Annotated in this window: 41 protein-coding genes (1 of these 41 only partly in view); 32 read left to right on the top strand and 9 right to left on the bottom strand. The window is 73.5% G+C overall.

The features are described from left to right. Positions 1–127 precede the first annotated feature (127 nt). Positions 128–934, bottom strand: coding sequence for an IclR family transcriptional regulator (locus ACF1BN_RS02140; protein ID WP_392329660.1), 807 nt, complete (start codon positions 932–934; stop codon positions 128–130). A gap of 329 nt (positions 935–1263) precedes the next feature. Here ACF1BN_RS02140 and allB point away from each other — a divergent pair, with 329 nt between their 5' ends. Together allB and alc are read left to right on the top strand one after the other, a co-directional pair. Further along, on the top strand, positions 1264–2598 hold the full coding sequence (allB, locus tag ACF1BN_RS02135; RefSeq protein WP_392329659.1) for an allantoinase AllB: 1335 nt from the start codon (positions 1264–1266) through the stop codon (positions 2596–2598). A gap of 3 nt (positions 2599–2601) precedes the next feature. Continuing rightward, a complete protein-coding gene (alc, locus tag ACF1BN_RS02130; protein ID WP_392329658.1) occupies positions 2602–3720 on the top strand; it encodes an allantoicase in 1119 nt (372 codons plus the stop codon). 380 nt (positions 3721–4100) lie between these two features. Here the strand turns inward: alc and ACF1BN_RS02125 are convergent, their stop codons facing one another. Then, a complete protein-coding gene (locus ACF1BN_RS02125) occupies positions 4101–4841 on the bottom strand; it encodes an SDR family NAD(P)-dependent oxidoreductase (RefSeq protein ID WP_392329657.1) in 741 nt (246 codons plus the stop codon). A gap of 251 nt (positions 4842–5092) precedes the next feature. On the opposite strand from ACF1BN_RS02125, the gene ACF1BN_RS02120 reads away from it, so the two are divergent. After that, positions 5093–6031, top strand: a complete 939-nt coding sequence (locus ACF1BN_RS02120) for a DMT family transporter (protein WP_392329656.1) — start codon at positions 5093–5095, stop codon at positions 6029–6031. A gap of 2 nt (positions 6032–6033) precedes the next feature. On the opposite strand, the gene ACF1BN_RS02115 is transcribed toward ACF1BN_RS02120, so the two are convergent. Then, positions 6034–6258 carry a hypothetical protein gene (locus ACF1BN_RS02115; protein WP_392329655.1) on the bottom strand — a complete coding sequence of 75 codons (225 nt, stop codon included), beginning with the start codon at positions 6256–6258 and terminating at the stop codon, positions 6034–6036. 144 nt (positions 6259–6402) lie between these two features. Here ACF1BN_RS02115 and ACF1BN_RS02110 point away from each other — a divergent pair, with 144 nt between their 5' ends. Together ACF1BN_RS02110 and ACF1BN_RS02105 are read left to right on the top strand one after the other, a co-directional pair. Beyond that, positions 6403–7617, top strand: coding sequence for a sensor histidine kinase (locus tag ACF1BN_RS02110; RefSeq protein ID WP_392329654.1), 1215 nt, complete (start codon positions 6403–6405; stop codon positions 7615–7617). Next, positions 7614–8300: a response regulator gene (locus ACF1BN_RS02105; RefSeq protein WP_392329653.1), complete on the top strand. Its 687-nt coding sequence runs from the start codon at positions 7614–7616 to the stop codon at positions 8298–8300. Before ACF1BN_RS02110 ends, ACF1BN_RS02105 begins: the two co-directional genes overlap by 4 nt. 49 nt (positions 8301–8349) lie before the next feature. Here the strand turns inward: ACF1BN_RS02105 and ACF1BN_RS02100 are convergent, their stop codons facing one another. Continuing rightward, positions 8350–9339, bottom strand: coding sequence for a Gfo/Idh/MocA family oxidoreductase (locus ACF1BN_RS02100; RefSeq protein ID WP_392329652.1), 990 nt, complete (start codon positions 9337–9339; stop codon positions 8350–8352). Positions 9340–9500: 161 nt separating this feature from the next. Here ACF1BN_RS02100 and ACF1BN_RS02095 point away from each other — a divergent pair, with 161 nt between their 5' ends. The 15 genes from ACF1BN_RS02095 to ACF1BN_RS02025 all read left to right on the top strand — a co-directional run bounded on the left by ACF1BN_RS02095 (position 9501) and on the right by ACF1BN_RS02025 (position 23551). After that, positions 9501–10214: a GntR family transcriptional regulator gene (locus tag ACF1BN_RS02095; RefSeq protein WP_392329972.1), complete on the top strand. Its 714-nt coding sequence runs from the start codon at positions 9501–9503 to the stop codon at positions 10212–10214. 98 nt (positions 10215–10312) lie between these two features. Next, a complete protein-coding gene (locus ACF1BN_RS02090) occupies positions 10313–11344 on the top strand; it encodes a sugar ABC transporter substrate-binding protein (RefSeq protein WP_392329651.1) in 1032 nt (343 codons plus the stop codon). After that, a complete protein-coding gene (locus ACF1BN_RS02085) occupies positions 11341–12405 on the top strand; it encodes an ABC transporter permease (RefSeq protein WP_392329650.1) in 1065 nt (354 codons plus the stop codon). Before ACF1BN_RS02090 ends, ACF1BN_RS02085 begins: the two co-directional genes overlap by 4 nt. Further along, positions 12402–13190, top strand: a complete 789-nt coding sequence (locus ACF1BN_RS02080; RefSeq protein WP_392329649.1) for an ATP-binding cassette domain-containing protein — start codon at positions 12402–12404, stop codon at positions 13188–13190. Before ACF1BN_RS02085 ends, ACF1BN_RS02080 begins: the two co-directional genes overlap by 4 nt. Before the next feature lie 66 nt (positions 13191–13256). After that, the gene (locus ACF1BN_RS02075; protein ID WP_392329648.1) at positions 13257–14420 is read left to right on the top strand and encodes an ROK family glucokinase; all 1164 of its coding nucleotides are present in this window, start codon (positions 13257–13259) and stop codon (positions 14418–14420) included. Beyond that, entirely contained in the window at positions 14417–15016 is a 600-nt protein-coding gene (locus ACF1BN_RS02070; protein WP_392329647.1) for a hypothetical protein, read from the top strand. Before ACF1BN_RS02075 ends, ACF1BN_RS02070 begins: the two co-directional genes overlap by 4 nt. A 124-nt stretch (positions 15017–15140) precedes the next feature. Further along, positions 15141–16577, top strand: coding sequence for a DEAD/DEAH box helicase (locus tag ACF1BN_RS02065; RefSeq protein WP_392329646.1), 1437 nt, complete (start codon positions 15141–15143; stop codon positions 16575–16577). A 263-nt stretch (positions 16578–16840) separates the two neighbouring features. Further along, the gene (locus ACF1BN_RS02060) at positions 16841–18112 is read left to right on the top strand and encodes an alpha/beta fold hydrolase (protein ID WP_392329645.1); all 1272 of its coding nucleotides are present in this window, start codon (positions 16841–16843) and stop codon (positions 18110–18112) included. A 55-nt stretch (positions 18113–18167) separates the two neighbouring features. Then, positions 18168–18800, top strand: a complete 633-nt coding sequence (locus tag ACF1BN_RS02055) for an MBL fold metallo-hydrolase (protein WP_392329644.1) — start codon at positions 18168–18170, stop codon at positions 18798–18800. 45 nt (positions 18801–18845) lie between these two features. Continuing rightward, the gene (locus ACF1BN_RS02050) at positions 18846–19625 is read left to right on the top strand and encodes an exodeoxyribonuclease III (protein WP_392329643.1); all 780 of its coding nucleotides are present in this window, start codon (positions 18846–18848) and stop codon (positions 19623–19625) included. Between the two features lie 107 nt (positions 19626–19732). After that, positions 19733–20170, top strand: a complete 438-nt coding sequence (locus ACF1BN_RS02045) for a DUF6278 family protein (RefSeq protein WP_392329642.1) — start codon at positions 19733–19735, stop codon at positions 20168–20170. A 168-nt stretch (positions 20171–20338) separates the two neighbouring features. Further along, entirely contained in the window at positions 20339–21082 is a 744-nt protein-coding gene (locus ACF1BN_RS02040) for an amino acid ABC transporter ATP-binding protein (protein ID WP_392329641.1), read from the top strand. Between the two features lie 14 nt (positions 21083–21096). Continuing rightward, complete coding sequence (locus ACF1BN_RS02035; protein WP_392329640.1) at positions 21097–22026, top strand: glutamate ABC transporter substrate-binding protein; 930 nt, start codon at positions 21097–21099, stop codon at positions 22024–22026. 17 nt (positions 22027–22043) lie between these two features. Continuing rightward, positions 22044–22688 carry an amino acid ABC transporter permease gene (locus ACF1BN_RS02030; RefSeq protein WP_392329639.1) on the top strand — a complete coding sequence of 215 codons (645 nt, stop codon included), beginning with the start codon at positions 22044–22046 and terminating at the stop codon, positions 22686–22688. Then, entirely contained in the window at positions 22685–23551 is an 867-nt protein-coding gene (locus ACF1BN_RS02025) for an amino acid ABC transporter permease (RefSeq protein ID WP_392329638.1), read from the top strand. The genes ACF1BN_RS02030 and ACF1BN_RS02025 overlap by 4 nt, the downstream gene beginning before the upstream one ends. A 52-nt stretch (positions 23552–23603) precedes the next feature. Here ACF1BN_RS02025 and ACF1BN_RS02020 read toward each other — a convergent pair whose 3' ends face one another. Beyond that, positions 23604–25157 (bottom strand): CocE/NonD family hydrolase, encoded by a 1554-nt coding sequence (locus ACF1BN_RS02020; RefSeq protein ID WP_392329637.1) that lies wholly within the window; start codon positions 25155–25157, stop codon positions 23604–23606. A 92-nt stretch (positions 25158–25249) separates the two neighbouring features. Then, positions 25250–26518 (bottom strand): hypothetical protein, encoded by a 1269-nt coding sequence (locus ACF1BN_RS02015; RefSeq protein ID WP_392329636.1) that lies wholly within the window; start codon positions 26516–26518, stop codon positions 25250–25252. Between the two features lie 89 nt (positions 26519–26607). Between ACF1BN_RS02015 and ACF1BN_RS02010 the strand changes: the two genes are divergently transcribed. Continuing rightward, positions 26608–27882 (top strand): cytochrome P450, encoded by a 1275-nt coding sequence (locus ACF1BN_RS02010; protein WP_392329971.1) that lies wholly within the window; start codon positions 26608–26610, stop codon positions 27880–27882. Here the strand turns inward: ACF1BN_RS02010 and ACF1BN_RS02005 are convergent. Then, complete coding sequence (locus ACF1BN_RS02005; RefSeq protein ID WP_392329635.1) at positions 27848–28579, bottom strand: hypothetical protein; 732 nt, start codon at positions 28577–28579, stop codon at positions 27848–27850. The two genes, ACF1BN_RS02010 and ACF1BN_RS02005, sit on opposite strands and share 35 nt — an antisense overlap. 115 nt (positions 28580–28694) lie before the next feature. Here ACF1BN_RS02005 and ggt point away from each other — a divergent pair, with 115 nt between their 5' ends. Then, positions 28695–30587: a gamma-glutamyltransferase gene (gene ggt, locus ACF1BN_RS02000; RefSeq protein ID WP_392329634.1), complete on the top strand. Its 1893-nt coding sequence runs from the start codon at positions 28695–28697 to the stop codon at positions 30585–30587. 133 nt (positions 30588–30720) lie between these two features. Here ggt and map read toward each other — a convergent pair whose 3' ends face one another. After that, entirely contained in the window at positions 30721–31488 is a 768-nt protein-coding gene (gene map, locus ACF1BN_RS01995) for a type I methionyl aminopeptidase (protein WP_392329633.1), read from the bottom strand. Positions 31489–31540: 52 nt separating this feature from the next. Here map and ACF1BN_RS01990 point away from each other — a divergent pair, with 52 nt between their 5' ends. The 10 genes from ACF1BN_RS01990 to ACF1BN_RS01945 all read left to right on the top strand — a co-directional run bounded on the left by ACF1BN_RS01990 (position 31541) and on the right by ACF1BN_RS01945 (position 41313). Next, a complete protein-coding gene (locus ACF1BN_RS01990) occupies positions 31541–31792 on the top strand; it encodes a helix-turn-helix domain-containing protein (protein WP_392329632.1) in 252 nt (83 codons plus the stop codon). 79 nt (positions 31793–31871) lie between these two features. Beyond that, complete coding sequence (locus tag ACF1BN_RS01985) at positions 31872–32297, top strand: PPOX class F420-dependent oxidoreductase (protein ID WP_392329631.1); 426 nt, start codon at positions 31872–31874, stop codon at positions 32295–32297. A 152-nt stretch (positions 32298–32449) separates the two neighbouring features. Then, a complete protein-coding gene (locus ACF1BN_RS01980; protein WP_392329630.1) occupies positions 32450–33733 on the top strand; it encodes a UL36 very large tegument protein in 1284 nt (427 codons plus the stop codon). A gap of 302 nt (positions 33734–34035) precedes the next feature. Next, positions 34036–34875: a nitrilase-related carbon-nitrogen hydrolase gene (locus ACF1BN_RS01975; protein WP_360313669.1), complete on the top strand. Its 840-nt coding sequence runs from the start codon at positions 34036–34038 to the stop codon at positions 34873–34875. Further along, positions 34872–36173 (top strand): aspartate aminotransferase family protein, encoded by a 1302-nt coding sequence (locus ACF1BN_RS01970; RefSeq protein WP_392329629.1) that lies wholly within the window; start codon positions 34872–34874, stop codon positions 36171–36173. The genes ACF1BN_RS01975 and ACF1BN_RS01970 overlap by 4 nt, the downstream gene beginning before the upstream one ends. Then, complete coding sequence (gene hydA, locus ACF1BN_RS01965; RefSeq protein WP_392329628.1) at positions 36170–37564, top strand: dihydropyrimidinase; 1395 nt, start codon at positions 36170–36172, stop codon at positions 37562–37564. Before ACF1BN_RS01970 ends, hydA begins: the two co-directional genes overlap by 4 nt. An 11-nt stretch (positions 37565–37575) precedes the next feature. Then, complete coding sequence (locus tag ACF1BN_RS01960; RefSeq protein WP_392329627.1) at positions 37576–38604, top strand: TIGR03842 family LLM class F420-dependent oxidoreductase; 1029 nt, start codon at positions 37576–37578, stop codon at positions 38602–38604. Positions 38605–38705: 101 nt separating this feature from the next. After that, positions 38706–39437 carry a hypothetical protein gene (locus ACF1BN_RS01955; RefSeq protein ID WP_392329626.1) on the top strand — a complete coding sequence of 244 codons (732 nt, stop codon included), beginning with the start codon at positions 38706–38708 and terminating at the stop codon, positions 39435–39437. Positions 39438–39619: 182 nt separating this feature from the next. After that, complete coding sequence (locus tag ACF1BN_RS01950) at positions 39620–40069, top strand: toxin-antitoxin system, toxin component (protein WP_392329625.1); 450 nt, start codon at positions 39620–39622, stop codon at positions 40067–40069. After that, a complete protein-coding gene (locus ACF1BN_RS01945; RefSeq protein WP_392329624.1) occupies positions 40069–41313 on the top strand; it encodes a DUF6545 domain-containing protein in 1245 nt (414 codons plus the stop codon). Before ACF1BN_RS01950 ends, ACF1BN_RS01945 begins: the two co-directional genes overlap by 1 nt. 66 nt (positions 41314–41379) lie before the next feature. Here ACF1BN_RS01945 and ACF1BN_RS01940 read toward each other — a convergent pair whose 3' ends face one another. Then, positions 41380–41562 carry the 3' end of a trypsin-like serine protease gene (locus ACF1BN_RS01940; protein WP_392329623.1) on the bottom strand. It continues 1899 nt past the right edge of the window, so the window shows 183 of its 2082 coding nt (coding positions 1900–2082); its start codon lies beyond the right edge, outside the window; it ends in the stop codon at positions 41380–41382.

Below are 41562 nucleotides of genomic sequence, written 5' to 3'. Positions count from 1 at the left end.
ACGGGGGGGGGGGGGGGGGGGGGGGGGGGGGGGGGGGGGGGGGGGGGGGGGGGCGCGGCGCGCGGCGGCGCGGGGGGGCGCCCGCGCCCGCGGGGGGGGCGGCCCCCCCCCCCGCGGCGTTTCCGGGTCAGGCCTGGCCGTTGCCGGTGGTGTTGGCGAGGGCCGTGGAGAGCTCGCGGGCGACCTGCTGGAGGATCGGGACGATCCTCTCCGTGGCCGCCTCCGTGACCCGGCCCGCCGGTCCCGAGATGGAGATGGCCGCGGCGGTGGGGGAGTCGGGGACCGAGACCGCCAGGCAGCGGACGCCTATCTCCTGCTCGTTGTCGTCGACGGCGTACCCGGTGTCGCGGACCGCCGCGAGCGCCGCGAGGAAGCCGTCCGCGGTGGTGATGGTCTTCTCGGTGGCGGCCGGCATCCCGGTGCGGGAGAGCAGCGCGCGCACCTCGTCGTCCGGGGTGTGGGCGAGGAGGGCCTTGCCGACGCCGGTGGAGTGCGGCAGCACCCGGCGGCCGACCTCGGTGAACATGCGCATGGAGTGCTTGGACGGCACCTGTGCGACGTACACGATCTCGTCGCCGTCGAGGAGCGCCATGTTCGCCGTCTCGCCGGTCTCCTCGACGAGCCGCGCCAGGTAGGGGCGGGCCCAGGTGCCGAGGAGGCGGGAGGCGGACTCGCCGAGGCGGATCAGGCGGGGGCCGAGCGCGTATCGCCGGTTGGGCTGCTGGCGGACGTATCCGCAGGCCACGAGGGTGCGCATCAGGCGGTGGATGGTGGGCAGCGGCAGCCCGCTGCTGGCGGAGAGCTCGCTGAGCCCGACCTCGCCCCCGGCGTCGGCCATCCGTTCCAGGAGGTCGAAGGCGCGCTCAAGGGACTGGACGCCACCGCTTGCTGCGGGCTTGGCGGCGTCGGTGGTGCTGGCGCTGGACGTCGGCACGTCAACGGTCCTTTCGGGGCAGGCGGGCAAGGCAGCAGCCTACCGGGCCGTCGGGCCGGGCACAGTGTGCGGGGCTCGGCGTCCGGGCCGGTCAGCGGGGTGTTTGTCCGTTGTCGGCGGCTGCGCGGCGGGGGTCGGGTCCGCCCCTCCTGTAGGGAGCTACCTTCTACTGTACGAAATTCCTATTCCACTTTGTGGAAACCTCTAGGTAGAGTCCCTCGCGGGTCGCGACGCCGGGCCCGCCCTTGACGACATCTCGTCCCGGCCGCAGACTCCTTCAACAGTTCGTTGAAATTCTGCTTCGCGGAAGCGGAACGGGAAGGGGCAAGGTGGACGTCAACCTGGTACTGCGCTCGACGCGGGTCATCACCCCGGAGGGCACGCGGCCGGCGGCCATCGCCGTCTCCGACGGCACGATCGCGGCGGTCCTGCCGCACGACGCGGAGGTACCCGCCGGAGCCGTCCTGGAGGACGTCGGCGACGCCGTGATCCTGCCCGGACTCGTCGACTCCCACGTCCACGTGAACGACCCCGGCCGCACCGAGTGGGAAGGCTTCTGGACCGCCACCCGCGCCGCCGCCGCCGGCGGCATCACCACGATCGTCGACATGCCGCTCAACTCCCTGCCGCCCACCACCACCGTGGAGAACCTGCGCACCAAGCAGGACGTGGCCCGGGCCAAGGCCCACGTCGACGTCGGCTTCTGGGGCGGCGCCCTGCCCGACAACGTCAAGGACCTGCGCCCCCTGCACGACGCCGGCGTCTACGGCTTCAAGTGCTTCCTCTCGCCCTCCGGCGTCGACGAGTTCCCCGAGCTGGACCAGGAGCAGCTGGCCCGCTCCCTCGCCGAGATCGCCGGCTTCGACGGACTGATGATCGTCCACGCCGAGGACCCCCACCACCTCGCCGCCGCCCCGCAGAAGTCCTCCGAGCAGTACGCCGACTTCCTCGCCTCCCGGCCCCGCGACGCCGAGAACACCGCCATCGAGAACCTGATCAACCAGGCCCGGCGGCTCGACGCCCGCGTCCACGTCCTCCACCTCTCCTCCTCCGACGCGCTGCCGCTCATCGCCGCCGCCAAGGCCGAGGGCGTCAAGGTCACCGTCGAGTCCTGTCCCCACTTCCTCACCCTCACGGCCGAGGAGATCCCGGACGGCGCCACCGAGTTCAAGTGCTGCCCGCCGATCCGCGAGGCCGTCAACCAGGACGCGCTGTGGCAGGGGCTCGCCGACGGGGTCATCGACTGCATCGTCTCCGACCACTCCCCGTCGACCGCCGACCTCAAGACCCCGGACTTCTCCTCCGCCTGGGGCGGCATCTCCTCCCTCCAGCTCGGCCTGCCGGCCATCTGGACCGAGGCCCGCCGCCGCGGCCACACCCTGGAGGACGTCGTCCGCTGGATGTCCGAAGGCCCCGCCCGCCTCGCCGGACTCGACCGCAAGGGCGCCATCGAGGCCGGCCGCGACGCGGACTTCGCCGTCATCGACCCCGAGGCCACCTTCACCGTCGACCCGGTCGAGCTCCAGCACCGCAACCGCATCACCGCCTACGCGGGCAAGACCCTCCACGGCGTGGTCACCTCCACCTGGCTGCGCGGCGAGCGGATCAACGACCGCGGCACCCTGGCCGAGCCCTCCGGCCGCCTCCTCGAAAGGAACAACTGACCCGTGAGCACCGGCATACCCTCCTTCACCGGCGACGCCAGCCCCTACGGCGGCGGCGACCCGTACGCCGACTACCGCACGGCCGAGTTCCCCTTCACCCAGTACGCCGACCTCGCCGACCGCCGCCTCGGCGCCGGCGTCATCGCCGCCAACGACGAGTTCTTCGCCGAGCGCGAGAACATGCTCAAGCCCGAGGCCGCCGAGTTCGACCCCGAGCACTTCGGCCACAAGGGCAAGATCATGGACGGCTGGGAGACCCGCCGCCGCCGCGGCGTCTCCGCCGCCGAACCGCACCCGACCGCCGAGGACCACGACTGGGCCCTCGTCCGGCTCGGCGCCCCCGGCGTCATCCGCGGCATCGTCGTCGACACCGCCCACTTCCGCGGCAACTACCCGCAGGCCGTCTCCGTCGAGGCCGCCTCCGTCGCCGGCTCGCCCTCGCCCGAGGACCTGCTCGCCGACGACGTGAAGTGGACCACCCTCGTCCCGCGCACCGCCATCGGCGGCCACGCCGCCAACGGCTTCGCCGTCGACGTCGAGCAGCGCTTCACCCACCTCCGCGTCAACCAGCACCCCGACGGCGGCATCGCCCGCCTCCGCGTGTACGGCGAAGTCGCCCCCGACCCGGCCTGGCTCGGCGTCCTCGGCACCTTCGACCTCGCCGCGCTGGAGAACGGCGGCCAGGTCGAGGACGCCTCCGACCGCTTCTACTCCCCGGCCACCAACACCATCCAGCCCGGCCGCTCGCGCAAGATGGACGACGGCTGGGAGACCCGCCGCCGCCGCGACAAGGGCAACGACTGGATCCGCTACTCCCTCGTGGCCGAGTCCGCCGTCCGCGCCGTCGAGATCGACACCGCGTACCTCAAGGGCAACAGCGCCGGCTGGGCCGCGCTGTCCGTCGCCGCCGAGGGCTCCGAGGAATGGACCGAGATCCTTCCCCGGACCCGGCTCCAGCCCGACACCAACCACCGGTTCGTCCTCGACACCCCGGCCGTCGGCTCCCGCGTACGCATCGACATCTACCCGGACGGCGGCATCTCCCGCCTCCGCCTCTTCGGCTCCCTGACCGAAGCGGGCGCGGCCCGGCTCACCGCCCGCCACCAGGAGCTCGGCGGCTGACCGAGCCCGTACGACCCCGGGGCCCGGTCGGCCGACACCGGCCGGCCCCCGGCAACACCCCGGACCACGGTCCGGGCCCCCTACTGGGCGGGCACGACACCCCGCCCGGCCAGAGGGCGCACCGACCCGACAGCACCGGTGCGCCCTCTCCTTTTCTTTCGGGGCTCGGTTCGCCTCCGGGGCGCCTCAGCCGGGCTCACGACCCCGACCGTGCTCGCCCCGCTCGTTCCTCACGGGGCTGCGCGCGCTCGGGGTCGTTCCCCCGGCGCGCCCCTTCGGCTCACTCGCCGGTTCGTGAGGGCGCCGTCCGGACAGGCGCGCCCCGCGTCGTTCCCCCCAGCGCGTCCCTACGGGCACTGTCCGGGAGCGACTCCTCGCTCCTACGCCGCGTGGCCGCCGTCCACCGAGAGTTCGGCGCCCGTCACGAAGCGGCCCCCCGGGCCCGCCAGGTAGGCGACGGCCGCCGCCACCTCGTCCGGGGTGCCGAAGCGGCCCAGGGCCGTCAGCCCGATCTGCCCCTCCGCCATCGGCCCGTCCGCCGGGTTGAGGTCCGTGTCGACCGGGCCCGGGTGGACGATGTTGGCGGTGATCCGCCGACCGCCCAACTCCCGGGCCAGCGCCCGGTTCAGGCCCACCAGCGCTGCCTTGCTCAGCGTGTACAGGGTGCCGCCGGGGCCCGGCACCCGCTGGCTCATGCAGGTGCCGATCGTGATGATCCTGCCGCCGTCGGGCAGCCGCTCCGCTGCCGCCTGGGAGGCGAGGAAGGCCGCCCGGACGTTCACCGCGAGCACCCGGTCCACATCGGCGAGGGTCAGTTCGGCCAGTGGGCCGAGGACCCCGATGCCGACGTTGTTCACCAGCACGTCGAGCCGCCCCAGGTCGTCCGCCGCCCGGTGCACCGCGCCCGCCGCGTCGCCGGCGTCGGCCGCGTCGGCGCGCAGCGGCAGCGCCCGCCGGCCCGCCGCCTCGATGCGGGCCGCGACCTTTTCGGCCGCCGCCTCGTCCCGTACGTAGGTGAAGGCGACGTCGGCGCCCTCCCGGGCGAGCCTGACCGCCGTCGCGGCGCCGATGCCCCGGCTGCCGCCCGTCACCAGTACCGCCGTCCCGTTCATCGCGGACATCGCTCCCTGCCTCCTCGGATCGCACAAGTGGTTGCGGATTCAAGGAAACGCGGGGCGGGGAGCCGGCGCTGGCGGCCTTCGGACGCCGAGTTCCGCGCGCACCGACGAGTCGCGGCGCCGGGCGCCCCGCGTACGGCGGCTACGCCGGAGAAAGGGTGTAGTCACCACCGGGACCGGCCGGTACGGTGATCGTCCCGAGTGAGAGCCGCCGCAGTCTCCACCCCGCCCGCAGAGTTGGAGACCCCACCGACATGGCCGCTCCGTCCGCCTCGCCGTACCCCGGAACCGTCCCGTTCGGCGCCCGGCGCCGCGCCTGGCTCACCGATCTGCCGCTGCTCCTCGTCGCCGTCTTCTGGGGCGGCAGCTACCTCGCGGCCAAGGGCATCACCACCGGCCACACCGTCGTCGCCGTCCTCGTGCTGCGCTTCGCGCTGGTGGTGCCCGTGCTGGTCGCCGCCGGCTGGAAGGGGCTGCGGGCGCTGACCGGACCGCAGTGGCGGGGCGCCGCCGTGCTCGGCGGCATCCTCGCCGGGATCTTCCTCCTGGAGACGTACGGAGTCGTCCACACCTCCGCCACCAACGCGGGCCTGATCATCAGCCTCACCATGATCTTCACCCCGCTCGCCGAGGCCGCCGTCACCCGCACCAGGCCGTCGCGCGGCTTCCTCGGCGCCGCCGCCCTGTCCGTCGCCGGCGTCGTCCTGCTCACCCAGGGTGCGGGCTTCACCACCCCCTCCCTCGGCGACCTGCTGATCCTCCTCGCGGCGGTGGCCAGGACCGTCCACGTCCTCGCCATGGCCCGGATCGAGGCCGTCCGGTCGGCCGACTCGCTCTCGCTGACCACCGTCCAGCTCGGCACCGCCGTCCTGGTCTTCGCCGTCCTCGCCGCCGCCGGCGGCGGCGCGACCCCCTGGGCGACCGCGCTCGACTTCGGCCCCCGCGAGTGGGCCGGGCTGATCTTCCTCTCCGTCTTCTGCACCCTCTTCGCCTTCTTCGTGCAGATGTGGGCCGTCCGCCGCACCTCGCCGTCCCGGGTCAGCCTGCTCCTCGGCACCGAGCCGCTGTGGGCCGCCCTGGCCGGCATCGCCCTGGCCGGCGACCGGCCCGGCGTCCTCGGCCTCGCGGGCGCGGTCCTGGTGCTCGCGGGCACGGCCTGGGGACGGCGGAACGCCGACGCCGACGCCCGATAGGTTCACGCCCTCTTCTCGACCCGCTCCGAGACGATCATCAGGACCATGCCGAGCACGGCGATCACGATGTTCGCGAAGACCTCGCGGCCTTCCAGGAACCACACCCCCTCGGTCAGGAAGCGGGTCACGCCCATGAACGAGAACCAGCCGCCCGTGAGCTCCCGGACCACACCGCAGACTCCGAACACGGCGAGCAGGAAGCCGGTCACCTCAAGAAATCTCCTCATGCGGCGATCATGGACCCGCCGCCCGGCCGGCCGCGTCGGCCGCCGGTCGACCGCCCCGCGACCGAAGTATCGATCCGCGCGACTTCGGTCGCGGCCGGGCGCCGCGGACCGGTGCGGCGGCCCCCGGATGCGTACATTGCCGATATGACGCGAACCGACCGGCAGCGCTGGCTGCTCCCCTCCCACCTGGTCGAACCGGGCGGGGCCGGGGCCGCCCGGCCCCGCCGCACGGTGCGCGACTGGGTCGTCGACACGCTGGTCTTCCTGCTCGCCGCGCTCTTCGGGCTCGTCGCCGCCGACACCAGCCGCCGCTACAACAGCGAAGCCGTCAATCTGATCGACCAGATCGTCGGCGCCCTCGCCTGCTGCGCGCTCTGGCTGCGCCGGAGGTGGCCGGTCGGGCTCGCCGCCGCGCTCGCCGTCGTCGGCGCCCTCGTCCCCGTCGCCGCCGGGGCCATGCTCGCGAGCCTCTTCAGCGTCGCCGTCCGCCGCCCCTTCCGCGAGATCGCCTGGATCCTCGGGATCGCCCTCGCCGGGGCCTTCGCCACCGTCTTCGTCCGCCCCGACCCCGAGACCGGCGTCGTCCTCGGGATCGTCCTCGGCGCCGCCCTCACCCTCCTCGTCACCGCCTGGGGCATGCTCGTGCGGGCCCGCCGCCAGCTCGTCGAGGCACTGCGGGAGCGCGCCGAGCGGGCCGAGGCGGAGGCCGAGCTGCGCGCCGCGCAGGCGCAGCGGCTCGCCCGCGAGGCCATCGCCCGCGAGATGCACGACGTCCTCGCCCACCGGCTCACCCTGCTCAGCGTCCACGCCGGCGCCCTGGAGTTCCGGCCCGACGCCCCGCCCGAGCAGGTCGCCCGCGCCGCCGGGGTCATCCGCGACAGCGCCCACGACGCCCTCCAGGACCTGCGCGAGATCATCGGCGTGCTGCGCGCCCCGGGGGAGGAGAGCGGCGGCGGCCACCGGCCGCAGCCCACCCTCGCCACCCTCGGCGCGCTCGTCGACGAGTCCCGCGAGGCCGGGATGACGGTCCTCCTCGACTCCACGGTCGACGATCCCGCCTCCGTGCCCGCCGCCACCGGCCGCACCGTCTACCGCATCGCCCAGGAGGGCCTCACCAACGCCCGCAAGCACGCCCCCGGCACCCGGGTCACCGTCACCCTGCGCGGCCGGCCGGGCGACGGACTCACCGTCGAGGTCCGCAACCCGGCCCCCGCCGGGCCCGTCCCGCACGTCCCCGGATCCGGTCAGGGCCTCATCGGGCTCTCCGAACGGGCCGCCCTCGCCGGAGGGCGGCTCGACCACGGCGCGGCCCCCGGCGGCGGCTTCGCCCTCACCGCCTGGCTACCGTGGCCCCCATGACCATCCGGCTGCTCCTCGTCGACGACGACCCCCTGGTCCGCGCGGGCCTCACCCTGATGCTCGGCGGCGACGCGTCCGTCGAGATCGTCGGCGAGGGCTCCGACGGCAGCGAGGTCCCCGAGCTCGTCGCCCGGCTCGCCCCCGACGTCGTCCTCATGGACATCCGCATGCCGCAGGTCGACGGGCTCACCGCCACCGAACTGCTGCGCGCCCGGCCCGGCGCCCCCGAGGTGATCGTCCTGACCACCTTCCACGCCGACGAGCAGGTGCTGCGCGCGCTGCGGGCCGGTGCCGCCGGCTTCGTCCTGAAGGACACCCCGCCCGCCGAGATCGTCGCCGCCGTCCGCCGGGTCGCCGCCGGCGACCCCGTCCTCTCCCCGGCCGTCACCCGCCAGCTGATGAGCCACGTCGCCGGCCTGCCCGAGGAGCGCCCCCGCCGGAACACCGCCGCCGAACGCCTCTCCGGGCTCCCCGAACGCGAGCGGGAGGTGGCCGTCGCCGTCGGCCGCGGCGCCTCCAACGCCGAGATCGCCGCCCAGCTGTTCATGAGCGTGCCGACGGTGAAGACCTACGTCTCCCGGCTGCTGGCCAAGCTCGGCCTCAACAACCGGGTCCAGATCGCCCTCCTCGTCCACGACGCCGGCCTCCTCGGCGAAGGGACCGACGGCCGTACCGGCGAATAGGTGGACGCGGACGCGCGCCCCGGCCCGCTCCGACCTCCATGGCCGGGCCCTAGACCAACCGCACCGGCCGGTGCTCGCGGCGGGAGCGCTCGCAGGCGTCCGCGACCCGGAGCGCCGCCAGGGCCTCCCGGCCGTCGCACGCGTTGGGCCCCTCTCCGCGCACCAGGCGCACGAACGCGTCCAGCTCCGCCTCGTACGCCGGGGCGAAACGCTCCAGGAAGCCGGGCCAGGGCTTCGGCGGGGGAGCGGGGGAGTGGGGCTCCAGCGAGGTGAGCGGGGTGCGCTCGTCCAGGCCCACCGCGAGCTGGTCGCGGTCGCCCGCCAGCTCCATCCGCACGTCGTAGCCTGCGCCGTTGCAGCGGGTCGCCGTGGCCGACACCAGCGTGCCGTCGTCCAGGGTGAGCAGCGCGGCCGCCGTGTCCACGTCACCGGCCTCGCGGAACATCGCCGGACCCGCGTCCGAGCCGCGCGCGTACACCTCCACGACCTCCCGGCCGGTCACCCACCGCACGATGTCGACGTCGTGCACCATGCAGTCCCGGAAGAGACCACCGGAGAGCGGCAGATAGGCGGCGGGCGGCGGCTCCGGGTCCGAGGTCGCCGTCCGCACCGTGTGCAGCCTGCCGAGACGCCCGGCGCGGACCGCCTCCCTGGCCGCCCGGTACCCCGCGTCGAAGCGCCGCATGAAGCCCAGCTGGAGCTCGGTGCCCGCCTCCGCCACCGCCGCCAGGGCGGCCAGCGTGCCCGGCACGTCCAGCGCGATCGGCTTCTCGCAGAAGGCCGGCAGCCCCGCCCGCGCCGCCCGGGCGATCAGCTCCGCGTGCGCGGCCGTCGCCGAGGCGATCACCACCGCGTCCAGGTCCCGCCCGAGCAGCGCCGCCACGTCCGGCGCGGCCTCGGCGCCCACCGCCAGGGCCACCGCCCCGGCCCGCGCCGGGTCGGCGTCGGCGACCACCAGCGCGCCGACCCCCGGATGCCGGGCGAGGACCCCCGCGTGAAAACTCCCGATCCGGCCCGTACCGATGAGTCCGATGCGCATGGCCCCACCGTGGGGCGCCCGCAGGACGGTGTCAAGGTTTGTCAGGACAAGCGCGGGCGGCGCGCCGGTGGACCCGGCGTGACGCCTTCCCGGCGTCCCGGGGCGGGGCTACGCTCCCACCCGTGGCCCCGCAGTCCGGATCCCCCCTGCCGCCCTTCTCCGTGGACCGTACGAGCCCGGTCCCGCTCCACCTCCAGCTGGCCCGGCAGCTGGAGGAGGCCGTCGCCGACGGCACGCTGCCGCCCGGCACCCTCCTCGGCAACGAGATCGACCTCGCCGCCCGCCTCGGCCTCTCCCGGCCCACCGTCCGCCAGGCCCTCCGCACCCTCGTCGACCAGGGCCTCCTCGTCCGCCGCCGGGGCGTCGGCACCCAGGTCGTCCACTCCCGCGTCCGCCGCTCCCCGGAGCTCAGCAGCCTCTACGACGACCTGGAGGCGGCCGGCCACCGCCCCGCCACCCGCGTCCTCGTCGACCGGCTCGAACCCGCCGGACCGGCCGTCGCCACCGCCCTCGGCGTCCCCGAGGGCACCGAGGTCCAGTACCTGGAGCGGCTGCGCACCGCGCGCGGCGAACCCCTGGCGTACCTCCGCAACCACCTCCCCGCCGGGCTCGTCGACACCGCCGCCCTGGAGACCACCGGCCTCTACCGGCTGCTGCGCGCCGCCGCGCTCACCCTGCACACCGCCCGCCAGTCCATCGGCGCCCGCGCCGCCGCCCCCGAGGAGGCCGCGCTCCTCGCGGAGGAGCCCGGCGCGCCGCTGCTCACCATGGAGCGCACCACCTTCGACGCCACCGGCCGGCCCGTGGAGTCCGGCTCCCACCTCTACCGCCCCGGCCGCTACGTCTTCGAGTTCCGTCTGATGGTCCGTCCGTAGGGCCGCCGGGACGCGGAGAGGGCCCCGTGGCGAGCGCCGCCACCCGCATGACCGATACTGCAATGCACGCAGAAGGACACAAAGGAGGGCACGGCCTCGTGACCAGGCTTCGGACAGGGCTTCGGACAGGAGGGGTACGCGCCGCTGTCGGCGCCGTGCTCGCCGTCACGCTCACAGCGGCGCTCGCCGGGTGCAGCAGCACGGGCGGCAAGCGGGCGGAGGACGCCCGCAAGGCAGCCGCGGCCCAGGGCCGGGCGGCCGTCGACACCCCTCGCTGGACCTTCGCCATGGTGACCCACTCGGGCGACGGCGACACCTTCTGGGACATCGTCCAGAACGGCGCCGAGCAGGCAGCCGCCAAGGACAACATCAACTTCCTCTACGCCCACAGCGACGAGTCCCAGCAGCAGGCGCAGCTGATCGACTCGTACGTCGCCAAGGGCGTCGACGGGCTCATCGTCACCCTCGCCAAGCCCGACGCGATGAAGGCCGCCGTCCAGAAGGCGGTGAAGGCCGGCATCCCGGTGATCACCGTGAACTCCGGCGCCGAGCAGTCCAAGGCCTTCGGCGCGCTCACCCACATCGGCCAGGACGAGACCGTCGCCGGCCAGGCCGTCGGCGAGGAGCTCACGAAGCGCGGCAGGAAGAAGGCCCTCTGCGTCCTGCACGAGCAGGGCAACGTCGGGCACGAGCAGCGCTGCGCCGGCACGAAGGAGACCTTCGGCGGCGAACTGGTCAACCTCTACGTCGACGGCACCAACATGCCCGACGTGAAGGCGTCCATCGAGGCCAAGCTCCAGTCCGACAAGGACGTCGACGCCGTCGTCACCCTCGGCGCCCCCTTCGCCGACGCCGCCGTCCAGGCCGCGAAGAGCGCCGGCAGCAAGGCGGAGATCGACACCTTCGATCTCAACGCCAAGGTCGCCGCCGCCCTGGAGGCCGGCACCCTCGGCTTCGCCGTCGACCAGCAGCCGTACCTCCAGGGGTACGAGGCCGTCGACCTGCTCTGGCTCTACCGCTACAACGCGGACGTCCTCGGCGGCGGCAAGCCCGTCCTCACCGGACCGCAGATCATCACCAAGGACCAGGCCGGGGCCCTGAAGCGGTACGCGGAGCGGGGGACCCGATGAGCGCCGCCGCACCCCCGTCCGCGCCGGGCGACGGCGTCGACCACGTCGACGAACGGCTGCTGCGCACCACCCGGCTGAAGAAGATCCTCGCCCGGCCCGAGCTGGGCTCGGTCGTCGGCGCGATCGCCGTCTTCGCCTTCTTCGCGGTCGCCGCCGACAGCTTCCTGCGCCCCTCCAGCCTCGGCACCGTCCTCTACGCGGCCTCCACCCTCGGCATCATGGCCGTGCCGGTCGCGCTGCTCATGATCGGCGGCGAGTTCGACCTCTCGGCCGGCGTCCTGGTGACCAGCTCCGCGCTGGTGTCGTCGATGTTCAGCTACCAGATGACCGCGAACGTCTGGGTCGGCGTCGGCGTCTCGCTGCTCGTCACCCTGGCCATCGGCGCCTTCAACGGCTTCATGCTGACGCGGACGAAACTGCCCAGCTTCATCATCACGCTGGGCACCTTCCTCATGCTGACCGGCCTGAACCTGGGCCTCACCAAACTGATCACCGGCACCGTCTCCACCAAGTCGATCGCCGACATGGAGGGCTTCCCCTCCGCCCACGACGTCTTCGCCTCGACCCTCACCGTCGGGAGCGTGGAACTGAAGGTCACCATCCTGTGGTGGCTCGGCCTGGTCGCCGTGGCCACCTGGATCCTGCTCCGCACCCGCTTCGGCAACTGGATCTTCGCCGTCGGCGGCGGCGCCGACGCGGCCCGCGCCGTCGGCGTCCCGGTCCACCGCACCAAGATCGGCCTCTACATGGGCGTCGCCTTCTGCGCCTGGATCGCCGGCCAGCACCTGCTCTTCTCCTTCGACGTCGTCCAGTCCGGCGAGGGCGTCGGCAACGAGCTGATCTACATCATCGCGGCCGTCATCGGCGGCTGCCTGATCACCGGCGGATACGGCTCCGCCATCGGCTCCGCCGTCGGCGCCCTCATCTTCGGCATGACCAGCAAGGGCATCGTCTACGCCGAGTGGAACCCCGACTGGTTCAAGTTCTTCCTGGGCGCGATGCTGCTGCTCGCCACGCTCCTGAACGCCTGGATCCGCAAGCGCGTGGAGGCCACCAAGTGACGACGACCCCGCTGGTGGAGCTGACCGGCGTCTCCAAGTACTACGGCAACATCCGCGCCCTCGAAGGGGTCTCCCTGGAGGTCCGGGCCGGCGGGATCACCTGCGTCCTCGGCGACAACGGCGCCGGCAAGTCCACCCTCATCAAGATCGTCGCCGGGCTGCACCGGCACGACGCCGGCACCTTCCGCATCGAGGGCGAGGAGGTGACCCTCGCCAACCCGCGCGCCGCCCTCGACCGGGGCATCGCCACCGTCTACCAGGACCTCGCCGTCGTCCCGCTGATGCCCGTCTGGCGGAACTTCTTCCTCGGCTCCGAGCCCACGCGGGGCAAGGGCCCCTTCAAGCGGCTCGACGTCGAGCGGATGCGGACCACCACCCGCGAGGCGCTGCTCCGCATGGGCATCGACCTCCGCGACGTCGACCAGCCCATCGGCACCCTCTCCGGCGGCGAACGCCAGTGCGTGGCCATCGCCCGCGCGGTCCACTTCGGCGCCAAGGTCCTCGTCCTCGACGAGCCGACCGCCGCCCTCGGCGTCAAGCAGTCCGGTGTCGTCCTCAAGTACGTGGCCGCCGCCCGCGACGAGGGCCTCGGCGTGGTCCTCATCACCCACAACCCCCACCACGCCTATCTCGTCGGCGACCGGTTCGTGCTGCTCAAGCGCGGGGTGATGGCCGCGAGCCACACCAAGGAGTCGGTGACGCTCGACGAGTTGACCCGCCAGATGGCGGGCGGCAGCGAGCTGGACGACCTCCGCCACGAGCTGGAGCGGCCCTCCGGCGCGTGACGCGGCGGGGCCCGCCCTTCCGCTTCATCACGCGGACCCGACCTCCCTCCTGGCAGAATCGAGCCGATGAACACCTACCGTGACTCCGCGGCCCGGGGCGGTGTCCTGCGGACCGTCGGGACCCGCGAGCGGCGCTCCCACCTCTCGGCGCCCCGGGTGCCGACGGTGGGCATCGACATCGGCGGGACCAAGGTGATGGCGGGCGTCGTCGACGCCGACGGCACCATCCTGGAGAAGATCCGCACCGAGACCCCCGACAAGTCCAAGAGCCCCAAGGTCGTCGAGGACACCATCGTCGAGCTGGTCCTGGACCTCTCCGACCGGCACGACGTGCACGCCGTCGGCATCGGCGCGGCCGGCTGGGTCGACGCCGACCGGGCCCGCGTCCTCTTCGCCCCCCACCTCGCCTGGCGCAACGAACCCCTCCGCGACGCCCTCCAGGACCGGCTCGCCGTCCCCGTCATGGTGGACAACGACGCCAACACCGCCGCCTGGGCCGAGTGGCGCTTCGGCGCCGGACGCGGCGAGGACCACCTCGTCATGATCACCCTCGGTACCGGCATCGGCGGCGCCATCCTGGAGGACGGCCGGGTCAAGCGGGGCAAGTACGGCGTCGCCGGCGAGTTCGGGCACATGCAGGTCGTGCCCGGCGGCCACCGCTGCCCCTGCGGCAACCGCGGCTGCTGGGAGCAGTACAGCTCGGGGAACGCCCTGGTCCGCGAGGCCCGCGAGCTCGCCGCGGCCGACTCCCCGGTGGCGTACAACATCATCGACCGGGTGAAGGGGAACGTCCCCGAGATCACCGGCCCGCTCATCACCGAGCTGGCCCGCGAGGGCGACGCCATGTGCGTCGAACTGCTCCAGGACATCGGACAGTGGCTCGGCGTCGGCATCGCCAACCTCGCCGCCGCCCTCGACCCCTCCTGCTTCGTCATCGGCGGCGGCGTCTCCGCCGCCGACGACCTGCTCATCGGCCCGGCCCGGGACGCCTTCCGCCGCCACCTCACCGGCCGCGGCTACCGTCCCGAGGCCCGGATCACCCGCGCCCAGCTCGGCCCGGAGGCCGGCATGGTCGGCGCCGCCGACCTCGCCCGGCTCGTCGCCCGCCGCTTCCGCCGCGCCAACCGGCGCCGGGTGGAGCGGTACGAGAGGTACGAGCGGTACGCGCAGGCGTTCCGCCCCGGCACGCACGGCCGCGCGTCGCGCACCCCCGAGGACCCCGGCTCATGACCGTGCGCCGCCCGTCCCCGCGACCGGAGGACCGGCTGCCCGAGCAGCGGACCCCCCAGGAGCGGATGCCGGAGAACCGAGGACGCATGATCGGCCGCCGCTGGCTGACGGCGGTCATCATCGTGCTCCTCGTCGGCATCCCGGCCGGCTATCTGGTGATCTCCGCCGGACAGAGCCGGGAGAGCGGCATCGACAAGGAGCGCGAGTCCTCCGCCGCCGGCCTCCAGGACAACTGGCCCTCGCTGATGAAGCGCCGGGTCTTCGAGGTCCCCGTCCCGGCGGGCGCGTCCGGCGTGGCCTACTACGAGACCAGCAACTGGCGGACCAGCCGGCTGTACGTGCAGTTCACCACCACGGCGACCGGCCTCGACACCTTCCTCGCCGAGTCGGGCACCAGCCGGTCCGCGCTCACCCCGGGCCTGATCAGCGTCTCCGACCGGGACACGCACATCGTCGGCTGGACCTTCGACGACGGCCTGACCTGGGCGGGCACCACGGTCACCCGCGAGGAGCCGCGCCCGGCCACCGACATCACCGTCGACCTCACGGACCCGGCCTTCCCCCGCGTCTTCACGGTCTCCACCACCAGCCCCTGACCGCCCCGTCACCACCGAACGGCGTCCACCGCGCTTCGGGCACCCCGGCGACGCGCGGCACCGCCGCGGCGGCCGAACCGGCCGGCGAACGGGGGGACCCCGCGGGTGACCCACAATGGAACCCATGAACAGTTCAGCCCGCCCGGACCGCGGCCCCCGCCCCTCCGTCTCCAAGGACGACTTCGCGCAGCCGGTCAGCCACACGCCGGCCCTGCCCGCCGTCGGCTCCTTCGACGAGCTCGGGCTGCCCGCGGAGGTGCGGGAACTGCTCGCCGCGCAGGGCGTCACCACCCCCTTCCCGATCCAGGCCGCCACCCTGCCGAACGCCCTCGCCGGGCGGGACGTGCTGGGGCGGGGACGGACCGGGTCCGGCAAGACGCTCGCCTTCGGGCTGCCGCTGCTCGCGCGCACCGCCGGGCTGCGGGCCGAGGCGCGCAAGCCGCGGGCACTCGTCCTCGTCCCCACCCGCGAGCTGGCCCAGCAGGTCACCGACGCCCTCGCCCCCTACGCGGCGGCGCTGCGCCTGCGGATGACCACCGTGGTCGGCGGCATGTCGATCGGCCGCCAGGCCACCGCGCTCCGCGAGGGCGCCGAGGTCGTCGTCGCGACCCCCGGCCGGCTCATGGACCTCGTCGAGCGCAAGGACGTCCGTCTCGACCGGGTCGGCATCACGGTCCTCGACGAGGCCGACCAGATGGCCGACCTGGGCTTCATGGACCAGGTCACCGCCCTGCTCGACCTCGTCCGCGAGGGGGGCCAGCGGATGCTGTTCTCCGCCACCCTCGACCGGAACGTCGACCTCTTGGTCCAGCGCTACCTCCACGACCCGGTGGTCCACTCCGTGGACCCCTCGGCCGCCGCCGTCACCACCATGGAGCACCACGTCCTCCAGGTGCACGGCGCCGACAAGTTCGCCACCGCCACGGAGATCGCCGCCCGCGACGGGCGCGTGATCATGTTCCTGGCGACCAAGGCGGCCGTCGACCGCTTCACCGCGCACCTGCTCGGCAGCGGTGTACGGGCCGCCGCCCTGCACGGCGACAAGTCGCAGCCGCTGCGGACCCGCACCCTGGAGCGGTTCCGCACCGGCGAGGTGCCGGTCCTGGTGGCCACCAACGTCGCCGCGCGCGGCATCCACGTCGACGACGTCGACCTCGTCGTGAACGTCGACCCGCCGGCCGACCACAAGGACTACCTGCACCGCGGCGGGCGCACCGCCCGGGCCGGCGGCTCCGGCACCGTGGTCACGCTGGTCGTGCCCGACCAGCGCAAGGACGTGCTCCGCCTCATGGCCGACGCGGGGCTGCGGCCCCGGGTCACCCAGGTCCGCTCCGGCGAGGCCGAGCTCAGCCGCCTCACCGGCGCCAAGGCCCCGTCCGGCGTCCCCGTCGCCGGCAGCGCCCCCAGCGCCGAGCGCCCCAAGCGCGGCGGCGCGCAGTTCCGCGGCATGGGCACCGTCCCCGGCAAGCCCGGCCGCGCCAAGAACGAGTCCCGGCGCTCCGCCGAGGAGCGCAAGCTCGCCGAAGCCCGCAAGGCCGCCCGCGTCCGCCGCGGCCACTGACCCCGCGCGGGACGCGGCCTCCGGCCGCGGGGGACGCGGCCGGACCTGGGTCCGTTGGACCCGGGCCCGGGCCGCCCTGTGCGTGCCTGGGCCCGCCGGTACGGGACCGGGACCTCCCGACGCGCGCCCGGGTCTGACGGCGCCGCCCCGGTCCGCGCCCGGGCAGGCCGCACCGCCCCGATCCGCGCCCCGCGAGCTTCGTCACACCCCCGAGTTCCGCCCCGGCGCCTCGCGGTGCGGGCGGGGATGAGAGGGTCGGGCGAGTGAGTGAGACACCGACGAACACCCTGCAATACCGCGTCGACGGGCCCGAGGACGCTCCCGTCCTGGTCCTGGGCCCCTCGTTGGGCACCACCTTCCACATGTGGGACCGCCAGATCCCGGAACTGACCCGGGACCGGCGCGTCGTCCGGTTCGACCTGCCCGGCCACGGCGGCGCCCCCGCCCAGCCCTTCACCTCCGTCGCGGAGCTCGGCGACCGCCTCCTCGCCACCCTCGACCACCTCGGCGTCCAGCGCTTCGGCTACGCCGGCTGCTCCCTCGGCGGCGCCGTCGGCCTCGACCTGGCGCTGCGCGCCCCGCACCGGGTCGCCTCGCTGGCGCTGGTCGCGACCGCGCCCCGCTTCGGCACCGCCGACGAGTTCCGCCAGCGCGGAGTGGTGGTCCGCACCAACGGCCTGGAGCCGATGGCCCGCACCGCGCCCGAGCAGTGGTTCACCCCGCACTTCGCCGCCAACCAGCCGGCCATCGTCGACTGGGCCGTCCAGATGGTGCGGACCACCGACCCCACCTGCTACGTCGCCGCCTGCGAGGCCCTCGCCGTCTTCGACGTCCGGGCCGCGCTCGGCAGCATCGGCGTGCCCGCGCTGGTCCTGGTCGGCTCCGAGGACCGGGTCACCGGCCCGGCGGAGGCCCGTACCCTCGTCGCCGGCATCGCCGACGCCAAGCTGGCCGTCGTGCCCGGCGCCTCCCACCTCGCGCCCGTCGAGCAGCCGGCCGCCGTCACGGACCTGCTCCTGGAGCACTTCTCGGCGACCGGCCACGACACCAGCGGCACCCTCGCCGTACCGCCGCCGGTCCCCGCGGCGCCGCCGGCCCCCGCCGAGCCCGCCCCCGCGCCGGCCGGCGCCGAGGAGGGCGAGGAGGCGGAGGAGGCCCGCCCCGACCCGTACGAGAGGGGGCTCGGGCTCCGCCGGGAGATCCTCGGCGACGCCCACGTCGACCGGGCGCTCGCCGACGAGGACGCCGGCGACTTCCAGGAGCTCGTCACCCGCTACGCGTGGGGCGAGGTCTGGGCGAGGGAAGGCCTCGACCGCCGCACCCGCAGCGTCGTCACCCTCACGGCGCTCGTCGCGGGCGGGCACCGGGAGGCGCTCGCCGACCACACCCGCGCCGCGCTCCGCAACGGTCTCTCGCCCGCCGAGATCCGCGAGATCGTCCTGCACACGGCCGTCTACTGCGGCCTCCCCGCCGCGGAGAGCGCCCTCGGGACCGTCGGCCGCGTCATCACCGAGGAGACCACGCCCCCGGCGTAGCCGGCTCCGGCGTTCCACCCGAGCCGGGCCCGCACGCCCGGCGTAGGGTGGGGCCGTGAAGCTGACCAAGAAGTCCCACGCGTGCGTGCGGCTGGAGAAGGACGGGCGGACGCTCGTCCTGGACCCCGGGGCGTTCACGGAGCAGGACGCGGTGCTCGGCGCCGACGCCCTCCTCGTCACCCACGAGCACCCGGACCACTTCGACGAGGGCCGGCTGCGCGCCGCGCTCGACGCCGACCCGGCCGTCGAGCTCTGGACCCTCCGCAGCGTCGCCGACCGGCTGGCCGCCGCGTACCCGGGTCGCGTCCACACCGTCGGGCACGGCGACACCTTCACCGCCGCGGGCTTCGACGTCCAGGTCCACGGCGAGCTGCACGCCGTGATCCACCCCGACATCCCCCGCATCACGAACGTCGGCTACCTCGTCGACGGCGCCGTCTTCCACCCTGGTGACGCCCTCACCGTCCCCGGCACCCCGGTCGACACGCTGCTGCTGCCCGTCATGGCGCCGTGGAACAAGATCTCCGAGGTGATCGACTACGTCCGCGAGGTGCGGCCGCGCCGGGCGTACGACATCCACGACGCCCTGCTGACCGACCTCGCCCGCCCCCTCTACGACCGGCAGATCGGCGAGCTCGGCGGCACCGACCACCGGCGGCTCGACCCCGGCGCCTCCGCCGAGCTGTAGGCGGGCTCCGGGCCGCTGTCGGTGCCCGCCAGTAGGCTGGGCGTCATGCGCATCGCCACCTGGAACGTCAATTCGATCACCGCCCGGCTGCCCCGGCTGCTGGCCTGGCTGGAGAGCAGCGGCACCGACGTGCTGTGCATCCAGGAGACCAAGTGCACCGCCGAGCAGTTCCCCACCGAGGAACTGCGCGCGCTGGGGTACGAGTCGGCGGTCAGCGCCACCGGCAGGTGGAACGGCGTGGCCCTGCTCTCCCGTGTCGGCTTCGAGGACATCGTGACGGGCCTGCCCGGCGGGCCCGACTACGACGGCGCGCAGGAGCCCCGGGCCATCTCCGCCACCTGCGGCCCCGTCCGCGTCTGGTCGGTCTACGTGCCGAACGGCCGTGAGGTCGCCCACGAGCACTACGCCTACAAGCTGCGCTGGCTGGAGGCCCTGAAGGCGGCCGTCGGCGAGGACGCGGCGGGCGACCGGCCCTTCGCCGTCCTCGGGGACTACAACATCGCGCCGACCGACGCCGACGTCTGGGACATCTCCCTCTTCGAGGGCGCCACCCACGTCACCGAGCCCGAGCGCGCGGCCCTCGCGGGGCTGCGCGAGACCGGCCTCACCGACGTCGTCCCGCGCCCGCTCAAGTACGACCACCCGTACACGTACTGGGACTACCGCCAGCTCGCCTTCCCCAAGAACAAGGGCATGCGCATCGACCTGGTCTACGGCAACAAGCCCTTCGCCGAGGCCGTCCGGGACAGCTACGTGGACCGCGAGGAGCGCAAGGGCAAGGGCGCGTCCGACCACGCCCCGGTCGTCGTCGACCTCGACCTCTGACCCGGCGCCCGACCCGGGTCCCCGACCTCGGTGACCTGCGCGGCGGTCCATAACGATCTCAGCGTGCCGGGTGGTGGACCGGCGGGTGACGGTGCGACGCTGTTCCGATGAACATCCCGTTTCTCGACCATTGGCGCAAGCGGCGCGAGCCGGACCCGTCCCCGCTGGCCGCGGCCTTCGACCGCGACCCGGAGGGCGTGACGGAGCTGCTCGCCGAGTGCGAGCTGCTCCGCGCCCGCGTCGAGACGGCGGGCGTGGCGCTCGACGACACCCCGCGCTCCCTCCAGGAGCTCGACCAGCTCCCGCCGCGCTGGCGCGACGACGCCGAGGAACTGCCCTGGTTCGGCAACGACGCGGGGCTGTACCTCGGCACCGTCATCGTCCGGAACGTGCCGGGCGCCCACTGGCAGGTGTGGCCGGGCGGCGGCCCGGTCGTCGTCCTGGAGTCCGGGCGCGAGATCCCCGTCGTCGAGTACGGCGTGGAGTGGGCGATGACCGGCGCCCCGCAGCTCTCCCAGGTCCACGCGGAGGCCGCCGAGGAGTGAGCTCTCCTCACACCGCACCCGGCACCACCCGATTGCCGTAAATACGGCTAATACCGGCTTGCCCGCTTTCGGGCGTGTCGGGTGTGAAGTCCCTTTTTCCGGCGGGTAGTTTGCGCTGTCTCGACACATCGCATCGGCACACCGCTGAGAAATGGGGCAGGGCAGCGCATGACCGTCGATCCGCTGATCGAACTGCGTGGCGTGAACAAGCACTTCGGCACGCTGCACGTCCTCCAGGGCATCGACCTCACCGTCGGCCGCGGCGAGGTCGTCGTCGTCATCGGCCCCTCGGGCTCCGGCAAGTCCACCCTCTGCCGGGCCGTGAACCGCCTGGAGACCATCGAGTCCGGCGAGATCCGCATCGACGGGCGGCCCCTCCCCGAGGAGGGCAAGGAGCTCGCCCGGCTGCGCGCCGAGGTCGGCATGGTCTTCCAGTCCTTCAACCTCTTCGCCCACAAGACCGTCCTCGCCAACGTCTCCCTCGCCCAGATCAAGGTGCGCGGGCGGAAGAAGGAGGAGGCCGACCGGCGTTCGCGCGAGCTCCTCGACCGGGTCGGCCTCGCCGCCCACGCCGAGAAGTACCCGGCGCAGCTCTCCGGCGGCCAGCAGCAGCGCGTCGCGATCGCCCGCGCCCTCGCCATGGACCCCAAGGCCCTCCTCTTCGACGAACCGACCTCCGCCCTCGACCCCGAGATGATCAACGAGGTCCTGGAGGTGATGCAGCAGCTCGCCCACGAGGGCATGACCATGGTCGTCGTCACCCACGAGATGGGCTTCGCCCGCTCCGCCGCCAACCGCGTCGTCTTCATGGCCGACGGCCGGATCCTGGAGGACCGCGCCCCCGAGGAGTTCTTCACCGCCCCGCGCAGCGACCGCGCCAAGGACTTCCTGTCCAAGATCCTCTCGCACTGACCGGGGTGGGAACCATGCAGCGCACGCACCGCCGTCCGGGCGCCCTCGCCCTCGCCCTGCTGCTCGCCGCGACGGGCTCCCTGCTCGCCGGCTGCGGCCGGCCCGGCAGCCCGCCCGTCAAGGGCCCGCAGCCCGACCAACTCCCCTCCTACCGGATCCGGTCGGACGTCCGGCTGCCGGACTCCCCCACCTGGAACCGGGCCCGCACCCGCGGCCGGCTGGTCGTCGGCGCCAAGGAGGACCAGCCGTACCTCGGCGAGAAGGACCCCGCCACCGGCCGCTACTCCGGCTTCGACATCGAGATCGCCAAGATGATGGCCGCCTCGCTCGGCTTCGACCCGGCGACCGGCGTCGAGTTCCGCACCATCGCCTCCGCCAACCGCGAGACCGCCCTGCAGAACGGGCAGATCGACTACTACGTCGGCACCTACACCATCAACGACAAGCGCAAGGAGCTCGTCGGGTTCGCCGGCCCCTACTACGAGGCCGGCCAGTCCCTCCTCGTCCGCACCGACGAGAACGACATCAAGGGCCCCCAGGACCTCGACGGCAAGCGCGTCTGCTCGGCCGCCGGCTCCACCCCGTACCAGCGCATCCAGCAGGACTACCCGAAGGCCGACCTCGTCGCCTACGACACCTACTCGATCTGCGTCGACAACCTCCTCACCTACCAGGTCGACGCCGTCACCACCGACGACACCATCCTCATGGGCTACGCCGCCAAGGTCCCCGACGAACTCAAGCTCGCCGGGAAGCCGTTCTCGAAGGAGCCGTACGGGATCGGCGTGCCGCGCGGCGACACCGCGCTGCGGTTCGCCCTCGACGACGCCCTCGCCGCGCACGAGAAGAACGGCGACTGGAAGAAGGCGTACGACGCGACCCTCGGCCTCTCCGGGGTCCCCGCCCCGAAGCCGCCGCCCATCGACCGCTACCCGGCCAACTGAGGACCCCCACCGCTGACATGGACGTACTGACAGAGAACTTCTCGCTCTACGGCGAAGGTTTCCTCGGCACCCTACGGCTCACCGTCTACGCCTCGGCGCTCGCCCTCGTCCTGGGCTTCGTCATGGCGGCCTTCCGGGTCGCGCCCGTCGGCTCCTTCCGGGTCTTCGGCACGGTCTGGGTCACCGTCCTGCGCAACACCCCGCTCACCCTGCTCTTCTTCGCGGTGATGCTGGGCCTGCCGCGCTTCGGACTGGTGCTGCCCTTCGAGGTGTTCGCCGTCCTCGCCCTCGGCTGCTACACCTCGGCCTTCATCTGCGAGGCGCTGCGCTCGGGCATCAACACCGTCCCCGTCGGGCAGGGCGAGGCCGCCCGCAGTCTCGGCATGACCTTCAGCCAGACCCTCGGCGCGGTCGTCCTGCCGCAGGCCTTCCGCGCGGTGATCCCGCCGATCGGATCCACCCTGATCGCCCTCGCCAAGAACTCCGCCATCGCCGGCGCCTTCAGCGTCACCGAACTCCTGGGCACCTACAAGACCTTGAGCGAACTCGGCTACAACATCATCTGGACCTTCGTCTGGATCGCCGTCGGCTACCTGATCATCACCCTCGCCATCAGCGCGGTCTTCAACGTGCTGGAGAAGCGCTGGGGGGTGGCCCGGTGAGCCGCGCACCGCGGGCCAGCGCCCTCTACGACATCCCCGGACCTCAGGCCCGCCGCCGCCACCTCCTCTACGGCCTGGCGTCCACCGCCGTGATCCTCGGCCTCGCCGCCTGGATCCTCTACCTCCTCTTCGACACCGACCAGTTCACCGCCGTGAAGTGGCGCCCCTTCCTCTACGAGGGCATCCAGGAGCTGCTGCTCGAAGGGCTCGGCAACACGCTCAAGGCCTTCGCGCTGGCCGCGGTGTTCTCGCTGGCGCTCGGCGCGGTCCTCGCCGCGGGCCGGCTCTCCGACCACCGGCCGGTGCGCTGGACCGCCACCGTGCTCGTGGAGTTCTTCCGCGCCATGCCCGTGCTGGTGATGATCTTCTTCATCTTCGTGGCGCTCAAGGTGCAGCCGCTGCCCGCGCTCGTCGCCGGCCTCACCCTCTACAACGGCTCGGTGCTCGCCGAGGTCTTCCGCACCGGTGTGCACGCCGTGCCGCGCGGGCAGGGGGAGGCCGCGTACGCGCTGGGCATGCGGAAGACCCAGGTCATGACCTGGGTCCTGGTCCCGCAGGCGGTCCGCGCGATGCTGCCCGCCATCATCAGCCAGCTGGTGGTGGCGCTGAAGGACACCTCGCTCGGCTACCTCATCACCTACGAGGAGTTCCTCCAGGCGGGCAAGCTCATCGCCTCCAACCTCGACTACGACCTGCCGTTCATCCCGGTCGTCCTCGTGATCTCGCCGATCTACATCGGCATGTGCATGCTGCTCTCCTGGTTCGCGACCTGGGTCGCGCGACGGGAGCGCCGCGACCCCCGCACCAAGGGGGTGGACGTCGCTCCCGCCGCACCGGTGACCACGCTGCCGGGCCGCGAGTGACCCCTGTGCAGGCCCCCGCACGGGCCTGAAACCGGCCCGGCAGCAGCCGTGATCACTCCTCCCGCATCGGCACCGACAGGTACGAGGGATCGGACGCGGGGGAGGAGAAGGTCAGCTGCGCGCCGGCCGGGTTGTGCTCGATGTAGAGCGGGTCGACGGTGTCGACGACGAGCGCCAGCCGGTGTCCGGCCGGGACGTCGTAGGCCGTGGAGAAGAGCTCCAGGTCCACGGCGAACGGCTTGCCCGGAGTCTTGTCGTGGAAGGTGTACGGGGCGTTGCTCACCAGCTTCCCGACGCCGAGCGGGCCCACGTCGTAGAGGTACGCGACGAAGGTGCCGCTGGACCTGGTCGGCGTGACCGTGGTGTGCAGCACCGGAGTGCCGCGCACCGCGGCGCCGGAGCCGTACCGCCCGGACTGCCAGACGGCGGCGAAGGAGCGGGGGAGGAGGGGGACGGAGACGGCGGGCGGGGTCCGCGCCAGCTGGTCGAGGAGGTTGCTGAGCAGGACGATGCCGCCGTTGGCGCCGGAGTCCACGCCGGTCCAGACGTGCTCGGAGTCGTTCAGGGCGAGCCGCTCGCGGTGCGCGTTCACCGACTTCCAGTCGGCGTAGCCCTCGTAGCCGCCGTCGGACCGGGGCTTGAGCTGGACGGGCGGCTCGCGGTCGATGCCGTTGTCGGCGCCCTTCAGATGGTGGTCGAACCAGCGGTGGGCGCTGGTCCAGGTGTCGTTGGGCAGGCCGAGGATGCCGGTGGCCTCGGCGGTGGCGTGGTCGCCCGGCCGGAACTCCAGCCGCTTGGGGCCCTTCAGCTTCTCGTAGAAGCTCGCGTACTGGTTGGGCGGGAAGATGGTGTCGCCCCAGGCGTTGCCGAGCATGACGGCGGCGCCGTTGGCGTTGATCCGGTCGAGGTACGTGGCGGCCGACCGCTGCCGGCCCCAGGCGATCATCTCGTCCTCCTGGTCCAGGTTCGACGAGAGGAAGTCGCCCAGGATCTTCTCCAGTTCGGGGCCCGGCCGGCCGGTCAGGTAGCCGGCGCCGCCGAGCAGGGCGGCGGCCTGGAGGTGCTGGGTGCGGCCGCTGTAGATGGACTCGATGAGGTCGGCCCAGCCGCTGAGCGCCGCGACGGCCTTGATCCGGGGGTCGTGCGCGGCGGCGAGCAGGGAGATCCCGGCGCCGTAACTCACGCCGGCCATGCCGACCTTGCCGGGATCGGCCGGGGTGTTGGCGAGCGTCCAGTCGATCACCTTCGTCGCGTCGGCGACGTCCTTGGGTCCGGCGGTCTCGATCTCGCCGCCGGACTGCCAGAAGCCGCGCGAGTTGTAACTCACCACGACATAGCCGGAGTCGGCGAGCTTCCGGGCCTGCGCGAGGTACTCGATCTGGGGCATGGCCCAGCTGGTGGGCAGCACGATCACGGGGTAGCGGGTGGAGCCGCCGGCGCCGGCGGGTGTGACGACGTTGGCCTTGAGGACGGTGCCGCCGTCGCCGGCGATGTCCACGAACCGGATCGACGTGCCGCTCTCGGCGGCCTGGACGGCGGGCGCCACGGACAGGGCCGTCCCGGCCACCAGGACGGTGGAGACGGCGAGGGCCAGGGATGTGCGCACGGGCCACTCCTCGATGGGGGGTCACTGATGGGGGGCAGTGAAGTGGCCCGACGCTATCCGCGACGTGCTACCCGTGGTAACCAGTCGGTAAGTTACGTGCGGGTAACGATTGGGGGGTGCTCCCGCGCGGCCTCGGCCGCCACCAGATCGGCGTGCGCCTCCCCGTACTCCTTGGCGGCGACCAGGAACATCGCCCGGTCGGTCAGAGCCCGCGCCGACGCCCCCGGCGCCGAACCGGGCCGGCGGGCCAGCGCCACGCCCTCGTCGAAGAACGGGCGCAGCTCCCGCAGGATCCGGTGGGTCCGGCGGGTGGCGCGCAGGGCCGCGCGGGCGGTGAGCCGCCGGTGCGCGGCGGCCAGGCCCGGCAGCCATCGCGCCGGATCGGCCTCCGCCCTCCCGGCGAGCGCCGCTTTCTCCTCCTCCAGGGCGGGCGTGGCGCCGAAGTACGCGGCGTGGACGTCGGGGGACCAGTGCAGGGTGTCGACGCCGAAGGCGGGGCCCGGCGCACCGGCCGACGCGGGTGGCTCGTCCGGACGGACGGAGAGGGCGAACAAGGTCGCCCACCAGACGTGGATGTTGCTCCACGACGTCGGTTCCCCGTCCTCCGCGAGCCGTGCGAGGACCGCCGACGCCTCCCGCCGGAGCGGGTGGGCCCCGTCGCGCCTCCCGGCCCGGTCGAGCAGGTCCGCCTGGCGGTGCAGCGCCCAGGCGAGGATCGCGCAGGGGGTCCTGCCCTCCGCGGCGTCCGTCCGCTCGGCCTCCAGGAACTCCCCGAAGGCCGCCGCCGCCTCCCCGGCCCGCCCCGCGGCCTCCAGCCGGGCCGTCCGCGCGACCGCCGACCAGAAGTCCGGGCGCTCACCGTCCGCCACCGGCCCCTCGGACGCCAGCGCGTCCGCGTACCGACCCTCCTCGGTCAGGGCGACGACCAGGTGGCCCGCGCCGTACCGGGGGTGCTTCACCTGCCCCCGCGCGTACCCCTCCCGGCCCGCGGCCGCCGACTCCTCGCAGACGGCGAGCGCCTCGGCCCGGCGTCCCTGCCGGTACAGCTCCGACCGGTACGAGCCGAGCGCCCGGCACAGGACCTCCGTCCGCAGCGGATGGTCCGCTCCGAGCAGCCTGGCCGCCGCGACCGCCTCCAGGGCCAGCTCCTCACGCCGCCGCGGCGTCGTCGCCCGTGCCCATGCGAGCAGCGTCACCAGCTTCGGCGCGTACACGGCAGGACTCACCGGTGCCAGCACCCGGTACGCCTCCATCTTCTGACTCTCGCTCAGCCGTCCCGACCCCAGCAGCAGGACCCGTGCCCGCATCACCGCGTCCTGGTCCACGTCCCCCGCGTTCCCCGCGTCACCCCTGTGTGTCATGGCGGAGCTTCTGGGCGTCGGCCGACAGCCCGGACAAGGCGCGCGAACTGTGCGTTCCGTCCTACGAAAAGCGGCTCTGACCTGTCATGATGGACACGTCTTCACCCCTCCTCCAGGCTGGACCCGTGAAGCGGACGAGCCTTCCCGACGTGTTCGACCCACGGATCCACGCCGCCGGGCCGCCCCACGACGCCTACCGCGAGCTCCGTGACCGGGCGCCCGTCGCCCGGCAGGACGAGCCCGCGGTGCTCGGCTGGCCGGCCGGTCCGGGGTTCTGGGCGGTCACCCGGCACGCCGACGTCGTGCGGGTGCTCAAGGACGCGGGGACGTACTCCTCCTGGCTCGGGGCCACCCAGATCCGCGACCCCGACCCGGCCGACCTGCCGTTCATCCGGCGCATGATGCTCAATCAGGACCCGCCGGAGCACGGGCGGTTGAGGCGGCTCGCCAGTCGCGCCTTCACCCCCAGGAGGATCGAGCGCTTCGAGGCGACCGCCCGCGCGCGGGCCCGGCGGCTCCTCGCGGCGGCGCGGAGGGACGGCGGCGAGGTCGATCTCGTCCGGGCCGTCACCGACGACTACGCCCTGCTCAACCTCACCGACCTCCTCGGGGTGCCGGAAGGCGACCGGGCCCTGCTGCACACCTGGACCGAGCGGGTCATCGCCTACCAGGACCCGGACGAACCGCCGGTGCTCGACAGCGAGGGGCGGCCCGTCAACCCCAGGTCACCGGCGATGCTCGCCGAGATGTTCGGGTACGCGCAGGAGCTCGCCGCGCACAAGCGCGAGCACCCCGCCGACGACCTGATGACCGCCCTCGCCACCACCGAACTCGGCGACGCCGAACTGGAGATGTTCTTCTTCCTGCTCACCGTCGCCGGCAACGACACCGTGCGCTCGGCCGCCCCGGGCGGGGTGCTCGCCCTCTGCGGGCACCCCGGCGAGCAGGACCGGCTCTGGCGCGGCGAGGTGGCCATGGACACCGCCGTGGACGAGCTGCTGCGGGCGCACCCGCCGGTGATCTCCTTCCGCCGCACCGCCGCCCGGGACACCGAGCTCGCCGGGGTGCGGATCGCGGAGGGGGACAAGGTCGTCGTCCTCCACGTCTCCGCCAACCACGACGAGCGCGTCTTCGCCGACCCGCACCGCCTCGACCTCGGCCGCCGCCCGAACCCGCACGTCTCCTTCGGCGACGGACCCCACGTCTGCCTCGGCGCCCACTTCGCCCGCCTGCAGCTCCGGGTGCTCTACGAGGAGCTGCGCCGCGCCTGCGCGGGCGTCGAGGCCGCCGGGGAGCCCCGGCGGCTGGTCTCCAACTTCATCAACGGGATCAAGTCGCTGCCGGTACGACTGCGGGAGCTCTGAGCGCCGCCCGCGTCACGTCGGCCACCAGCTCGACCACGTCGGGCCCGTACGCCTGGGAGTTGACCACCTTCAGCAGCAGGACGAAGGAGCCGTTCCGGTGCGTGCGGGCCAGCCGCTCGTGGTGGCGGGCGAGATAGCGCGTCGCCGCCTGGTTGGTGATCGCCCGCTGCCCGCAGAAGAGGAAGACCGGCCGCCCGCCGTCGCCCGCCGCGATCCGCGCGAGCACCACGTACTCGACGGAGCCCGGGTCCATCAGATACCGCTCGCCGCCGACCTCGATCGCGCCCCGCTCCTCGACCGGGTCCTTCTCCGTGTTCATGGAGAGCCCCGGCAGCAGGGTGCCGAGGTGGGCGGCCGACCGGCGGTTCGACCCCGGCCCACCGAGGCAGAACTCGGTGCGGTCCCCGAAGCCCAGGTGGGTGCGGTCGTGCTGGACGATCTGCGCCTGCGCCCCGCAGTCCTTCACCAGCGCGGCCAGTTCGAGCAGCGCGAAGACGTCGAAGCGGTGCACCGCCCCGTCCCCGCCCGCCTCCCGATTGACCACGAGCAGGCACTCGGCGTGCCCGGGCAGGCCGAAGAACGCCTGCTTGCGGCGGAGCCGCCGGCGCCACACGTAGGTCCGGGTGAGCCAGCCCAGGGACGCGCTGAGGCCGGTCGCCAGCACGCCGAGCACGATGTTCCGCAGGTCCTCGTCCATAGGGGCGCATGCTAGCGGCGGTCGGGTGACCGTTCGAGAGGGCCGGAATGCGGTCCTGACCTTCGATGTCCTGAGAAGTTACGCTGCGTGGAGGGACGTTGACGGGAGGTCAGGGATGCGTGGATCCGGCCGGCGGTACGGGGCGATCGCGGCGGCGGCCGTGGCGGTGTTCTCGACGGGTGCGGCGGCCCCGCCCCCGACGGTCCCGCCCGGCCCGCCGGGCGCCTTCCACGCACCCGCGAAGGCGCCTGCCGGGTCTCCGGTGAAAGCGCCGGTCGCGGCTTCGGCGAAAGCGCCGGTCGCGGATCCGGCGAAGACGCCCGTCGCCGTCGGGTACGGCGGGGCCGTCGCCAGTGTCGACGCCGACGCGAGCGCCGCGGGCATCGAGGTCCTGCGGCGCGGCGGCAACGCGGTCGACGCGGCCGTCGCCGTCGCCGCCGCCCTCGGCGTCACGGAGCCGTACTCGGCCGGCATCGGCGGAGGCGGCTACCTCGTCCACTACGACGCCCGGAGCCGTACGGTCCACACCGTCGACGGCCGCGAGACCGCCCCCGCGTCGGCCGACGCCGGCCTCCTCACCGAGAACGGCGCGCCGCTCCCCTTCGCGGAGGCGATGACCAGCGGCCGCGGAGTCGGCACCCCCGGCACCCCCGCGACCTGGGCGACCGCGCTCGACGCCTGGGGCAGCAAGCCGCTCGGTGAACTCCTCGCCCCCGCCGAGCGCCTGGCCCGCGAGGGCTTCACCGTCGACGCCACCTACCGGGCCCAGACCGCCGCCAACGAGGCCCGCTTCCGCGACTTCCCGGCCTCCGCCGCCCTCTTCCTGCCCGGCGGCCGGCTTCCCGAGGTCGGCTCGGTCGTGAGGAACCCGGACCTGGCCCGTACCTACGCGACGCTCGGCGAGCGGGGCGTCGGGGCGCTCTACCGGGGCCCGATCGCCCGGGACATCGTCCGCACCGTGCGCACCCCTCCGGTCCGCGCGGGCGCGGACCGCGTCGTCCGGTCCGGCGACCTGACCGAGCGTGACCTCGCCGCGTACCGCACGGTCCGGCGCGCGCCCACCGAGACCGCCTACCGGGGGCTGCGCGTCCTGAGCATGGCCCCGTCGTCCTCCGGTGGCACGACCGTCGGGGAGGCGCTCAACATCCTGGAGTCCACGGACCTCTCGGTCGCCTCGGAGTCGCGGTACCTCCACCGCCTGATCGAGGCGAGCCGTATCGCCTTCGCCGACCGGGGCCGCTGGGTCGGCGACCCCGCCTTCGAGCGGGTGCCCGTCCGGGGCCTGCTCTCCCAGCGGTACGCCGACTCCCGCGCCTGCCTGATCCGCGACGACGCCGTCCTGCGCAGCCCGCTCGCCCCCGGCGACCCGCGCGACCCGGTGCCGTGCGGCACCGCCGGGGCCGCGGTGCCGACGGCGTACGAGGGTGAGAACACCACGCATCTGACCGTGGCGGACCGGTGGGGGAACGTCGTCGCGTACACGCTCACCATCGAGTCCACCGGCGGCAGCGGCATCACCGTCCCCGGGCGCGGTTTCCTGCTCAACAACGAACTGACCGACTTCTCCTTCGTCCCCGCGAACCCGGCCGTCCACGACCCGAACCTCCCCGGGCCCGGCAAGCGCCCCCGCTCCTCGATCTCCCCGACGATCGTGCTCGACCGGCACGGGCTGCCCGTCGTGGCGCTCGGCTCGCCGGGCGGCGCCACCATCGTGACCACGGTGCTGCAGACCCTCACCGGCTTCCTCGACCGGGAGCTGCCGCTCGTCGACGCCATCGCCGCCCCGCGCGCCAGCCAGCGCAACCAGGCCGACACCGAGCTCGAACCCGGCCTCTGGAACAGCCCCGTGCGGGCCCGGCTCGAAGCCCTCGGGCACACCTTCCGGCAGAACCCGGAGATCGGCGCCGCCACCGCGATCCAGCGCCTCCCCGGCGGGCGCTGGCTCGCGGCGGCGGAGACCGTCCGGAGGGGCGGCGGCTCCGCGATGGTGGTCCGGCCGGGCCGCTGATCCGGCGCTCCCGGCCGGACCGCCTCCATGGGATCGGGCGAGCCCGGCCGGACCGTTTCCTTCGGATCAGGCGTTCCCGGCCGGACCGTTTCCTTCGGTTCGGGCGAGCCCGGCAGGATCCGGAAGAGGCGGCTCAGAGCGCCGTCAGGATCCGGGGGCCCGCGTCGGTGACGGCGACGGTGTGTTCGGCGTGGGCGGCCCGGGAGCCGTCGAGGGTACGGATCGTCCAGCCGTCCCGCGCCGTGTAGTGCCCGTCGCCGCCGCCCCCGACGAGCATCGGCTCGATCGCCAGGACCATTCCGTGCCGCAGCCTCATCCCGCGCCCGGGGCGCCCCTCGTTGGGCACCCCCGGGTCCTCGTGCATCTCCCGGCCGATGCCGTGTCCGCCGAAACCGTCCGGGACGCCGTACCCGGCCTTCCGGCACACCGTGCCGACGGCGTGCGCGATGTCGCCGATCCTGTTGCCGACCACCGCCGCCGCGATGCCCGCCGCGAGGGCCTCCTCGGCGGCCCCGATCAGCCGGGTGTCCTCCGGGCGGGCGCGGCCGACGGTGAAGCTGATCGCCGCGTCCCCGACCCAGCCGCGCAGCCGGGCCCCGCAGTCCACGGAGACCAGGTCCCCGTCCCGGAGGACGGTCCCGTCCGGGATGCCGTGCACGATCGCGTCGTTGACGGACACGCAGACGACGCCGGGGAAGGGCACCGGGGCCCAGTCCGGGCGGTAGCCCAGGAAGGGCGAGCTCGCGCCCGCCCCGTCCAGCACCTCGCGGGCCGCCCGGTCCAGGGCGGCGGCGGGCACGCCCGGCGCCGCCAGCTCACGCGCCGCCGCCAGGGCGCGCGCCACGATCCGGCCCGCCTCGCGCATGGCCGTCAGGTTCTCTTCGGTCTTGATCTCCACCATTCCCATTACTATACCGGTATAAAAATGGGGGAGGGTCGGTAGAGTAAGGAGCATGGTGCGCACCCCCCTGACCCCGGAAGAGCGCGAGCGCGGCGAGCGGCTCGGCCGACTGCTGCGCGACGCGCGCGGCGAGCGCTCGATGGTCGAGATCGCCGCGGCGGCCGGCCTCTCGGCCGAGACCCTGCGCAAGATCGAGACCGGCCGCGCCCCCACCCCGGCCTTCTTCACTGTCGCTGCCCTCGCCGGCGTCCTCGACCTGTCGATGGACGAACTGGTCGTCCACTGCGCGCCACTGCCCGTCTGACGAGCGGGCGCCCCCGCGTCCGCGTCGGCCTGCCCCCGACCGGCGCCGGTGGCCCCGACCCGGCATAGGCTCTGCGCTCATGACGACCGACGACACCCCCGGCGACACGCCCGCCCCCGCCCCGCGCCTCCCCGACGAGCTGCGGCGCGGCCGCTACGTCAGCCTCACCACCTTCCGGAGGAACGGCACCGGAGTCGCCACCCCGGTCTGGTACGCCGTCGAGGGCGAGCGGGTGTACGTGTGGACCCGCACCGACTCCTGGAAGGTCAAGCGGCTGCGCAACGATCCCCGCGTCGAGCTGGCCGTCTGCGACATGCGCGGCAACGTCCCCGAGGGCGCCGTCAGGACCCCCGGCACCGCCCGCCTCGTCACGGGAGAGGAGCTGCGGCACGTCCGCAGGCTGCTCTCCCGCAAGTACACCTACCAGTACTGGCTGGTCGACTGGCCGGCCACCCTCGCCCGCCTCGGCAAGCGCCCCCACACCGGGATCGTCGTCACCCTGTGAACCCGGCGGGGTCCGCCGCCCGGTGGGGCGCCGATGTGGTCCCCGGGGCACGGAAAGGAAAACGGTCCGTAGCCGTCCCGTAACACGACTGCGGTGCAATGCCCTGCGGCGGACCGGAAGGTCCCCTTCTACCGCAGGGCAGGTGCGCGAGCATGACGGTCACTCACATCCCGTCGGAGATGGCGGAGTTCACCCACTGGCTCGGCGGGCTCGCGGGCCGCGCCGAACAGGTCGGCGGCTGGTGGGCCGTCTTCGCCGAACGGGACCCGGACGGGCTCCGCGCCTGCCTCGACGGGACCGAACTGCCGCCCTGGGACGTCGTCGAGTCCCTCCTCCACGACGTGGGGGAGGGCGCGGAGCGGGGACGGGCGCTGTACGCGGCGGCCACCGGCGCCCACGACCGGCGGCCCGGCGGCGGAGCCGCGCTCGCCACGCGCCGCGAACTGATGGAGCGCGAGCGGCGCCACGCCGAGACGCGGATCCGGGAGCTGGCGGAGCTGCCGCCGGCCGCCGACCCCGAGGAAGCCGCCCGGTTCGCGCACGACCTCGCCTGGACCCGCGACGACCACGCCCGCGCCACCGCCCGGATCGTCGACCTCACCGACCGCCTCGACCGGCTCCACGCGGCCCCGGCGCCGGGCGGCGGGGCCGCCGGACCGGAGCGGCGGCGCCCCCGAGGAGCCCGGTACGCGGGGACGGAGGACGCCGCCGCCGAGGGACCCGAGCCCGCCGCCGTACCCGATCTGCCCGTCGGCGCCGCCGCCCTGAAGGGCGCCCGGTTCCGAGGCACGGACCCGGAAGCCGCCGCCCCGAAGGGCGCCCGATTCCGGGTCCGCGCCTCGGCGCGCACGGCCGCCGCCCCCGAGCCGGACCCGGCCGCCGCGCCCGGTCCCGACGAGGCCGCCGAGGCCGCCCGCGCCGCCGTCAACGCCGTGTACGCCCTCCGGCGGCTGCGCGCCCAGGGCCGTACCGGCGAGGTCCACGTCCTGCTCTGCGAGGCGCTCGGCGGACCGCCCGGCCGGCTCCCCGCGCTCGCCGAGGAGCTGCACCGCGCCGGGTTCGGCGCCGACTGGGACACCCTGCTCTGGGAGGCCGCCTCGCTGCCGCCGGCCCGGCTCGCCGGGGTCGCGGGGGCGCTCGCGGACGCGGGCCGCGCCGACGACTGCGAGCAGCTGCTGCGTCAGGGACTCGCCCGGCCGGTGGAGGAGCTGGCCGGAGCCGTCGCCGCGCTCGTCGCCGAGGGCCACGACCGCGAGGCCCACGCGCTGCTCACCGCCTTCCTCCGGGTCCGCACCCCCGAGGAGGCGGCGCGGCTCGCGGCCGTGGACCCGGCCCTCCTCATGCCCCGGCTCGGCGCCGTGGCGCGCGGTCTGTCGCCCGCCGACGACCGGGCCCTGCGGCACGCGCTGCGGGTCGCCGGCGTCCTCGGCGCCTGAGGACGGACGCGTGACGAGGCCGGGTCCCCGCACGGGCCCGGGTGCGTGACGAGGCCGGACTCGTGAAGGGATCCGGATCCGTACGAGGACGGGTCTGTGCGCGGACGGAAAGGTGTGAGCGGGGAGGACTCCTCCCGTGTCGGTACGTGTCCGGTGTGGACCACTCCGGTATGAAACATGATCGACTGCTCTGCTTCCGGGCGGCAGTCTTGCTCCGGGGTGTGACGGGGCTTACGTTCTCCTCCTACGCACCGTGTCTACGGGCGTAGAGGCTCATCGACGCCGTGCCGAAGGAGCTGCTCATGACCGTCGTACGCGCCGCCCTCGTCCAGGCGACCTGGACCGGCGACACCGAATCCATGATCGCCAAGCACGAGGAGCACGCCCGCGAGGCGGCTCGCCAGGGCGCCCGGGTGATCGGATTCCAGGAGGTGTTCAACGCCCCCTACTTCTGCCAGGTCCAGGAGCCCGAGCACTACCGCTGGGCCGAGCCCGTGCCGGACGGTCCCACCGTCACGCGGATGCGGGAACTCGCCCGCGAGACCGGCATGGTGATCGTCGTCCCGGTCTTCGAGGTCGAGTCCGAGGGCTTCTACTACAACACCGCCGCCGTCATCGACGCCGACGGCAGCTACCTCGGCAAGTACCGCAAGCACCACATCCCGCAGGTCAAGGGGTTCTGGGAGAAGTACTACTTCCGCCCGGGGAACGCCGGCTGGCCGGTCTTCGACACCGCGGTCGGCAAGGTCGGCGTCTACATCTGCTACGACCGCCACTTCCCCGAGGGGTGGCGCCAACTCGGCCTCAACGGCGCCCAGCTGGTCTACAACCCCTCCGCGACCCACCGGGGTCTCTCCTCCTACCTCTGGCAGCTGGAGCAGCCCGCCGCCGCCGTCGCCAACGAGTACTTCGTCGCCGCCATCAACCGTGTCGGCGTCGAGGAGTACGGCGACAACGACTTCTACGGCACCAGCTACTTCGTCGACCCGCGCGGCCGCTTCGTCGGCGACGTCGCCTCCGACAAGGAGGAGGAACTCGTCGTCCGCGACCTCGACTTCGGCGTGATCGAGGAGGTCCGCCAGCAGTGGGCCTTCTACCGCGACCGCCGCCCCGACGCGTACGACGGGCTGGTCAGGCCGTGACCGGACTGCACGCCCGGCACCGTGCCGTCCTCCCCGACTGGCTCGCGCTCTACTACGGCGAGCCGATCGAGATCACCCACGGGGAGGGCCGGCACGTCTGGGACGCCGAGGGCCGCCGCTACCTCGACTTCTTCGGCGGCATCCTCACCACCATGACCGCCCACGCCCTCCCCGAGGTCACCAAGGCGGTCGCCGAGCAGGCCGGCCGGATCGTCCACTCCTCCACCCTCTACCTCAACCGCCCGATGGTGGAGCTGGCCGAGCGGATCGCCACGCTCTCCGGCATCCCCGACGCCCGCGTCTTCTTCACCACCTCCGGCACCGAGGCCAACGACACGGCCCTGCTCCTCGCCACCGCGTACCGCCGCTCGAACCAGATCCTTGCGATGCGCAACAGCTACCACGGCCGCTCCTTCTCCACCGTCGGCGTCACCGGCAACAGCTCCTGGTCGCCCACCGGCCTCTCCCCGCTCCAGACCCTGTACGTGCACGGCGCGGTCCGCGGCCGGGGCCCCTTCGCCGGCCTGACCGACGAGCGGTTCACCGAGGCCGCCGTCGCCGACCTCGAAGACCTCCTCGGCCACACCCACCGCACCGCCGCCCTCATCGCGGAACCCGTCCAGGGCGTCGGCGGCTTCACCTCCCCGCCCGACGGCCTGTACGGCGCCTTCCGCCGGGTCCTCGACCGGCACGGCGTCCTCTGGATCTCCGACGAGGTGCAGACCGGCTGGGGCCGCACCGGCGACCACTTCTGGGGCTGGCAGGCCCACGCCCAGGCCGGACCGCCCGACATGCTCACCTTCGCCAAGGGCATCGGCAACGGCATGGCGATCGGCGGAGTGGTCGCCCGCGCCGAGATCATGAACTGCCTGGACGCCAACTCCATCTCCACCTTCGGTGGTTCACCCGTCACCATGGCCGCGGGCCTCGCCAACCTCGGCCACCTCCTCGACCACGACCTCCAGGGCAACGCCCGCCGGGTCGGCGGCCTGCTCATCGAACGGCTCCGCGCCGCCGCAGCGGGCGTCGACGCCGTCCGCGAGGTCCGCGGCCGCGGCCTCATGATCGGGATCGAGCTGGCCGACCCGGTCACCGGGCGCGCCGCCCCCGAGGCGGCCTCCGCCGTCCTGGAGGCGGCCCGCGAGGGCGGTCTCCTCATCGGCAAGGGCGGCGGCCACGACACCAGCGCCCTGCGCGTCGCGCCCCCGCTCTCCCTCACCGTCGCCGAGGCCGAGGAGGGCGCCGCCATCCTCGAACAAGCCCTCCGAACGCTCTGGTCGACAGGAGTACTGGCGTGAGCACTCGAACCCTGATCACCGGTGGTCTCGTGATCACCGCCTCGGACGAGGTGCACGCGGACGTGCTGATCGAGCACGGCCGGGTGGTGGCGCTGGCGGCGCCGGGGACGCAGGAGTGGACGGCGGACCTCGTGATCGACGCCTCGCAGAAGTACGTGATCCCGGGCGGGGTGGACGCGCACACGCACATGGAGCTGCCGTTCGGCGGCACGTTCGCGTCGGACACGTTCGAGACGGGGACGCGGGCGGCGGCGTGGGGCGGCACGACCACGATCGTCGACTTCGCGGTGCAGGCGAAGGGTGAGCCGCTTCGGGCCGGTCTGGACGCCTGGATGGAGAAGGCGGACGGGAACTGCGCGATCGACTACGCGTTCCACATGATCATGTCGGACGTGAACCCGTCGACGCTGCGGGAGATGCCGAAGCTCATCGAGCACGGCGTCTCCTCGTTCAAGCTGTTCATGGCGTATCCGGGGGTCTTCTACTCGGACGACGGCCAGATCCTGCGGGCGATGCAGGTCGCCGGCGAGACCGGCGGACTGATCATGATGCACGCGGAGAACGGCATCGCGATCGACGTGCTGGTGGAGCAGGCGCTCGCCCGTGGTGAGACGGACCCCCGCTATCACGGGGAGGTCCGCAAGGCGCTCCTGGAGGCGGAGGCGACCCACCGGGCGATCCAGCTGGCGCGGGTCGCGGGCTCCCCGCTGTACGTCGTCCACGTGTCGGCGCGGGAGGCGGTGGCGGAGCTGGCCGCGGCCCGGGACATGGGCCTGCCGGTCTTCGGCGAGACCTGCCCCCAGTACCTCTTCCTGTCCACGGACAACCTGGCGGAGCCGGACTTCGAGGGCGCCAAGTACGTGTGCAGCACTCCCCTGAGGCCGAAGGAGCACCAGGCGGCACTCTGGCGGGGGCTGCGGACGAACGACCTCCAGGTGGTGTCCACCGACCACTGCCCGTTCTGCTTCGTCGGCCAGAAGGAGCTGGGACGCGGGGACTTCTCGAAGATCCCCAACGGCCTGCCCGGCGTGGAGAACCGCATGGACCTCCTCCACCAGGCCGTCGTCGACGGGCACATCTCGCGGCGCCGCTGGATCGAGATCGCCTGCGCGACGCCGGCGAGGATGTTCGGCCTCTATCCGCGGAAGGGCGCCGTCGCGCCCGGCGCCGACGCCGACATCGTCATCTACGACCCGCACGCCACCCAGGTCCTCTCGGCCGAGACCCACCACATGAACGTCGACTACTCGGCGTACGAGGGCAGGACGATCACCGGCCAGGTGGAGACCGTCCTCTCGCGGGGCGAGGTCGTCATCGACCGGCGGAAGTACGTGGGTCACGCCGGCCACGGCGCCTTCGTCCCCCGCTCCACCTGTCAGTACCTGAACTAGGAGGCCGTCCCTTGGACTTCGGACTCGTCCTGCAGACCGACCCGCCCGCCTCGCAGGTCGTCGGCCTGATGCGCCGGGCGGAACGCAACGGCTTCCGCTACGGCTGGACCTTCGACTCCGCCGTGCTCTGGCAGGAGCCCTTCGTCATCTACAGCCAGATCCTGGCCAACACCACCCGGCTGCACGTCGGCCCCATGGTCACCAACCCGGGGACGCGGACATGGGAGGTGACCGCCTCCACCTTCGCCACCCTCAACGACATGTACGGCAACCGGACCGTCTGCGGCATCGGCCGCGGCGACTCCGCCATGCGCGTCGCCGGCCGCGCGCCGAACACCCTGGCCCGGCTCGGCGAGGCCATCGACGTCATCCGCGACCTGGCCGAGGGCCGCGAGGCCGAGGTGGACGGCAAACCGCTCCGGATCCCCTGGATCAAGGACGGGAGACTCCCCGTCTGGATGGCCGCGTACGGGCCGAAGGCGCTGGCCCTCACCGGCCGGAAGGCCGACGGGTTCATCCTCCAGCTGGCGGACCCGTTCCTCACGGAGTGGATGATCAAGGCCGTGCGGCAGGCCGCGGCCGACGCCGGCCGGGATCCGGCGTCGCTGACCATCTGCGTGGCGGCCCCGGCGTACGTCACGCGGGACGACAGCCCCGCGTCCCTGGCCCACGCCCGCGACCAGTGCCGCTGGTTCGGCGGCATGGTCGGCAACCATGTCGCTGACCTGGTCTCCCGCTACGGCGAGCACTCCGCGATGGTCCCCGAGGAGCTGACCGCGTACATCAAGGACCGGCACGGCTACGACTACTCCCACCACGGCCGCGCCGGGAACCCCGACACCGCCTTCGTCCCCGACGAGATCGTCGACCGCTTCTGCCTCCTGGGCCCGGCCGAGGCCCACGTCGAGAAGCTCCGCCACCTGAAGAGCCTGGGCGTCGACCAGTTCGCCGTCTACGACATGCACGACAACCGGGAGGGCACCATCGACGCCTACGGCTCCGAGGTCATCCCGGCCGTGAACGGGGTCAATGCGGGCTGATGTCCTTCATCCTTGGTTGCTGACGCTGAGCCGAAGTCGCTAGTGTGCGACGTTCTGATTCGTCATCGGCCCAGTCACCGGCATGGAGCGGGGGAGCAGGAATGAGCGAGAGGTCCGTCGCGGATCCCGTCAGGACCGCCGAGCGCATCAGGGCCCTGCTGGAGCGCGCCGGGCTCGAAGGCGAGGACCTGCTCCGGGTGGAGGGCGAGGGCGGTCTGTCGTACGCGTCCGGGCTGCCCGCGGAGGACGTACGGGCACTGCTGCGCGGTCAGCGGCTGCCGCTGGGCGACGGCGACGGGGCGGCGGACCCGGTGGATCCGGTGGAAGAGCGCCACCGCCGGGTGGTCGCCCGGATCGTCTTCCTGCGCCGTACCCGGCTGCGGACCACCTCCGACGGCCAGCGGCGCGCGTACTCGCTGGCGGACATCGCGGCGGGTGCGGGGACGAGCGCGCAGTGGCTCGACAAGATGATCAAGACGGGGAAGGCCCCGAACCTCGATCACGCGGCCGGGATCGCCGACTTCTTCGGAGAGAGCATCGAATTCCTGGTCGCCGAGCCGGCCGAGGCCCTGGACCGGGTGCTCCAGCGGATCCACAAGGACCTGCTGGAGCGGACCGTGGCGCGCCAGGAGGAGCACATCCAGCGCCTCAGGAACGCCGACGCCCGGGCCTCCGCGGGTTCCGCCGCACCCACCGGTTCCGATCTCGGCATCGTCGGCTACGCCGCCCGTGCCCTCGCCGACGTCCCGGACGACACCGCGCAGCCCATCATCGCCCTCATCGAATCCATTGCCCGGCGCTCGCGCGAGGAGCGCGCCAGGGAGAGCCGCTAAAGAGCCTCTGGCCAGGGACGATGCCGGTGAGGGGCCGTAGTTGCCTCCGTCGTCACGAATGGCTACTGTCGCGGGCGCACGACTGACAGAGCGCCGTGCACCTGTTCGGGGGAACGACGAGCGGTGTGCCGGCCAGGCGTCCGGGGGAAGACATGTGGGACGCGGTTCGAACATCCCGTGAGATGAAGCGTCATCGGGACGAACTGTTCGCCGGAGTGATGCGCCCGCCCGCACCGGAACCGCACGAACTGCTGCACGCGGTCTGCGCCTACCTCTCGGAGAGCGGCGGGCGTGAGGTCCGTCTCATGCTGGAGCCGTTCCCTCCGGGCACGGTCAGCGGGCTCTGGCTCGACCTGGGCGACCACGAAGTGATCGCGGTGGAGAAGAACACCCTGCCGGTCCATCAGATGGTGATCCTGGGCCACGAGCTGTGGCACCGCAAGGAGGCCGAGGGCGTCGCGGTCGCCCAGGTCGCGGCGCGCACCGACTACGACCTCGCCGAGGAACGGCGGGCGGAGCGGTTCGGCCGGCTGATGGGGGCGAAGTTCCGGCCGTTCCTCCTCGGCACGCGCAGCAGCGCACCCCCTGACGAACGGGCCGGGCGCATCTGGGAGTCCCTGGGGGGCCGGTGATGGACGAAGGCGGCGACTACTACCTGCCCGCCGCCGTCCTGGGCGCGGCCCTGCTGGTGAAACTGCCGGCTCTGGTCCGCGGGTGGCGCAGCGCGACGGTCCGGACGGTGAACGCCCTGCTGCTCCTGCCCTGCGCGGGCTTCGTCCTCTCCTCCCCGCCGACCATCACCGCCGTCAACCGGCTCACCGGCATCAGCAACCTCTCCGCTCTCCTCGTCCACTGCATCCTGACCGCCTACGCGTGCGCGTCCCTGGTGCTGCTGGACCACTGGCGCGCGGAGTCGGTGGACTGTGCCCGTACGCGCCGGCGCGTACGGGTGTGGAAGGCCGGCTGCTGCGTGGTGATCACGGCCCTGGTGGGACTCTTCGCGCTGGGCGAGGTCCCGGTGGAGCGCCCGTGGGACTTCGACACGTACTACGCCACCACCCCGTTCATCAGCGCGATGCTCCTGCTGTACCTGCTCGCGTACGTCGCGGCCGGGGTGGCCACCACGGTCGTCTGCTGGAGCTGGCTGCGCGACATCGGCAGACGGACGGCGAGGCAGGAGACCAGGACGGCGGTCGACCGGTCCTTGCAGATCGGGCTGCTCGTGCTGGTGATCGCGGCCCTGGCCAACATCGTCTTCGGCTCGTTCAAGGTGACCGCCATCGCGGCCCGCTGGGCGGGCCGGAACTGGGACGCGCTCAACGAGAGCCTGTCGCCCCTGATGTCGGCCAGCGGGATGATGATCGGCGTCGGGCTCCTCGTCCCGGCGTACGGACCCGTGCTGATCGACCGCGTCTGGCAGCCCGTGCTCGGCATCAGGGCCCTGCGGCCCCTGTGGCGTCTGGTCAGCCGGTCAGGTCCTGCCCACAGCAGCAGGACGTTCCTCCGCCCGCCGTGGTACGCCGGACCGGAGCAGGTCCTGCTCCACCGGATGACCACCATTCACGACTGGATGCTCGCCCTGTGCGTCCACTGCACCGAAGAGGTGCGTGAGGCGGCCTACCGGCAGGCGAGGGTGAGCGGGGCCGGGGAGCGCGAGGCGGTGGCCGCAGGGCTCGCCGCCATGTTCACGGCGGCGGCGGAGACGCGGGCCCGCACCGTGCCGCCCGCGCCGGAGCAGGGCGCTCTCGCGCTGGCGGCCGTGTGCTCGGCGGAGGCGGCGGACCGTGACCTCCTGGTGTCGGTCTCCCGGGCGCTGGCGGTGGCCCCCGGCCGACGGCGGATCGCCGCCCCCGGGGGCTCCTTCGCCCACCGGTGAGGGCACCACCCCCGTGGGGCGCCCTCACCGGCGGATCGAGCGGCCGGTGGCCGTCCGGCTTCGGCGTCAGCCGTTCCAGGTGCCGGTCATGGCGAGGTGGCCGGGGGCTCCGGGCAGGCTCACCGGGACGGCCGTGGTGGTGGTCCAGGTGCGGTCGGCGCGGCGCGTGGTGTGGAGGACCTTGTTGTCGGCGGTGGTGACGGCCACCTGGACCTCGCCGGCGACCGAGGCCGTGGCGACGGACTTCGC

Source organism: Streptomyces sp. NPDC014861 (assembly GCF_043081625.1).
Lineage (GTDB): Bacteria > Actinomycetota > Actinomycetes > Streptomycetales > Streptomycetaceae > Streptomyces.
This window is presented reverse-complemented; position numbering and strand designations above follow the sequence as displayed.

What these genes read in the sequence shown, in the direction of transcription:
- ACF1BN_RS02075 (WP_392329648.1), top strand. Translation starts at nt 13,257, where the DNA reads ATGAACACCTACCGTGACTCCGCGGCCCGGGGCGGTGTCCTGCGGACC.
- ACF1BN_RS02010 (WP_392329971.1), top strand. Translation starts at nt 26,608, where the DNA reads ATGGACACGTCTTCACCCCTCCTCCAGGCTGGACCCGTGAAGCGGACG.
- ACF1BN_RS02005 (WP_392329635.1), bottom strand. Translation starts at nt 28,579, where the DNA reads ATGGACGAGGACCTGCGGAACATCGTGCTCGGCGTGCTGGCGACCGGC.
- ACF1BN_RS02045 (WP_392329642.1), top strand. Translation starts at nt 19,733, where the DNA reads ATGAACATCCCGTTTCTCGACCATTGGCGCAAGCGGCGCGAGCCGGAC.
- ACF1BN_RS01950 (WP_392329625.1), top strand. Translation starts at nt 39,620, where the DNA reads ATGAAGCGTCATCGGGACGAACTGTTCGCCGGAGTGATGCGCCCGCCC.
- ACF1BN_RS01955 (WP_392329626.1), top strand. Translation starts at nt 38,706, where the DNA reads ATGAGCGAGAGGTCCGTCGCGGATCCCGTCAGGACCGCCGAGCGCATC.
- ACF1BN_RS02015 (WP_392329636.1), bottom strand. Translation starts at nt 26,518, where the DNA reads ATGACACACAGGGGTGACGCGGGGAACGCGGGGGACGTGGACCAGGAC.
- ACF1BN_RS01975 (WP_360313669.1), top strand. Translation starts at nt 34,036, where the DNA reads ATGACCGTCGTACGCGCCGCCCTCGTCCAGGCGACCTGGACCGGCGAC.
- ACF1BN_RS02085 (WP_392329650.1), top strand. Translation starts at nt 11,341, where the DNA reads ATGAGCGCCGCCGCACCCCCGTCCGCGCCGGGCGACGGCGTCGACCAC.
- ACF1BN_RS01945 (WP_392329624.1), top strand. Translation starts at nt 40,069, where the DNA reads ATGGACGAAGGCGGCGACTACTACCTGCCCGCCGCCGTCCTGGGCGCG.
- ACF1BN_RS02105 (WP_392329653.1), top strand. Translation starts at nt 7,614, where the DNA reads ATGACCATCCGGCTGCTCCTCGTCGACGACGACCCCCTGGTCCGCGCG.
- ggt (WP_392329634.1), top strand. Translation starts at nt 28,695, where the DNA reads ATGCGTGGATCCGGCCGGCGGTACGGGGCGATCGCGGCGGCGGCCGTG.
- ACF1BN_RS02070 (WP_392329647.1), top strand. Translation starts at nt 14,417, where the DNA reads ATGACCGTGCGCCGCCCGTCCCCGCGACCGGAGGACCGGCTGCCCGAG.
- ACF1BN_RS01990 (WP_392329632.1), top strand. Translation starts at nt 31,541, where the DNA reads ATGGTGCGCACCCCCCTGACCCCGGAAGAGCGCGAGCGCGGCGAGCGG.
- ACF1BN_RS02100 (WP_392329652.1), bottom strand. Translation starts at nt 9,339, where the DNA reads ATGCGCATCGGACTCATCGGTACGGGCCGGATCGGGAGTTTTCACGCG.
- map (WP_392329633.1), bottom strand. Translation starts at nt 31,488, where the DNA reads ATGGTGGAGATCAAGACCGAAGAGAACCTGACGGCCATGCGCGAGGCG.
- ACF1BN_RS01985 (WP_392329631.1), top strand. Translation starts at nt 31,872, where the DNA reads ATGACGACCGACGACACCCCCGGCGACACGCCCGCCCCCGCCCCGCGC.
- ACF1BN_RS02110 (WP_392329654.1), top strand. Translation starts at nt 6,403, where the DNA reads ATGACGCGAACCGACCGGCAGCGCTGGCTGCTCCCCTCCCACCTGGTC.
- ACF1BN_RS02040 (WP_392329641.1), top strand. Translation starts at nt 20,339, where the DNA reads ATGACCGTCGATCCGCTGATCGAACTGCGTGGCGTGAACAAGCACTTC.
- ACF1BN_RS01980 (WP_392329630.1), top strand. Translation starts at nt 32,450, where the DNA reads ATGACGGTCACTCACATCCCGTCGGAGATGGCGGAGTTCACCCACTGG.
- ACF1BN_RS02035 (WP_392329640.1), top strand. Translation starts at nt 21,097, where the DNA reads ATGCAGCGCACGCACCGCCGTCCGGGCGCCCTCGCCCTCGCCCTGCTG.
- ACF1BN_RS02125 (WP_392329657.1), bottom strand. Translation starts at nt 4,841, where the DNA reads ATGTCCGCGATGAACGGGACGGCGGTACTGGTGACGGGCGGCAGCCGG.
- ACF1BN_RS02050 (WP_392329643.1), top strand. Translation starts at nt 18,846, where the DNA reads ATGCGCATCGCCACCTGGAACGTCAATTCGATCACCGCCCGGCTGCCC.
- ACF1BN_RS02065 (WP_392329646.1), top strand. Translation starts at nt 15,141, where the DNA reads ATGAACAGTTCAGCCCGCCCGGACCGCGGCCCCCGCCCCTCCGTCTCC.
- ACF1BN_RS02120 (WP_392329656.1), top strand. Translation starts at nt 5,093, where the DNA reads ATGGCCGCTCCGTCCGCCTCGCCGTACCCCGGAACCGTCCCGTTCGGC.
- ACF1BN_RS02030 (WP_392329639.1), top strand. Translation starts at nt 22,044, where the DNA reads ATGGACGTACTGACAGAGAACTTCTCGCTCTACGGCGAAGGTTTCCTC.
- ACF1BN_RS02115 (WP_392329655.1), bottom strand. Translation starts at nt 6,258, where the DNA reads ATGAGGAGATTTCTTGAGGTGACCGGCTTCCTGCTCGCCGTGTTCGGA.